This window comes from Mycobacterium sp. URHD0025, assembly GCF_000426065.1.
Taxonomy (GTDB): domain Bacteria; phylum Actinomycetota; class Actinomycetes; order Mycobacteriales; family Mycobacteriaceae; genus Mycobacterium.
In genome coordinates this window covers 626,994-684,664 of sequence record NZ_AUEQ01000001.1, presented here as the reverse complement: position 1 = coordinate 684,664, position 57,671 = coordinate 626,994, and the positions used below count along the sequence as shown (strand labels likewise).

The 57,671-nt window shown below is 66.3% G+C and carries 52 protein-coding genes and 1 pseudogene (1 of these 53 only partly in view); 27 read left to right on the top strand and 26 right to left on the bottom strand.

Translation table 11 applies throughout. The features are described from left to right. From H977_RS0103260 to H977_RS0103250, 3 genes are all read right to left on the bottom strand, one after another. Positions 1–336, bottom strand: the 5' end (the start) of a protein-coding gene (locus tag H977_RS0103260) for a lipase family protein (RefSeq protein ID WP_051288592.1). 984 nt of this gene lie to the left of the window's left edge; 336 of the gene's 1,320 nt are visible here — the first part of the coding sequence; the start codon lies at positions 334–336; its stop codon lies beyond the left edge, outside the window. Positions 337–410: 74 nt separating this feature from the next. Continuing rightward, positions 411–1,343, bottom strand: coding sequence for an alpha/beta hydrolase (locus H977_RS0103255; RefSeq protein ID WP_029106510.1), 933 nt, complete (start codon positions 1,341–1,343; stop codon positions 411–413). Continuing rightward, positions 1,340–1,798, bottom strand: coding sequence for a DUF3237 domain-containing protein (locus H977_RS0103250; RefSeq protein WP_029106509.1), 459 nt, complete (start codon positions 1,796–1,798; stop codon positions 1,340–1,342). Before H977_RS0103250 ends, H977_RS0103255 begins: the two co-directional genes overlap by 4 nt. Positions 1,799–2,039: 241 nt before the next feature. Here H977_RS0103250 and H977_RS0103245 point away from each other — a divergent pair, with 241 nt between their 5' ends. The 4 genes from H977_RS0103245 (at position 2,040) to H977_RS0103230 (ending at position 5,527) form a co-directional block, all read left to right on the top strand. Beyond that, positions 2,040–2,600, top strand: a complete 561-nt coding sequence (locus tag H977_RS0103245; RefSeq protein WP_029106508.1) for a cupin domain-containing protein — start codon at positions 2,040–2,042, stop codon at positions 2,598–2,600. A gap of 49 nt (positions 2,601–2,649) precedes the next feature. Continuing rightward, positions 2,650–4,155 carry a CoA-acylating methylmalonate-semialdehyde dehydrogenase gene (locus tag H977_RS32425; protein ID WP_029106507.1) on the top strand — a complete coding sequence of 502 codons (1,506 nt, stop codon included), beginning with the start codon at positions 2,650–2,652 and terminating at the stop codon, positions 4,153–4,155. Beyond that, positions 4,152–4,577 (top strand): VOC family protein, encoded by a 426-nt coding sequence (locus H977_RS0103235; RefSeq protein WP_029106506.1) that lies wholly within the window; start codon positions 4,152–4,154, stop codon positions 4,575–4,577. Before H977_RS32425 ends, H977_RS0103235 begins: the two co-directional genes overlap by 4 nt. Positions 4,578–4,660: 83 nt before the next feature. Next, complete coding sequence (locus H977_RS0103230; RefSeq protein ID WP_029106505.1) at positions 4,661–5,527, top strand: mycofactocin-coupled SDR family oxidoreductase; 867 nt, start codon at positions 4,661–4,663, stop codon at positions 5,525–5,527. A 48-nt stretch (positions 5,528–5,575) separates the two neighbouring features. Here H977_RS0103230 and H977_RS32420 read toward each other — a convergent pair whose 3' ends face one another. Next, complete coding sequence (locus H977_RS32420) at positions 5,576–6,286, bottom strand: TetR/AcrR family transcriptional regulator (protein WP_155946475.1); 711 nt, start codon at positions 6,284–6,286, stop codon at positions 5,576–5,578. 243 nt (positions 6,287–6,529) lie between these two features. Between H977_RS32420 and H977_RS0103220 the strand changes: the two genes are divergently transcribed. Further along, positions 6,530–8,029: a long-chain-fatty-acid--CoA ligase gene (locus H977_RS0103220; RefSeq protein ID WP_029106504.1), complete on the top strand. Its 1,500-nt coding sequence runs from the start codon at positions 6,530–6,532 to the stop codon at positions 8,027–8,029. Positions 8,030–8,093: 64 nt separating this feature from the next. On the opposite strand, the gene H977_RS0103215 is transcribed toward H977_RS0103220, so the two are convergent. Continuing rightward, complete coding sequence (locus H977_RS0103215; protein WP_029106503.1) at positions 8,094–9,143, bottom strand: NADP-dependent oxidoreductase; 1,050 nt, start codon at positions 9,141–9,143, stop codon at positions 8,094–8,096. A 291-nt stretch (positions 9,144–9,434) separates the two neighbouring features. Between H977_RS0103215 and H977_RS32415 the strand changes: the two genes are divergently transcribed. Then, positions 9,435–9,917: a nuclear transport factor 2 family protein gene (locus tag H977_RS32415; protein ID WP_029106502.1), complete on the top strand. Its 483-nt coding sequence runs from the start codon at positions 9,435–9,437 to the stop codon at positions 9,915–9,917. Then, on the top strand, positions 9,914–10,372 hold the full coding sequence (locus H977_RS0103205) for a DUF3237 domain-containing protein (protein ID WP_029106501.1): 459 nt from the start codon (positions 9,914–9,916) through the stop codon (positions 10,370–10,372). The genes H977_RS32415 and H977_RS0103205 overlap by 4 nt, the downstream gene beginning before the upstream one ends. Here the strand turns inward: H977_RS0103205 and H977_RS0103200 are convergent. Next, positions 10,369–11,394, bottom strand: coding sequence for a sigma-70 family RNA polymerase sigma factor (locus H977_RS0103200; protein WP_029106500.1), 1,026 nt, complete (start codon positions 11,392–11,394; stop codon positions 10,369–10,371). The genes H977_RS0103205 and H977_RS0103200 overlap by 4 nt on opposite strands. 24 nt (positions 11,395–11,418) lie before the next feature. Here H977_RS0103200 and H977_RS0103195 point away from each other — a divergent pair, with 24 nt between their 5' ends. The 5 genes from H977_RS0103195 to H977_RS0103175 are packed head-to-tail and all read left to right on the top strand — an operon-like array spanning position 11,419 to position 15,145. Beyond that, on the top strand, positions 11,419–12,258 hold the full coding sequence (locus H977_RS0103195) for an alpha/beta hydrolase (protein WP_029106499.1): 840 nt from the start codon (positions 11,419–11,421) through the stop codon (positions 12,256–12,258). Beyond that, complete coding sequence (locus tag H977_RS0103190; protein ID WP_029106498.1) at positions 12,255–13,247, top strand: alpha/beta hydrolase family protein; 993 nt, start codon at positions 12,255–12,257, stop codon at positions 13,245–13,247. Before H977_RS0103195 ends, H977_RS0103190 begins: the two co-directional genes overlap by 4 nt. Before the next feature lie 9 nt (positions 13,248–13,256). Continuing rightward, complete coding sequence (locus H977_RS0103185; protein ID WP_029106497.1) at positions 13,257–14,000, top strand: DUF2786 domain-containing protein; 744 nt, start codon at positions 13,257–13,259, stop codon at positions 13,998–14,000. After that, a complete protein-coding gene (locus H977_RS0103180) occupies positions 13,997–14,467 on the top strand; it encodes a TIGR04338 family metallohydrolase (protein ID WP_029106496.1) in 471 nt (156 codons plus the stop codon). The genes H977_RS0103185 and H977_RS0103180 overlap by 4 nt, the downstream gene beginning before the upstream one ends. A 48-nt stretch (positions 14,468–14,515) precedes the next feature. Continuing rightward, positions 14,516–15,145 carry an O-methyltransferase gene (locus H977_RS0103175; RefSeq protein ID WP_036475012.1) on the top strand — a complete coding sequence of 210 codons (630 nt, stop codon included), beginning with the start codon at positions 14,516–14,518 and terminating at the stop codon, positions 15,143–15,145. A gap of 4 nt (positions 15,146–15,149) precedes the next feature. Here H977_RS0103175 and H977_RS0103170 read toward each other — a convergent pair whose 3' ends face one another. The 3 genes from H977_RS0103170 to H977_RS35750 are packed head-to-tail and all read right to left on the bottom strand — an operon-like array spanning position 15,150 to position 19,061. Continuing rightward, entirely contained in the window at positions 15,150–18,050 is a 2,901-nt protein-coding gene (locus tag H977_RS0103170; RefSeq protein ID WP_029106494.1) for an MMPL/RND family transporter, read from the bottom strand. Beyond that, positions 18,047–18,424, bottom strand: a complete 378-nt coding sequence (locus H977_RS0103165; protein WP_231395871.1) for an MmpS family transport accessory protein — start codon at positions 18,422–18,424, stop codon at positions 18,047–18,049. The genes H977_RS0103170 and H977_RS0103165 overlap by 4 nt, the downstream gene beginning before the upstream one ends. Continuing rightward, positions 18,339–19,061, bottom strand: coding sequence for a class I SAM-dependent methyltransferase (locus H977_RS35750; RefSeq protein WP_155946474.1), 723 nt, complete (start codon positions 19,059–19,061; stop codon positions 18,339–18,341). The genes H977_RS0103165 and H977_RS35750 overlap by 86 nt, the downstream gene beginning before the upstream one ends. A gap of 140 nt (positions 19,062–19,201) precedes the next feature. On the opposite strand from H977_RS35750, the gene H977_RS0103155 reads away from it, so the two are divergent. Continuing rightward, positions 19,202–19,780, top strand: coding sequence for a TetR/AcrR family transcriptional regulator (locus H977_RS0103155; protein WP_029106492.1), 579 nt, complete (start codon positions 19,202–19,204; stop codon positions 19,778–19,780). A 19-nt stretch (positions 19,781–19,799) separates the two neighbouring features. On the opposite strand, the gene H977_RS0103150 is transcribed toward H977_RS0103155, so the two are convergent. The 3 genes from H977_RS0103150 to H977_RS0103140 are packed head-to-tail and all read right to left on the bottom strand — an operon-like array spanning position 19,800 to position 23,558. Beyond that, entirely contained in the window at positions 19,800–20,735 is a 936-nt protein-coding gene (locus H977_RS0103150) for an aminoglycoside phosphotransferase family protein (RefSeq protein ID WP_036474834.1), read from the bottom strand. A gap of 32 nt (positions 20,736–20,767) precedes the next feature. Beyond that, positions 20,768–22,471 carry an aldehyde dehydrogenase family protein gene (locus H977_RS0103145; RefSeq protein ID WP_029106490.1) on the bottom strand — a complete coding sequence of 568 codons (1,704 nt, stop codon included), beginning with the start codon at positions 22,469–22,471 and terminating at the stop codon, positions 20,768–20,770. Between the two features lies 1 nt (position 22,472). After that, a complete protein-coding gene (locus H977_RS0103140; protein WP_029106489.1) occupies positions 22,473–23,558 on the bottom strand; it encodes an oxygenase MpaB family protein in 1,086 nt (361 codons plus the stop codon). A 90-nt stretch (positions 23,559–23,648) separates the two neighbouring features. Between H977_RS0103140 and H977_RS0103135 the strand changes: the two genes are divergently transcribed. Further along, complete coding sequence (locus H977_RS0103135) at positions 23,649–24,359, top strand: TetR/AcrR family transcriptional regulator (RefSeq protein ID WP_051288583.1); 711 nt, start codon at positions 23,649–23,651, stop codon at positions 24,357–24,359. A gap of 40 nt (positions 24,360–24,399) precedes the next feature. Here the strand turns inward: H977_RS0103135 and H977_RS0103130 are convergent, their stop codons facing one another. After that, the gene (locus H977_RS0103130) at positions 24,400–25,857 is read right to left on the bottom strand and encodes a hypothetical protein (RefSeq protein ID WP_155946473.1); all 1,458 of its coding nucleotides are present in this window, start codon (positions 25,855–25,857) and stop codon (positions 24,400–24,402) included. Positions 25,858–25,993: 136 nt separating this feature from the next. On the opposite strand from H977_RS0103130, the gene H977_RS0103125 reads away from it, so the two are divergent. Together H977_RS0103125 and H977_RS0103120 are read left to right on the top strand one after the other, a co-directional pair. Beyond that, positions 25,994–26,434, top strand: coding sequence for an SPW repeat protein (locus tag H977_RS0103125; RefSeq protein ID WP_029106486.1), 441 nt, complete (start codon positions 25,994–25,996; stop codon positions 26,432–26,434). Between the two features lie 147 nt (positions 26,435–26,581). Continuing rightward, positions 26,582–29,191, top strand: a complete 2,610-nt coding sequence (locus H977_RS0103120) for a LuxR C-terminal-related transcriptional regulator (protein WP_029106485.1) — start codon at positions 26,582–26,584, stop codon at positions 29,189–29,191. Here H977_RS0103120 and H977_RS0103115 read toward each other — a convergent pair. From H977_RS0103115 to H977_RS0103105, 3 genes are all read right to left on the bottom strand, one after another. Next, positions 29,160–30,329, bottom strand: coding sequence for an ankyrin repeat domain-containing protein (locus H977_RS0103115; RefSeq protein ID WP_029106484.1), 1,170 nt, complete (start codon positions 30,327–30,329; stop codon positions 29,160–29,162). The two genes, H977_RS0103120 and H977_RS0103115, sit on opposite strands and share 32 nt — an antisense overlap. Positions 30,330–30,490: 161 nt before the next feature. Next, positions 30,491–32,203 (bottom strand): dihydroxy-acid dehydratase, encoded by a 1,713-nt coding sequence (gene ilvD, locus H977_RS0103110; RefSeq protein ID WP_029106483.1) that lies wholly within the window; start codon positions 32,201–32,203, stop codon positions 30,491–30,493. Between the two features lie 50 nt (positions 32,204–32,253). After that, positions 32,254–33,024 carry a DUF2510 domain-containing protein gene (locus tag H977_RS0103105; RefSeq protein WP_029106482.1) on the bottom strand — a complete coding sequence of 257 codons (771 nt, stop codon included), beginning with the start codon at positions 33,022–33,024 and terminating at the stop codon, positions 32,254–32,256. 86 nt (positions 33,025–33,110) lie between these two features. Here H977_RS0103105 and H977_RS0103100 point away from each other — a divergent pair, with 86 nt between their 5' ends. Beyond that, positions 33,111–34,952, top strand: coding sequence for a serine/threonine-protein kinase (locus H977_RS0103100; protein WP_029106481.1), 1,842 nt, complete (start codon positions 33,111–33,113; stop codon positions 34,950–34,952). Between the two features lie 39 nt (positions 34,953–34,991). Then, positions 34,992–35,291, top strand: coding sequence for a copper-sensing transcriptional repressor RicR (gene ricR, locus H977_RS0103095; protein WP_029106480.1), 300 nt, complete (start codon positions 34,992–34,994; stop codon positions 35,289–35,291). Positions 35,292–35,397: 106 nt separating this feature from the next. Here ricR and H977_RS0103090 read toward each other — a convergent pair whose 3' ends face one another. Continuing rightward, a complete protein-coding gene (locus H977_RS0103090) occupies positions 35,398–35,697 on the bottom strand; it encodes an MTH1187 family thiamine-binding protein (protein ID WP_029106479.1) in 300 nt (99 codons plus the stop codon). Between the two features lie 86 nt (positions 35,698–35,783). Between H977_RS0103090 and H977_RS0103085 the strand changes: the two genes are divergently transcribed. Together H977_RS0103085 and H977_RS0103080 are read left to right on the top strand one after the other, a co-directional pair. Further along, a complete protein-coding gene (locus tag H977_RS0103085; RefSeq protein ID WP_029106478.1) occupies positions 35,784–37,031 on the top strand; it encodes an MFS transporter in 1,248 nt (415 codons plus the stop codon). Positions 37,032–37,173: 142 nt separating this feature from the next. After that, the gene (locus H977_RS0103080) at positions 37,174–38,193 is read left to right on the top strand and encodes a L,D-transpeptidase (RefSeq protein ID WP_029106477.1); all 1,020 of its coding nucleotides are present in this window, start codon (positions 37,174–37,176) and stop codon (positions 38,191–38,193) included. A 204-nt stretch (positions 38,194–38,397) separates the two neighbouring features. Here H977_RS0103080 and H977_RS0103070 read toward each other — a convergent pair whose 3' ends face one another. Beyond that, on the bottom strand, positions 38,398–40,386 hold the full coding sequence (locus tag H977_RS0103070) for a M13 family metallopeptidase (RefSeq protein WP_029106476.1): 1,989 nt from the start codon (positions 40,384–40,386) through the stop codon (positions 38,398–38,400). Positions 40,387–40,451: 65 nt separating this feature from the next. Here H977_RS0103070 and H977_RS0103065 point away from each other — a divergent pair, with 65 nt between their 5' ends. Together H977_RS0103065 and H977_RS0103060 are read left to right on the top strand one after the other, a co-directional pair. Next, the gene (locus tag H977_RS0103065) at positions 40,452–41,051 is read left to right on the top strand and encodes a hypothetical protein (protein WP_029106475.1); all 600 of its coding nucleotides are present in this window, start codon (positions 40,452–40,454) and stop codon (positions 41,049–41,051) included. Beyond that, positions 41,048–41,737, top strand: coding sequence for a hypothetical protein (locus tag H977_RS0103060; protein ID WP_029106474.1), 690 nt, complete (start codon positions 41,048–41,050; stop codon positions 41,735–41,737). Before H977_RS0103065 ends, H977_RS0103060 begins: the two co-directional genes overlap by 4 nt. Positions 41,738–41,790: 53 nt before the next feature. On the opposite strand, the pseudogene H977_RS0103055 reads toward H977_RS0103060, so the two are convergent. Together H977_RS0103055 and H977_RS0103050 are read right to left on the bottom strand one after the other, a co-directional pair. Then, positions 41,791–42,252 (bottom strand): annotated as a pseudogene (locus tag H977_RS0103055) (XRE family transcriptional regulator); the annotation flags it as partial. A 428-nt stretch (positions 42,253–42,680) separates the two neighbouring features. Beyond that, on the bottom strand, positions 42,681–45,539 hold the full coding sequence (locus H977_RS0103050; RefSeq protein WP_029106472.1) for an MMPL family transporter: 2,859 nt from the start codon (positions 45,537–45,539) through the stop codon (positions 42,681–42,683). Between the two features lie 271 nt (positions 45,540–45,810). On the opposite strand from H977_RS0103050, the gene H977_RS0103045 reads away from it, so the two are divergent. The 4 genes from H977_RS0103045 to H977_RS0103030 all read left to right on the top strand — a co-directional run bounded on the left by H977_RS0103045 (position 45,811) and on the right by H977_RS0103030 (position 49,030). Continuing rightward, positions 45,811–46,365, top strand: a complete 555-nt coding sequence (locus H977_RS0103045; protein WP_029106471.1) for a hemophore — start codon at positions 45,811–45,813, stop codon at positions 46,363–46,365. 169 nt (positions 46,366–46,534) lie between these two features. Next, on the top strand, positions 46,535–46,918 hold the full coding sequence (locus H977_RS0103040; RefSeq protein WP_029106470.1) for a heme-binding protein: 384 nt from the start codon (positions 46,535–46,537) through the stop codon (positions 46,916–46,918). Between the two features lie 76 nt (positions 46,919–46,994). Then, a complete protein-coding gene (locus H977_RS0103035; protein ID WP_196808164.1) occupies positions 46,995–47,663 on the top strand; it encodes a response regulator transcription factor in 669 nt (222 codons plus the stop codon). Positions 47,664–47,689: 26 nt separating this feature from the next. Continuing rightward, positions 47,690–49,030, top strand: a complete 1,341-nt coding sequence (locus H977_RS0103030) for a HAMP domain-containing sensor histidine kinase (protein ID WP_051288580.1) — start codon at positions 47,690–47,692, stop codon at positions 49,028–49,030. Here H977_RS0103030 and H977_RS0103025 read toward each other — a convergent pair. From H977_RS0103025 to H977_RS0103015, 3 genes are read right to left on the bottom strand one after another with little or no spacing between them, the layout of a single operon-like run. Then, positions 49,018–49,383, bottom strand: coding sequence for a DUF3054 domain-containing protein (locus H977_RS0103025; protein ID WP_029106467.1), 366 nt, complete (start codon positions 49,381–49,383; stop codon positions 49,018–49,020). The genes H977_RS0103030 and H977_RS0103025 overlap by 13 nt on opposite strands. Continuing rightward, the gene (locus H977_RS0103020; RefSeq protein WP_051288578.1) at positions 49,370–50,569 is read right to left on the bottom strand and encodes a M23 family metallopeptidase; all 1,200 of its coding nucleotides are present in this window, start codon (positions 50,567–50,569) and stop codon (positions 49,370–49,372) included. The genes H977_RS0103025 and H977_RS0103020 overlap by 14 nt, the downstream gene beginning before the upstream one ends. Before the next feature lie 9 nt (positions 50,570–50,578). Beyond that, positions 50,579–51,673, bottom strand: coding sequence for a lysylphosphatidylglycerol synthase transmembrane domain-containing protein (locus H977_RS0103015; RefSeq protein ID WP_029106465.1), 1,095 nt, complete (start codon positions 51,671–51,673; stop codon positions 50,579–50,581). Positions 51,674–51,745: 72 nt separating this feature from the next. On the opposite strand from H977_RS0103015, the gene H977_RS0103010 reads away from it, so the two are divergent. Next, the gene (locus H977_RS0103010; RefSeq protein WP_029106464.1) at positions 51,746–52,879 is read left to right on the top strand and encodes an AI-2E family transporter; all 1,134 of its coding nucleotides are present in this window, start codon (positions 51,746–51,748) and stop codon (positions 52,877–52,879) included. 14 nt (positions 52,880–52,893) lie between these two features. Here the strand turns inward: H977_RS0103010 and mmpL3 are convergent, their stop codons facing one another. The 3 genes from mmpL3 to trmB form a co-directional block, all read right to left on the bottom strand. Next, entirely contained in the window at positions 52,894–55,911 is a 3,018-nt protein-coding gene (gene mmpL3 / locus H977_RS0103005) for a trehalose monomycolate exporter MmpL3 (RefSeq protein WP_029106463.1), read from the bottom strand. Positions 55,912–55,969: 58 nt separating this feature from the next. Next, positions 55,970–56,620 carry an NYN domain-containing protein gene (locus H977_RS0103000; RefSeq protein WP_502691132.1) on the bottom strand — a complete coding sequence of 217 codons (651 nt, stop codon included), beginning with the start codon at positions 56,618–56,620 and terminating at the stop codon, positions 55,970–55,972. A gap of 74 nt (positions 56,621–56,694) precedes the next feature. Further along, positions 56,695–57,492 (bottom strand): tRNA (guanosine(46)-N7)-methyltransferase TrmB, encoded by a 798-nt coding sequence (trmB, locus tag H977_RS0102995; protein WP_029106461.1) that lies wholly within the window; start codon positions 57,490–57,492, stop codon positions 56,695–56,697. Between the last annotated feature and the right edge of the window lie 179 nt (positions 57,493–57,671).

Genomic DNA, 57,671 nt, shown 5'->3' with positions numbered 1-57,671 from the left:
CGGTCCACTGCCGGGCCAGGGCACGTGAGGTTCGATATAGGTGCCCGTGACCGCCACGGGGTGCCCCTGAGCGTCGGTGCTGCGATACATGATTCGCGTTCCGGTACCCACGAATGAGCCCAGTTGTCCGGAAGGCTCGAGAACCAGCCTGGAAGGCTCAGTTCGGATGAGATCACCCGGTACGCCCGCGGGTAGGGGATCCGGCGGAGTGTAGAACGCCAGATACCGCGATTCGTCAGCCCGAGCAACCGGCGCATCCACCGAAAACGGTGCTGACGCAATGACACACAGGGCGAGGATCACCGCCCTCGTCCAGATTCGCGGACAGGGAATCATCGTTGGTTTCCTTTGGTTGGACTGGTGGCACGACGGATGGTTGGTGCGGTCGGGCGTGCACGCCCTCGCGTCGACTAACCGAGCAACGCGGCGAGTTCCCTCGCGAATATGGTGATGGCGTGATCGCCGGCGTCGAGTACTCCCGCCAGCAATGGGAAGCTGTGCGGCATGCCCTCGTACTCGTGGGCGCGAACTTTGACGCCGGCCACAGCAAGCCTTTCCCCGTAGCGGTCTGCATCGCCGGCAACGGGATCGACCTGGGCACTGACGATCACAGCCGGCGGGGCGCCTGCGAGATCCTGCGTCAGCAGCGGTGAGGCGAGGCTCGAACGACGGTCGCCGATATCGGGTACGTACATGTCGTAAGCCCATTCGAGCGCGGCCCGCGTGAGAAATGGACCATCCCTGTACCGTTCGACCGAGTCGCTGCTCATGGTGGCATCGAGTGCGGGACACAGCAGTCCTTGCGCCCTGACCGAAGGACCTTGGTCGCGAGAGGAAAGCGCAACGCTTGCCGCAAGCGCGCCGCCGGAGGAATCGCCGGCGACTGCCAGAGCCTCGGCGTCGATACCCAGACGTTCGGAATGCTCACTCACCCAGGAGAATGCATCGGCGGCGTCGTGGTGAGCGCAGGGAAACCGGTCTTCCGGTGCCAGGCGGTATGCGACGGAGATGACGACGAGTTCACCCCGCGCACAGAGCTTTCGACAGAGCCGATCGTGGGTGTCCAGGCTTCCGCGTACGAATGCCCCGCCGTGCAGATAGACAACGGCCGGTAGTGCGACGCCGGCAACTGGAGGGTGGTAGCTGCGTGCCGCGATCGACCCATGACGGACTGGGATCATGAAATCAGCTACAGTACAGCCTGTTTCGATGTCACCCGCCAACGAGATCAGTTTCTCGCCGGCCTCCCGGTAGGCGGCGATCGGCATCTCCCATGGCTGTGTAGCAGGACGATCTGACAGGGCCTGCAACAGCTGCTGGACCTGCGCGTGCAGCACACTCATGCGGCGACTCGGAAGACTTGGAATTCGACGGTGGGTCCGGGTTGGATGCGGCCTTGGCCGACGAAGATGGTTTGGTTCACCCAGGTGTATCTGGGGTCTCCGGATTCCAGGCGTGGGGTGGTGATGAAGTAGTGGTCGCCGAAGTCGGTGCCGGTGGTGGCGCCGCCGAGTGCGGTTGCGGCGGCTTCGGTGACTTCGACCAGGCCTTGGTAGCTCATGTAGATGACGGCGCCGTCGTCGGTGTAGAACTGGGCGCGTACATCGAGGCGGCCGTAGCCGTCTTCGCCGGCCAGTAGCCAGTCTCCGCCGCCGGGGGCGGCGGTTCCGCTGAATCGGTTTCCGGTGACTTTGCCGCCGGTGACGGCGAGGACCTGGCGTAGTCCGTAGGGTCCCGGTCCGACGATCTGGGGTTCGGCGAGTTCTGCGGTGTAAGTGAACTCCGGCTCCAATTTCATTGATGGACCTCCATTTTCGAGCGGGCCGGCTTCCAGGCCCGCGGTCGATCCGAGCGTGCACTATGCGTTGGTGATAGTCAACACATTGTCGAATTTCCGTTGACGGTGATACGGGAGCAATCGGTCGCACAAAGTGGACACACTGTTGACTAGTATCGACTGTGAGTCTAATCTCAATCTCGCCAAGGCCGTGACCCCGAACACCGGCGCACGGCGTCACAACCACAAACAGAGGATTGACATGGCCACGAGATCGGACGTCGACCAGATCCAACCGTCGACTTCACGCGATGGAGAGAGCTACGTCTCCCACCGTGAGGACATCCACTTCAACATGACCGGTGACTTCATGACGGGCGTGGATTTCTGGATCCACGCGACCGGTGAGACCACCAGCGGCCAGCTGATCGTCATCGAGACCAATTGGGTGCGCGGCACCGAACCGGTCTGGCACATCCATCATCGGGAAGAAGAGGGCTTCTTCGTGATGGACGGTGAAATCAAGATTCACACCGAGGCCGGTTCGTACAACGCCAAAAAGGGCCAGTTCGTCTGGGGGCGCAAGGATCAGCGGCACACCTATGAGGTGGTCGGTGACGAAGCCCGGATTCTCGTGGTGTTCGTGCCCGGGCCCGACAGTAAGGGTTTCGAGCCCAACGGCGGTATCGACAAGTACTTCTACGAAGCGCGAGATCGTGAGCTCCGGACGCCCGAGCAGCTGCAGGCCGAGGTCGAGAACCTGAAGGTCAACTACGGCCTGGAGATGTTCCCCGAAATTCCGCATCCCCGCGAGAACGCGTGAGCGTGGTTGTCGTTTCGGATATTTGGCTCTACTGACCATTGGAGTTGCTGTGACCATCGATGTATCTCTTGACACCGTGCCGCATTGGATCGGCGGCGCGGCCGTCTCCTCGACGGAGAGGCCGCGAGCCGAGATCCATGACCCCGCTACGGGGAGCGTGATCGGGGCAGTCGTGTTGGGCGGTGCCGATGCCGTCGACGAAGCGGTGGCCAGTGCGCGAGCAGCGGCGGTGGCCTGGGCCGATACGCCCAGCCCCGCCCGCGCGGCGGTACTGCATCGCTTCCGGGTGTTGCTGCACGAGCAGGTGGACGACTTGGCGTCGATCATCACCGCCGAACAGGGCAAGACGCTTGCAGATGCCCGAGGAGAATTGGCGCGCTCGATCGAAGCCGTCGACGTCTCCCTTTCGGTGGTGCAGCAACTCAAGGGCGAGTACGCCGAGCAGGTTGCCAATGGGGTCGATACGTACTCCTTCCGGCAACCGCTCGGTGTGTGCGCCGGCATCACCCCGTTCAACTTTCCGGCCATGGTGCCGGTGTCGATGTTCGCCGCCGCCATTGCGTGCGGGAACGCGTTCGTGCTCAAGCCAAGTGAACAGGTGCCGTCGGCATCGGTGCGGTTGGCGCAGATCGCGAGCGAGGCGGGATTGCCCGACGGCGTGCTCAACGTCGTGCACGGCGGTGTCGAGGCGGCCGAGGCGCTCATCGACCACCCCGACGTCGCGGCGGTGTCCTTCGTCGGGTCTACCCCGGTCGCACGCGCGATCTACCGGCGCTCGGCCGAGGCCGGCAAGAAGGTGCAGGCCCTCGGGGGCGCCAAGAACCACCTGGTGGTGATGCCCGACGCAGACCTCGATGCCGCGGCCGATGCGCTGGTGTCGGCGGCCTACGGGGCCGCGGGTCAGCGCTGCATGGCCGTGACGGTCGCGGTAGCGGTCGGTTCGGCAGCAGATGCGTTGGTGGACAAGGTTGCCGAGCGTGCCAACGCGTTCACGGTGGGCCCGGGCGCGGTGTCGGGTACCGACATGGGGCCGTTGATCTCAGAGGGCGCACTCGATCGGGTCCGTGGGGCGCTGGAACGCTCCGTCGAGCAAGGCGGCCGCCTGGTCGTCGACGGCCGTGAACGGACAGCTCCGGGAGCCGGTTACTTCATCGGCCCCAGCCTCGTCGACCGCGTCAGCGTTGAGAGCGATCTCTACCGCGACGAAGTGTTCGGTCCGGTCTTGAGCGTGCTGCGGGCCGAGGATCTCGAGGAGGCGCTGCAGATCGTCAACGACAATCCCTATGGGAACGGCGCAATCATCTTCACCGGCAGCGGCACAGCTGCGCGTCGATTCAGCCGGGGTGTACTGGCCGGCAGCGTAGGGATCAACGTGCCCATCCCCGTGCCGATCTCCTGGTTCGGCTTCGGCGGATGGGGAGACTCGCGCTTCGGGGACGACGGGCTCAACTACGACGGCTATCGCTTCTACACCAGGTCCAAAGTCATCACTCAGCGTTGGACCGAGCCCCGGCCCGGTCTGGCTCCGCACTTCGTCGCGGCGGGCAGCCAGTGACCTCGGCACCCGCCGCCGGCCTCCCTCGACTTGACCATGTCGGCATCCTGGTGCGCGATCTGGACTCGGCACTCACGCACTGGTCCAATCGGTTTGGGATCGAGGTCGCTCGCGCGGTCGACGTTCCGGCCATGAGCATCAGCGCGGCGTTCCTCAACGTCGGCGGCGCAGAGGTCGAGCTGTACACCCTGCACGACCTGGACGCGCTTGACGTAGCCCTCGACGGAGCACCGGCGAAACTCGACCACGTAGCACTACGGCTACACCGCGCCGACGGTCCCGAACTCGCGGGCTGCGCCATCCGCGGGCCTGGGCGCGCGGAGCCGATCGACGCACCGATTCTGATGGGAGACGCCACCCATGTCTGGACCGAGCCCCCCGGCATCGATGTTCTTCTCCAGCTGATCCGGCCGAGCGAGTGAGGTCGCGATCTATATCCGGTGCACCACAGGCGGTCTCGCCAGCAGGCCGGCCGTAAACGAATCACCTTAGAAAAGGAGTGAACATGGGACGCATGGAAGGAAAGGTCGCGCTGGTCACCGGCGCGGCCCGAGGCCAGGGCCGCGCACACGCCATCCGCCTTGCCCAGGAAGGTGCGGACATCCTCGCCTTCGACTGCCCGGCGAATGGAGGGGTTCCCTATCCCGTCGGCACGGCGGCTGACCTCGAGATCACGGTCAAGGAAGTCGAGGCGCTGGGCCGGCGAATCATCGCGCACCAAGGCGACGTTCGCGAACAGGCCGCGCTGGACAAGCTGGTCGCCGAGGGCGTGCAGGCCTTTGGCGGACTCGATGTCGCTGTGGCCAACGCCGGCATCTGGACTGTGCACCCGTTCGCGGACATTCCCGAGGACGAGTTCCTGGATGTGCTCAACGTCAACATCATGGGGCCCTGGCGCACGCTGAAAGCGGTAACTCCCGCCATGAAGGCGCGCGGAGGCGGCTCGGTGATCATCACCTCGTCCGGCAATGGCGTCGAGGGGTCTCCCCATTACGTCCACTACGTCGCGTCGAAGCATGGCGTACTCGGCTTGGCGAAGAGCGCAGCACTCGAGTTCGGCCAGTACGGCATCCGAGTCAACTCGCTGCTTCCCGGGCCGACCGATACTCCCGCCCTGGATTGGCAAGGCGGCTACGACCTTTGCGCGGGCAAGGGGCCGGGTAACGGCGTCAAAGAGGACCTACAGGGCGCGAAGTACTGGGCAGTTCTCCGGGATGTGGGCCTCCTGCCGCCGCAGGCCATGAGCGAGGCGGTGCTGTGGCTGGCATCCGACGAATCACGATGGACGACAGGCCTCGAGATGTTGGTGGAGGGCGGTCACATGCTCATGCCAGGGCTGAACATGACGAAAATGGCCCTGGACAACCAATAGCGTCCGAGCGGCCCTGGAAGCCAGGTGAGCCCTCTGTGAAGGCGTCGATCACGCCTTTGCAGAGGGCTTGCGGCGTCGAGCGGGTTTCTTGGCGGGCTTCCACTCAAGGCCATAGACCGTCCGCAGCCAGATCGTGGTCACCGTTTCGGCCATGTCTTCCAACGGGATTGCGTTCTCACTGCGCAGGCTCATCAAGGCGAGGTTGCGTTCGCCCATCCACATCAACGCGGCGGCCAAAGATCTGGCCGGTGGCCCGGCGATGGCGACGCCGGCGGCTCTGTCGCGCTCGATGCTGGCAGCCGATGCGTCGATGAACCGGCCGAGGATCGTGTCCCATTGCGTCTGCAAGTCCGGCTCGGCCGCAGCGGCGTCGCCTACTTCACGAAGAACGTGACCATGCTGTTCCCAGACCTGAATGACTTCCTTGACCGCGTGCTCGATGGCCGCCTCCGGTGGCATGCCCGCCGGCCGCTCGAAAATCAGTTGCGACGCCTGAAACACGTCCGCTGTGACCCGCGAGAGCAGCGCAGACAGTAGCTGCCACTTGGACTCGAAGTAGAAGTAGAACGACGACCGCGAGAGTCCGGCGCGCTTGGTGAGATCGTCGATGGAGATGTTGCGCAGAGGCACCGTGCGCAGCATGTCGTAAGCACCTTCGAGGATGGCCTGCTCGCGCCTGTCACCTTTGATGTTCCGTCGGCCCACCCGTGTTTCCGCGGTGCTCGAGCTGAAAGGTGAAGTGGACGCCATGTCAAACATGATAGGTCAGACCTACCACGAAGCCGTGGCGCCGCGGGTGGATGCGTCGGCAAAGTCTCGACGATATGTTGATAATACTCAACGCATGGTGCATACTGAGTCGGTTGCACCGGTCTCGCCTTTTGAAGGCCGGGCCGGCGCCGGCCTCCTGCGCGGATTTTGCCGCTGATCTCCTTGCGCTCAAACGGGATTCGCGCGCCGGCCGCGGAATGAAATGCTCTCTACTCGAAGCGGGAGTCAACCGTGTCCAACCTCGCCGACAATCTCGTCGCAACCGCTCACGTATACGGAGACCGTCCGGCCGTGAAGCTTGACGGGTACGTCGTGTCCTATCGGCAGCTCTATCACCACGCCTCGGCTGTCGCCGGGGACCTGCGAGCCCGGGGTGTGCTCCCTGGCGACCGGGTGGGCCTGGTACTTCCAAACATCCCCGCGTACCCAGTGTTGTTCTACGGCGCTCTACTGGCCGGCGCGGTTGCGGTGCCGATGAATCCACTGCTCAATGCGCGCGAGGTCGAGTACTACCTCACCGACTCGGGTATGTCACTGGTGTATGGATTGGACGGGAGCGATGCCGTCGTGTCGGCCGCGGCGGAGAAAGTCGGGATTCCTTCGGAACTGGTGCCCGTCACGGGACCAATGAGCCTGTCCGGCAGCCCAATCTACGAAGCAACCAGTCGAACCGACAGCGACACCGCCGTCATTCTCTACACCTCCGGCACCACCGGGAAGCCCAAGGGGGCAGAACTCACCCACGGGAACCTGTCGACCAACGCCGCGACGACAGTGGACACATTGATCGAAGTGGGGCCGGAAGACGTGATCCTCGGTTGCCTGCCGTTGTTTCACGTCTTCGGCCTCACCTGCGGGCTCAATGCAGCGGTCAAAGCCGCGTCCCTGCTCACCCTTGTCCCTCGCTTCGAGGCCACCAAGGTTCTGCAGGTCCTGGCCCGCGATCGGGTGACGGTTCTCGAGGGTGTGCCGACCATGTACGCCGCGATGTTGCACTCTCCCGATGCGGACAACACGGACATGTCCTCGCTGCGCACGTGCATCACCGGCGGCGCGGCCATGCCCGTCGAGATTCTCAAGGCGTTCGAGAAGAAGTTCGACTGCGAGATCTACGAAGGGTACGGGCTCTCGGAGACGGCGCCCATCGCCTGCTTCAACCAGCCAGGGCACCAACGCAGACCGGGCACCATCGGAATACCCGTACGGGGCTGCGCGCTGCGGATCGTCGGCGACGACGGCGAGGACATTCCCGACGGCGTGCCAGGCGAGATCGCCATCCAGGGCGAGAACCTCATGAAGGGATACTGGAACCGGCCTGAGGCAACCGCCGAAGCCATCCCCGACGGGTGGTTTCGTACCGGAGACATCGCCGTTCGCGATCGCGACGGGTACTACACCATCGTCGACCGGAAGAAGGATCTGATCATCCGGGGCGGGTACAACGTCTATCCCCGCGAGGTCGAGGAAGTCCTCTACGAACACCCTTGCGTCGCCGAAGCGGCGGTGATCGGGATCAAACACGCAGACCTCGGAGAGGAGATCGGCGCGGCCGTGGCACTCAAACACGGGGCATCTGCGGAAGCCGAAGAATTGAAGACCTTCGTCCGGGGTCGACTCGCCGCGTACAAATACCCCCGCGAAATCTGGTTCGTCGACTCGTTGCCCAAGGGTCCGACCGGGAAGATCCTCAGGCGTGAAGTGCAGCCTCCCAAACCAGCCGAAACCTGCTGATTTACAGGTGCTTTCAGCCAGCGTGGCGAGGCTCGACACGGCTGCCGAGCCTCGCCACGCCTCGTCAATCGACGTGCGCAGGGGCGGGCGCGACCTGGATGACCGCTTTTCCTCGAGTGCCGCCCGACAGTGCCTGATTGAGGGTTTCCCGAGCGTTCTCCAGTCCGTCGACGATGGTCTCGTCGTACGCCAACGAGCCCTCGCCCAGTGCCGCAGCGAGCTTGCCGATGATCTCGCCGTAGCGTTCGACGTGGTCGGTAACGATGAAGCCCCGCAGGGTGGCTCGCTGCATCAGCAGCTGATTTGCGTTACGCAGGCCGGGTTGGTCGCTGTCTTCGTTGTACGTGTCGTACTCCGAGATCAGGCCACACAGCGACACTCGTGCGCCGATGTTCAGCCGGCCCAGGACATGGTCCATTATCGGGCCGCCGACGTTCTCGAAGTCGACGTCGACGCCGTCGGGAGTCGCGTCGTCGAATAGCTCGCGCCAGTTGTCCGCGTGTCGGTCGACGCATGCGTCAAAGCCCAGTTCCTCCACCAGGTGTCGGCACTTTTCGGCACCGCCCGCGATGCCGACCACGCGAGCGCCACGCTGCTTCGCCAGCTGGCCGGCGATGGAACCGACCGCCCCGGCAGCGGCGGAAACAACAACAGTCTCCCCTGGCTGGGGATCGGCCAACTCGACACCGATGAACGCTGAAATGCCGGTGTGGCCAAGGACTCCGAGGAACGCGGGAAGCGGCGCCGGCAACGGTTCGGGAAGAACGGTGAACGGAAATTCCAGAACGGAATCGTCTGCGACGCAATAGTCTTGCCAGCCGGTGAAGCCGAGCACGTACGCTCCGACCGGCAGATCGTCTCGCCGACTTTCGACGACCTGACCGACGCCGAGGCCTCGCATCACCGCACCCAACTCAACCGGTGGGATGTAGGAACGCAACTGACTCATCCAGACGCGGTTCGTGGGGTCAAGCGACAGGTACAGGGTGCGGACCAGCGCCTGTCCTTCGTCAATTTCCGGAATGGACTCCTCGACCCACTCGAGATCCCTTTCGGTGACCTGGCCTTGCGGTCGGTTCTGCAGGCGAAAGAGCCGGTTGATGGGTGTCGTCATAGCGGAACCTCGTTGGTCGCAGGGGTACTGGGGTAGTGGTCATCCTGCGGCGCACAGCGCCGCAGCCAGGGGATGGCGCTGAGGCCACTGGCCAGATTAGACCCGCCGTCGGTAGTAATCAACACTATGTTGAGAAAATGTCGACCCTTCACTGGTTGCCACCGAGCGCGCCTGGGCCCCATGACATGTGGAGAATGTCGACAGAGTGTTGACTATTAACGACGCGTAGTGCAATGTCGGATTTGAGCATCCGACTGAGACAGCAGTCGACCGAAAGATGGAGGCGGGCAAATGAGCGTACAAACGGACAACCGCGCGACGGTTGAGCGATTCTGGAAGGCCCTTGACGACGGGCCGCCGCGCGGCGCGGCTCTGGAGGCGTGGAAGGACCACTTTGCCGAGGACGGGGTCTGGGAGATGCCTTTCGCTCCCGAGCCGCTCGCCGATACCGTCCCCGGCCGACACCTGATCGGTCATTTCATCGACTGGTTCTTCGACTCCGTGCCCGACCTCCGGATCGATTCGCTGACCGTGCACGATACGACCGACCCGGAACTCTTCATTCTGGAACTGCACGGGAAGGCGACGGTCACTCAGACCGGCAAGATCTACGCCAACACCTATTGCACCCACATGCGAATCCGGGACGGCAAAGTTGTGTTGATCCGCGAGTACTTCAATCCGAACGTCGTGCTCGAGGCTTTTGGGCAAGACGTGATCGCCGAGGGCATGTCGGCTGTGATGGCGGCCGCCGGAGTGGGGGTTGGTCAGTGAAGCTGGAGCCGGAGTTCACTTACACCGCAGAACTCGCCGAACCCCAGATCGTCGGACCGGGACCCTACGGACTACGCCAGGTCCTCGCCGTCACCGGCGGCAAAGTCACCGGAAACCGATTCAGCGGAACCGCCGCCCCCGGCGGCGGAGACTGGCTACTGGCCGGCGAAGACGGCTACGGCCGCCTCGATGTGCGCGCCCAGTTCTACACCGACGACGGCGCCGTCATCTACATGAGCTACCAAGGCCTGGTCGAAGTCACCGAAGCCGCTGCAACCGCACTCGGCGGCGGCACCACCGGCACCGACTTCGGAGACCACTACTTCGTCACCACCCCACGCCTGGAATCCGGAGACCCCAGATACTCCTGGGTCAACCAAACCATCTTCGTCGGCCAAGGGCGCGTCCAACCCGGACCCGTCGTCGAATTCCAAGTCTTCCGAGTCGCCGCCTAGATGTACTCGGGCAGCCCGAACTTCTCGAACAGCTCCAGTTCCATGAATGCCACCACGTGGGAAATGCCCTCGGGGCGCACCTCGAGGACGTGCAGCTGAAACGCCTCGTGCCGGCCCGTCTCGCGGTTCAGCATGTACATCCCCGCGGCGGGCTGGCCGTTGGCACTCGTGGCGATGAAGCGCATGTCCCCGGGCTGCTCGGCCGGGCACTTGTACCGGGACAGGTCGCCGATGGCCCGCGGGCCCTGGTACCAGCTGTCGAAGGGCGGCATCTCCCAGATCGCCTCGGCGGTGAACAGCTCGACCAGCTTGTCGATGTCGTAGGCCTCGAAGGCGGCCATGTAATTGCGCAGCAGATTCTGGGCGTGCGGGGAGTCCGGCGGGGCGATCTCGTCGTCCTGGTTGGGGCCGACGGCATCCAGTTGGGCCCGGGCCCGCTGCAGGAGGCTGTTGACCGCGGCTGTGGATGCCCCGATCGCCTCACCGACTTCCGCGGCTTTCCACTGCAGCACCTCACGCATCACCAGCACCGCACGCTGGCGCGCCGACAGGTGCTGCAGCGCCGCGACGAACGCGAGCCGGACCGAATCACGGGTCCCGACGATCGTGCTGGGATCCGCCGGATCCTCGGTCGAATCCGGCAGGGGCTGCAGCCAGGGGATCTCGTGGTGCTCGGCGATCTCGTCGGTGGGCGATGAACTCGGATTGCCCAGGCCCGACGGCAGCGGGCGGCGTTGCCTGCCCTCCAACGCCGTCAGACACGTATTGGTCGCTATGCGATACAGCCAGGTGCGCACCGAGGACTTGCCCTGAAAACCCTCGTAGGACTTCCAGGCACGCAGGTAGGTCTCCTGCACCAGATCTTCGGCATCGTGGAGCGAGCCGGTCATCCGGTAGCAGTGCGCCAGCAGCTCACGGCGGTAGCGCTGGGCATCGGCCAGGAACGCATCGGCCGGGCTGTCGTCATCGAGGCGATGAGCGAGGACCGTCACATTCGCGAGCTTACGCAGCACCCCCGACAAGTTCGATCGAATACGCTCGCCAGGGTGACCAGCACGCGCAGTGAACAGACATTCGACGGCGTCGGCGGGGTCCGCATCGTCTACGACGTATGGACGCCCGACATCGCACCGGTAGGCGTCGTCGTCCTCTCCCACGGCCTCGGCGAACATGCCGGGCGCTATCACCACGTCGCGCAACGGTTCGGGCAGGCCGGGCTGATCGTCTACGCACTGGACCACAGAGGTCACGGCCGCTCCGGCGGCAAGCGGGTGTACGTGCGCGACATGGCGGAGTACGTCGGCGACTTTCACACGCTGGTCGGCATCGCCGCCGTCGAGTACCCCAAGCTGCCGCGCCTCGTGCTGGGGCACAGCATGGGCGGCGGCATCGTGTTCAGCTACGGCGTCGAATATCCCGACGAATACAGCGCGATGGTGCTGTCCGGGCCCGCGGTGGCCGCACAGGCGGCGGTGTCCCCGATTCTCGCGGTGGTGGCCAAGGCGCTCGGCAAGATCGCCCCCGGGCTGCCGGTGGAGAACCTCGACGCCAACGCGGTATCGCGAGATCCGGCGGTGGTGGCGGCATACAACGCCGACCCCTTGGTGTGGCACGGCAAGGTCCCCGCGGGCATCGCCCGGGCGCTGATCATCGTGGGCGAGACCATGCCACAGCGCGCCTCGGCACTGACCGCGCCGCTGCTGGTGGTGCACGGCGAGAAGGACCGCCTGGTGTCCGCGGACGGCAGCCGCCACCTCGTGGAATGCGTGGGGTCACCGGACGTGCATCTCAAGGTGTATCCGGGCCTGTTCCACGAGGTGTTCAACGAACCCGAGAAGGAGCTTGTCCTCGACGACGTGACGGCCTGGATCGAGACGCACCTGTGAGAAAGCTTGTGGCAGGCCTCCTTTCGGTGCTGCTGGTGGCCGGTTGCGGTTCGCCGGAGGCGACGAAGGAGCGCGGGCAACCGTCGTGGACCGACACCGACGTCACGTTCGACGCCGACGGGCTCACCATCCACGGCACCTACCGGCACGCAGAGGCGAAGGGCCCGGCCGCACTCTTGATCTCCGAGAGCGGGCCCACCGACCGCAACGGCGACAACAAGGTCGTCGGTCCGATAGGCAACATGCGTCAGCTCGCGGAAACGTTGTCGGACAAGGGTGTTGCCAGCCTGCGCTACGACAAGATCGGCACCGGCGCGACCAAGCTCGGCCCCTACGAGAAGAAACCCGCCGATGTGGTCAGCGGCGTCTACACCAGCGGCGCGGCCGCCGCGCTGCGGTTCCTGGCCGGCCGGCCGGATACCGACGCCGCCGAGGTGTCGATCTACGCGGTCGGCGAAGGCGCCATCCACGCCATGACCCTGGCCGGTGCGGGCGACCCGAAGGTGCACTCGCTGGCGCTGTTCCAACCACTGTCCGGTCGCTACCTCGACATCATCACCAACCGCGTACGGTCCGGCGCCACTCCCGAGGTGCTCACCGCCTGGCTGGGTGCCGTCGACCAGATCCGCACCAAGGGCACCGTGCCCGCCAACCTTCCCGAGGGCCTGAGCGCGATCGTCAACAAGGACAACCTCAACGCCATCGTCGAGGCCGACAAGATCGACCCGTTGAAGCTGGCCGCCGCGCTGCCCGACGGCATGCCGGTGCTGCTCACCTGCTCGGACGCCGACTCGCAGGCCAGCTGCCAGATCGAGCGCCCGCTGATCGACGCGCTCAGGCACACCGCGCTGACGCTCGTCGAGCTCAAGGGCGTCAACCACGTGCTGCGCGACGATCCCACCGACAGCATCGCCAACTACGGCAAGCCCGGATCGTTGTCACCGCAGGTGGTGGACGCGATCGGCAAGTTTGTCGGTGCCGATGGCTAGGTTTGTCGCGTGAGCGACGACAAGATGCTGGCGCGGATCGCCGCACTGTTGCGTCAGGCCGAGGGCACCGACAACATGCACGAGGCCGAGGCGTTCATGGCGGCCGCCCAGCGGCTGGCCACCGCCACCTCGATCGATCTGGCGTTGGCCCGCGCACATTCGGCCGAGCGGACCAAGGCGCAGATGCCGGTGCAGCGCACCATCACCATCGGTGCGGCCGGGACCAAGGGTTTGCGCACCTATGTGCAGCTGTTCGTGATGATCGGGCAGGCCAACGACGTGAAATGCGATGTGGCGTCCAACTCGACGTTCGTCTACGCCTACGGGTTCGCCGAGGACATCGACGCCACCCACGCGCTGTACACCAGCCTGCTGATGCAGATGGTCAAGGCATCGGAGGCCTACATCGCCTCGGGTGCTCACCGTCCGACGCCGACCATCACCGCCCGGCTCAACTTTCAGCTGGCGTTCGGTGCCCGCATCGGCCAGCGCCTGACCCAGGCCCGCGAGGAGGCGCAACGCGAGGCCGATGAGGCCGACCGGCCGGGTACGGCTATCGCCTTGCGGGACAAGGATATCGAGCTGCGCAGCTTCTACCGCGAGGCATCGCAGGCCCGTGGGACGTGGCGGGCGACGAATGCGTCGGCCGGTTACTCGTCGGCAGCTCGCCGGGCCGGGGATCGTGCCGGTCGCCATGCCCGGCTCGGGCTGAACCAGGAAATCTCCGGCGCGCGCGGCGCCCTGGAGAAGTGAGCGCCAAGGACACCCAGCGTGCCCGGGTGTATGCCGCCGAGCAGTTCGTGCGCACCATGTTCGACCGTGCGGCCCAACACAGTTCGCGCGCCATCGACTTCTTCGGCACCTCGCTGACCTTGCCGCCGGAGGCGAAATTCGGGTCCGTCGAATCGGTGCAGCGCTACGTCGACGACGTGGTCGCCCGGGTCGGTGCGCGGCCACTGGCGGTTCGGCGCCGTCGTGGAGTGACCGCGGCCCACTACGAGCTGATCGATGGCAAGGCCGTCATCGCCGTGCCCGAGCGCGACACCTGGGCATTGCGAGAGCTGGTGGTTCTGCACGAACTCGCCCACCACCTCAGCGATGCGGACCCGCCCCATGGACCGGCGTTCGTCGCCGCGTATTGCGAACTGTGCACGGAGATCATGGGTCCGGAGGTCGGGCTGGTGCTGCGGATGGTGTACGCCAAGGAGGGTGTGCTCTGATCCGGGTCTAGCCTGGCGCTTGTGACCGAACCCCGCGATGTCGATGTCATGTTCAACGAGGTGCTGCGCACAGAGGACGCGGCGCTCACCGCGGCCCGTCAGTCCGCGCAGGATGCCGATATGCCGGCCATCGAGGTGTCAGCTCAACACGGCAAGCTGCTGTCGCTGCTCGCGACCATCTCCGGTGCGCGCCGGGTGCTGGAGATCGGCACGCTCGCCGGCTACAGCACCATCAATCTGGCGCGTGGCGTGGGCCCGGACGGCAGCGTCGTCACCCTCGAATACGAGCCTCGTCATGCGGAAGTGGCGCGCGCCAATTTTCAGCGAGCCGGTGTCGCCGACCGCGTCGAGGTGATCGTCGGCGCCGCGCTGGACACGCTGCCCCGGCTGGCCGAGCGTGGGGACGTGTTCGACCTCGCCTTCATCGACGCAGACAAGGAGAACAACGTCGGCTACGTCGAGTGGGCGATCAAGCTGGGCCGGCCGGGCTCGATCATCGTGGTGGACAACGTCACCCGGATGGGGCGGGTGCTGGCGCCGGCCGCGGACGACGCACAGGCGCGTGGCGTGCGCGACATGCTGGAGATGATGGGTGACCATCCGCAGCTTGACGTCGCCGCGATCCAGACCGTGGGCACCAAGGGCTGGGACGGTTTCGCCGTCGCGCTCGTCAGATGACCCGCTAGGTGACCGCGTCCTGCGGCTCGCGCTGGATCGGCTTGGGCCAGGGCTCCGGCTTCGGCCGCTGCCGCACCATCTGCGGCCACCAGAACCACTTGCCCAGGAGCGCCGCGATGGACGGAGTCATGAAGGCCCGGATCACCAGGGTGTCGAACAGCAGGCCCAGGCCGATCGTGGTGCCGACCTGACCGATCACCGCCAGCTCGCTGACGGCCATCGACATCATCGTGAATGCGAACACCAGACCGGCAGCCGTCACCACCGACCCGCTGCCACCCATCGCGCGGATGATGCCGGTGTTCAATCCCGCGTGTATCTCCTCTTTGAGTCGGGAGACCAGTAGCAGGTTGTAGTCGGCACCCACGGCCAACAGGATGATCACCGACATCGCCAGCACCATCCAGTGCAGCTCCAGCCCGATCAGGTGCTGCCAGATCAGCACCGACAGACCGAAGGCGCTGCCGAGCGAGATCACCACGGTGCCGACGATGACCGCGGCGGCCACCACACTGCGCGTGATGATCAGCATGATGATGAAGATCAGGCAGAGCGAGGCGATACCGGCGATCAGCAGGTCGTAGTTGGCGCCTTCCTGCATGTCCTTGAAGGTGGCCGCGGTGCCGCCGAGGTAGATCTTGGATCCCTCCAGCGGAGTGCCCTTGATGGCCTCCTTGGCGGCCAGCTTGATGGCGTCGATGTGCTTGATGCCCTCGGGGCTCATCGGGTCGCCCTCGTGGCTGATGATGAACCGCACCGCATGTCCGTCGGGGGACAGGAACATCTTCATGCCGCGCTTGAAATCCGGATTGTCGAAGGTCTCCGGCGGCAGATAGAACGAGTCGTCATTCTTGGCGGCATCGAACGCCTGACCCATGGCGGTGGAGTTGTCCTGCATGGCCGCCATCTGATCCTGCAAACCGCCGTTGGTGGCCTGCATGGTCAGCATCATCGTCTTCATCGTCTTCATGGTCGCGATCATCGGTTGCATGTTCGCGATCATCACCGGGATGAGTGCGTTCATCTTGTCCATGTCCGGCACGATCTGCTCGAAATCGGCTGTCATGGTGTCGATTCCGTCGAGGGTGTCGAACACCGATCGGATCGACCAGCACATCGGGATGTCGTAGCAGTGCGGTTCCCAGTACAGGTAGTTGCGGATCGGCCGGAAGAAATCGTCGAAATCCGAGATGTGGTCGCGCAGTTCCTTCACGTCGTCGACCATGATGTGCATCTTGCCGACCATGCTGTTCATCACGTCGCGCATCTGTTCCATGAGCGCGATCATCTTGGTCATCGTGTCGATCGTGACCTGCATTTCATCGGCCTGCTTGAGCATGTCGTCCATGCGGTCCTGCATGTACTTCTGATTCATGGTCTGGGTCGTGCCCTGCATGCTGATGTTGAACGGGATCGAGGTGTGCTCGATCGGCGTTCCCTGCGGGCGCGTGATGGCCTGGACGCGAGAGATGCCGGGGACACCGAAGATTCGCTTGGCGATCCGCTCGATCACCAGGAAGTCCGCGGAGTTGCGCAGATCGTGGTCGCTCTCGACCAGCAGCAGCTCGGGGTTCATCCGAGCGGGGGAGAAGTGGCGGTCGGCCGCGGCGTATCCGGTGTTGGCCGGCAGATCGGCCGGCATGTAGTCGCGGTCGTTGTAGTTGGTGCGGTAGCCGGGCAGGGTCAGCAGGCCGACCATGGAGATCGCGATGGTGGCGATCAGGATCGGTCCGGGCCAACGCACCACGGCCGCACCGAGTTTGCGCCAGCCGCGCGTGCGCGAGGCCCTCTTGGGTTCCAGGGTCTTACCGAACTTGCTGGCCACGGTGATGATGGCCGGTCCGATGGTCAGCGCGGCGGCGACCACCGTGACCATGCCGATGGCCAGCGGGATGCCCAGTGACTGGAAGTAGGGCAGGCGGGTGAAGTGCAGGCACAGCGTGGCGCCGGCGATGGTCAGACCCGAGCCCAGCACCACGTGCGCGGTGCCGTGGAACATCGTGTAGTAGGACTGTTCGCGGTCTTCGCCGACACTGCGGGCTTCTTGATATCGGCCTATCAGGAAGATCGCGTAGTCGGTGGCCGCCGCGATCGCCAGTGTCACCAGCAGGTTGGTGGCGAATGTCGAGAGCCCGATGATGTTGTAGTAGCCCAGGAATGCGATCACGCCGCGGGCGGCCGTCAGGGACAACACGACCATGACCAGGGTGAGGATCACCGTGACGATGGACCGGTAGACCATCAGCAGCATGATGATGATGACCGTGAAGGTCAGCGCCTCGATCATCTGCATGCTGCGGTCGCCGGCGATGTTCTGGTCCGCTGACAACGCGGCCGGGCCGGTCACATAGGCCTTGACGCCTTGGGGAGCCTGGACGCTGTCGACGATCTGCTGGACGGCCTCGACTGATTCGTTGGCCAGCGCCTCGCCCTGGTTACCGGCGGTGTAGACCTGTACGTAAGCGGACTTGCCATCCGAACTCTGTGCGCCCGAGGCGGTCAGCGGATCGCCCCAGAAATCCTGGATGTGCTCGATGTGCTTGGTGTCGGCCTTGAGCTTGGCGATGATCTGGTCGTAGTACTTGTGCGAATCGTCGCCGAGCGACTGTTCGCCTTCGAGCACGACCATGACCGAGCTGTTGGACTTGAACTCCTGGAACACCTCGCCGACGCGCTTCATCGCGATCATCGACGGCGCGTCGTCCGGTGTCATGGACACCGAGCGCATCTTCCCGACCTCTTCGAGCTGGGGCACGATGACGTTCAGGACACCGATGACGGCGATCCAGCCGATGATGATCGGAACCGACAGCCGCCGGATCCACTTGGCGATCCCGCCGTGATTGTTGTGCTTCGGTGCGGAGGCGACCGGGATCGATTCGGTAGGCGTGTCGTAATTGCTCATGCAGATTTCACCAAGCAGAAGGTCTGGGCGTTGACGCCGTTGGAGGTTCTCTCGTCCTTGAGTTCGTCATCGACGGTGATGCGGCAGCTGATCATGTCGCCGTTGCCCTGGGCCACGATGTTGGGGAACACCGACGGCGCGGTGGACTCCAAGCGCAGTGTCCACGGCAGGCTGACCCCGTCGATCCGCTGCGGCTGCGCGTCGAGGTCGAGGTAGTTCACGTCCGCGGTGGCGCCGGGCTCACCGTAGATCTCGTAGACCACGACCTTGGGGTCGAAGGGCTTGGTGTCATCGACCTTGGCGCTGGCGAAACCGGAGCCGTCGCCTGCGCCGAAGAACGTGCGCACCCGCATCACCGTGAATCCGCCGACCACCACCACCGCGATGATGATCAACGGAATCCAGAACCGTCTCAACAGCTTCATATTCGCTGGTCGGCCTTTCGGAGGTCAGGTACGCGGTGACGTACCGGCTAGCTGTGAAGCTCCATTGCCACTTCGTGATCATCTCGGCGTCGGCGGCTTCCCGCCAACATCGTTCTACGTCGACATCTGACGCGACGTCCCCGTCGGATTCGTCCCGGAACGGACTCACCGAGATCTCCGAGACCAACCTGCTGCCCGGTGCGCTCATGACGGTGATGTCGGCGACGAGCCGACGTTGCTCGTCCAATGGGATGAAGGGTAATACGCCTTCCACGCTCCACAGGGTCGGCCGGTCGGCGTCGAATCCGGCGTGGACGAGACCGGCGGCCCAGTTGTCGCTGATCGCGGCAGGCACACCGCACACCTCGGCGGTGGGCGTGATACCGGTCACGGCGTCGGTCTTGACGTCGAGGATCGCCGGATCGTCGACGACGTAGACGGTGATGCCCGTCGGCCAGGGCAGTTGGTACGGCCGCGGATCCAGGTCGGAGGCCAGGAACACCACCTGTGCGACGCCGGACTCGACGGCGGTCAGAAGATAGGTGTCGAGAAGGTCTGATCGAAGCGCAAGGCACGAGCTCGGCATCAGCACTCCTCCTCGCGATTTCCTTGCCGGATGTAAAGTGAAACCTATACAGTCGGCTAACTTCAATCAAGTTAGTTCGACTATTGACACTGTGATCTAGCCCGCGTCTGGGTACGCTCGGCGCGACGAAGGGACGGGGTGTGGCGAAGGCTGTTGCGCCGCGTGGCTTTGCGCGCGAGCGGGTGCTGGAAGCGGCGCTGAGCCTGTTCGCCGAGCACGGTGTGAACGGAACGTCGCTGCAGATGATCGCCGACCGCCTCGGCGTCAGCAAGGCCGCCGTCTACTACCAGTTCCATTCCAAGGACGACATCGCGCTGGCGGTGATCCAGCCGGTCTTCGACGACATGATCCGGTTGGTTCGCATCGCCGAGGCGATGTCCACGCCCGAGGCCCGGCGGGAGGCCGCCATCAGCGGCATGGTGGAGATGGCGGTGCGGCATCGCCGCGTCACCGCGGTGTTCCACGGAGATCCCGTCATCGACAGCCTGGTGCACAGCCGGCCCGAACTTCAGGACACCATCGAACGACTGACCGGGATCCTGCTTGGCCCCGAACCGGGAGCCGCCGATCGGATCTGCATGTCGGTGCTGGCCTCGGGTATCTACGGCAGCGCCACCGATCCCACCCTCAACGATGTCACCGACGAGGAGCTGCACCGCGTGTTGCTCGAGTGCGCACAGCGGTTGCTACGCGCGCCGATGCCCGTCCATCCCGGTTGAGGGCCGGCCGCACAATCTGTCAGCCGTCGGCAGTCAGGGGTGCCGCCAGTTCCTCGTGCAGCGCCTGCAACGCCTCGACGTCGTCTTCACTGCCGGTATGCGGACCGGTGAACCAGTCCACATATTCGGTGATCTCACTGAGCCGCCAATCAAGGGCGAACAACTCGACCATCAGCTGATCTGCGTTCAGTTGGCCGGCGCAACCCGCCGCCAGCAGATCGGAATAGTCCCGCTCACGCGGAGCCAGTCGAACGGTCTCCCAGTCGACGAATTTCAGGCTGCGGCCGTGCACCACCTGGTTGTCCTCATGTGGCTCACCATGGGTCGGCACCCAGGTGTGCCGCTGCGCGCGGGCGTGCTGCGTGAGGTCGTGATAGCGCCGCGTCCAGCGTTCGATGTCCGCGCCGTGTGCGACGAGCGCATTCCGGGCCTCCTCGCCGAACGGGCCCGAGAGCCACGGGCGGTCAGTGAGCATCCGAACCTTGTCGGCGAAGTCGATGCCGACCCGCGGCGCCCAATCCCGCAGCGGTGCCGGTGGTGTCATCGCGTGCAGCGCATCCAGGGCGGCCATGACCGTCGCGAGATGCGCGGGCGCTCGATACTCCGCTTCCGTGGGACTGTGGCCGTCCAGCCAGGGCGTCGCGCTGAGCATGCCGAAGCCGACGTCGACCGTGAATCGTCCGTGCCGGCCGCGCAACGGCGCACACACTACGTCCAGACGGGCCGCCTCGAGACATGCGGCCGTGGCGTACGCATCCTCCAAAGAACCTGTGGAGTGCCGCGTACCGAGCTCGTCGAGGGTGACAAAAATTGCGCACCGGGTTCCGATTGCGCGCCAGTGGTGAGCACCGCCCCCGACCGGCAGGTAGTCGACCCGCTCGACGTCCAGCGACCAGTGGTCGGCGACCGCGCGCCTGATCAGTTCATCGGTCACCGAAGGCGGGCGGGTACGCACGCCCACCGATCCTATTCGCCGAAGGCAGGTGCCTAACCCCGCAGCGCCGACGCGAAGATCGCGGGCAGCTTGCCCCATCCGGGATTGCCGGCGAAGTCCACCAGCAGGCGGCCCGTCGTCGCCGCGGTGCGGTTGTTGACGAACCACGGCGGCTTCGGCGACAACGACCACTCGCCACGGAACACCGAACGCGGCGCCGGGCGGAACGGACCGCGGACCACTGTGCGTTCCGGGCGATCGAGCAGAAAAGCGTTGTGCACCACGCCCGTTCCGCTCTGGATGTCATTGCGCTTGTGTCCGGGAAACGCTCCCCAGGTTGCGGTGGGCGTCAGGTAGCCGACGCCGGTCCAGGCGTTGATCGCGACGGTGCCGTAGCGCAGTTGCTCGACAAGGTGGTCGAACGTGTCGCCGAGGCCCGCCAACGTGTCCGGGTGGGCGATGATGTTGACGCCCAGAGTGCCGACGAACTCGTCGTTGGCGACCCGCACGGCCTCGCTGAAGAATCCTTCGCCGGAACTGTCGTCTTCTGTGTCGAGTTCGATCACGCCGAGCACCGGACCGAAGTACTCCGTGCACAACAGGGCTTTCCGGTCAGCCGGATCGACCACCAGGACCCGGGCACCCCTCGAGCCCAGGTGCTGCGCGTCCGGATACGACGTGTCCGCGGCGGCCACCCTGACGTCGGAGCCGGGGTAGTACGCTGCCCGCGCCGGGGCCTCGTTGACGGCCTTGCGGAGGGCGGCGATGAACTCGTCGCGTTGCGCCCAGCGCTTGGGCAGTACGACCACCTGCGCGGCCACGCAGTTGTAGCCGTTGTTGTGCAGTCGTTGTGTGGCAACGTGATTGGCCTGGAACTCGATGTCAGCCTTGCTCCAGGAGCCGGGCAGCACGATGGTTGGCGACACCCCGCCGAGCTCGGCGGTCATCTCCTTTTCCAGCACCGGCTCGTCAGCCGCCTTGCGTCGGGCACCTTCTTCCCCGGTGCCGAACACGATCGCGTCGTACGTCAGCGCGCTGCCGGTCATGTGCACGTGGTCGACGCGCTTGTGCCGCACCAGGTATGTGCCGGCCTCGGCTCCGCCGGTCAGGATGCGGACCGCGCCGATGGCGATGAATGGCGCCAGCACCTTGGTCAGGACAGGCAGCAGCGGATCTGTGATCGGATTGAGCTTGAGGGCCACCACGCGGTTGTTGGCGTACAGCTCATAGATGGTGTCGAGCGGCGCGATCGAGAAGATGTTGCCCGCGCCCAATACCGCGCCCACGCCATTGGTGCGGGACGGGTCGCGTTGGGCCAGCCCGGCCGACCGTATTGCCTCGGCCTTCTCGATACCGGGTTCCAGCCACACCTCGGCGCTGAACCCTGACAGCAGTAGCTGGTCGAAGGTGTTGAGCGGCAGGGCCTTTACCGTGGTCCGGCCACCGGGGGCGTAACCGAACTCGGCGCCGTCGAGTGGGCTGCGGCCCGATTCGAGCTTGGCCAGGCTCTCCGACAATGCGCCCAGTCCGGCAGCCAGCGAGTACGGGCCCGACATCCATTCCTCGCCCACCAGCGGCGAGGACGGATCGAGTTGTTTGATGCCGACGGCAGCGTCGACCCACTCGGCGGCGTGGCGCACGGTCAGCGCCCGCACCTCGTCGAGCAACCCGCGGCGGGCCGCCAATGAGAGGGAAGCCCAAGTCTTTTCGCCCTCGCCGAGTTCTTCGAGGGCCTCGTCGATCTGCGTTTCGGTCATATCAGCTCGCGCTCTTGTCGAATTGCACCAGTGCGTCGTGGTGGTTGTGGGCATAGGGTGTGGGACCGTCGCCCGCCTCCCGTTTGGCCACGATGGCAGCGTACTGCTCGAACGGAGTGGTCCGGTCCCATTTCACCCTGGCCTCGGCCGGGGTGTAGGTCACGGTGTTCTTGGCCGGGATGCCAAGCAGTGTCGGGCCGACGATCGCCGTGGTGTGCGGGGTGGTCAGGTCCAGGAATGCCAGTTCGAGACGCGGATTGGTGGCCATGGCCTTGAGGAGGGGGCGGACCACCGCTCGGGCCGCGACGTCGGCGAATCGGCGCTGCGGGATACCACCCAGCATCCGCATCCAGCGGGGCATGGTGGCGATGATCGCGGCCCGCATCGGGATGTTGAACAGCTTGCGCAGCCAGTGCGGCATCCGCTCCGGCAGGATGTGATAGCCCAGGTCGACCAGGTAATCCATCATCTTCTGCGCCACTTCCGAGCCTACGAGGTCGGGTCGGAAGCTCTCGAAGTACTCGCGAATGCCTTCGCGGGTGCGCGGGACATCGTCAGGGTTGATGGTCTGGAATTCCGCGGCCCGCGCGCACTCCTCCCAGTACTGGTTCTCCTCGGCCGGCGACAGCTTGCCGGGGCCGTACATCTCGTAGCTGTAGAGGATCGAGTGCCACGCGGTCAGATGGATCCACAACTGCGAGTGCGGATCATTGGCGTCGAAGGGACGCTTGGTGATCGGCTCGGTACCGATCGCCTTGGCGTGGATCTTGACCAGGATCTCGGAGGCATCCAGGACGGACTTGGCGTCGCCGAAGGCCACCAGCGCGAAGTACTGCATGGTCCTGTCGTAGCGCAGCCGGGTGCGGGCGTAGACCTGCCCGGTCGCGTCCACCGCGGCGGCCAGGAACGGGTCGAGGTGCTCGATGGTCACCGCCCGGGAGAAGCCGATCAGCAGCGAGGTGGGGTAGCTCCACACCTTCCAGGTGACGGAATCCGGGCCGAAGAAGCCGTAGTCCTCGACAGGCTCCGACGGTTCGGCGACGGCCGGCAGGCCCGCCGCTTTGCGAAGTGCGATCAGCGCGTCCATCTGCGTCTTTCCCTTCGGAATCTAGTGGTACGTGACGTACCAGTTGCCAAATGGTACGTCACGTACCATGTGATTGGCTAGGGTGTGTCTGTGGAGAGCGGCACTACCGGGAGATGGGCCGGGCAGCGGGAACGCCGGCGGGTCGAGTTCGTCGACGCCGCGCTGTCCGCGATCGCCGAACACGGTCCGCAGACCTCGACCGAGCAGATCGCCGCTCACGTCGGTGTCACCCGCACCAAGCTCTATCGGCACTTCGCCGGAGCCGCCGACCTACAGCGGGCGATCGCGCAGCGTGCCGCCGAAATGCTCAACACCGAACTCGCGCCGCTGTGGACACCGCACGGTTCGATGGCCCAGATCATCGAGGCCAGCGTCGGCGCTCACGTGCGGTTCCTCGTCGAGCACCGCAACCTCTACCGCTACCTGGCCCGCTGCTCACTGGGCGAGGACGCCTCGACGCCTGATGCCATCGCGGACATCAGGCTGACCATCGGTACCCAGCTCGGTGCGCTGTTCACGGTGTACCTCAACGCTTTTGGGGTGGAGACCGATCCGCAGCCGTTGGCCTTCGCCATCGTCGGGCTGGTCGAATCGACGACCGGCCGGTGGCTCGACCAGCCGGGCTCGACCGCGCAGGACCGATTGGTGGCCGACCTTGTCAGGTGGATCTGGCTGCTTGTCGACGACACGCTGCGCGAGGGCGGGGTGTACCTCGACAGCGCCGAGCCGCTGCCCACGCCCGACGAGATCGCCGCACAGGCGCAGACCTATCGCTTACCAGGCCGGATCGGCATCGCCTGAAGGTCGCGAGCGTAATGCTGCCGCGGACCGCCGTGACGCGTCACCAGCGGCAGACGTCGGCCCCCGAACCCGAGTCGACCGCGCGGAAGGCGAGCAGGTGGCGTTGCCACCACGGCAGTGGCGCAGCGAGGACGGGATCGTGCGTCGCATCGTCGACCACGTGCGGCGGTCCGTCGCGCTGGTAGGCGATACGGACGCCGGTCAGGCCGGCGTCGCGCCACAGCAGTACCGTCCGCCGTAGCTCCAGCCAGGGGATGCGGACCGGAGGGTCCTCGGACATCCAGCGGACTTGCCGCCGCAGAAAGGCCTTGTCACCCGCCGATGGCTCGGGCAACTCCAGCCCGACGATGGTGACGGTGTCGCGCTGGTAGCCCGCAAGCTCGACAACCGTGACGCCGGGCAGCAGGTGGTTGGTGTGGCCCTCCTCGGTATGCAGGTTGCTGAACATCGAGAAGTTCGCCACGGTCTTGAGCCCCAGATACGGCGTGGCCCCGTTGGCGAGCGCCAGGAGTGGCGCGATGAGCAGCACCAGGGGACGCAAGTGCCAGTCCGGGGCCCGGACGCCGGCCACCTGCGCCGAGCGGTAGCCGCGCAGCAGCGCGACCATGAACGGGAACACGGCGATGAACCAGGTGAGTACGAGCAGGGTGTGCCACGGCAGGCCGATCGGGCTGGCCGGCGACTCGGCCGAACTCGACACCACGCTCAGCAGCACATGGGCCGCGAAGCCCCCGAGCGCGGCCGATCGCAACGCGGTGGTTCGGGTCGCCGGGGTGGCGAACACCTCGGTCGGGACCAGCAGCACGTACACCGCGAAGACGACGGTGGCGAAGTCATAGAACGAGGCCAACGCCAGTATCGAATGGAAGGCCACACCGAGCAGCACGCCCCAGAAACGCAGCCGCGGCACCGCCAGCAACGCGAGAATGACGGCCTCGATCAACACCGCGGCAATGGCGACGACCTGGCCGAGAGTCGCGCCCGGCGCCACATCGGCAAAGCCGTTGAGCCAGATGAGCTGGCCGAACAGGTCGCTGCCGCAGGAGGTTTCCGGGGTGAAGTACGCGGTGTTCAGCTTGTCGAACACCGTGAACAGATAGACCACCAGCAACACGAGACCGACTGGGCTGCGCGCGGCATCCAGCCAGCGTTCGACAAAACTATCCGGCAGACCCCCGCGCTTCCGGACGGTCGATGCCCACAGTGCCGCGGAACCGAGTGCGACGGCGATCAGCAGGCTCAGCATCAGATGGTTCGACGCCGCAGGCAGGTTCAGCACCGCCACGGTGGCGCCTGCCGCCACGGCCAGAGCGGCCGCGGCCACCGAGCCGGGAAAAACCAGGGCGGGCAGGCCGGCGAGCAAGGCAGGCGCCACCGCAAGGGGCTGGCTGTCGGAGTAGTGGAAAACCAACGCCATCGCGAACAGTGTTGCGAACCAGCCGAGTTGCTGTCGTGCGCCGGTGGGATCATCCGTTCGGGCGTTGCTGCGCCACCGCATTGAGAAGACTGTACTTGCCTGCAGGCACGAACCGGCTTCGACCGCCGCCGTCGTGCCCGTCACGGCGTAATCTGAGAAGCGATGGATGGGGGCGGTGAGGCCCAAACGCCTTGCCGTGTAACGGAAAGGATGAGAAATGAGTACAGTCCATTCATCGATCGACCTACACCCGGACATCCTGGCCCTGCGGGCCGGCTATGACCGTGTCGCAGAGTCGATGGCTGCGCAGGTCACCTTCGGCCTGACATTGCTGACGGCGATGTACGTCGCGCTGTCACCATGGATCGTCGGCTTCGACGCCTTCAACAGGCTCACGGTCAACGACCTGATCGTCGGAGGGGCGATCGCGTTCCTGTCAATGTGTTTCAGCTTCGCGCTGGACCGCGCGCACGGCATGACCTGGACACTGCCGATCTTCGGTGTGTGGCTGATCATCTCGCCGTGGGTGTTTGTCAGTGGGCCGACCGCAGGCATGATCTGGTCGCACGTGATCAGCGGTGCGCTCGTGATGGTGCTGGGCTTCAACGCGATGTACTTCGGGATGCGGGTGCGCAATTCCGAAGCGCGGCACGCCTGACCGGTAGGCCGATCCGGTAAACCAGCCGTGCCCCGGCCCGGCTGGTGGGGAGATCTGCGTCAATCTGTGTCCCGTGGCCGGCTGAACGCCATATCCTGGGCAATCGCAGGACTCCGATGACGGCGATGGCGGGTACGAACTGCTCAGATGAAGCTGGCGGGGCGGGAAGAAGAACTGGCGGCGATCCGTCGCTCCCTTGGTGGGCCCGGAACCCACCACGGCGTGGTGATCGTCGGTAGTGCCGGCGTCGGCAAAACCCGGCTGGCCCGCGAGGCCCTCGGTCACGCGGCGGCGTCCGGGCACAGGACCAATTGGTTCGTCGGCACGGAATCCGCACGGGCCATCCCGCTCGGAGCATTCACCGGCTCGATCAGCCAGAGCATGTGCGACCCGCTTCCCGACGTGCGACGGGTCATCGATTCGTTCGTTGCCCAACAGCGGAAGGGCCGGGTCGTCATCGGCATGGACGACGCCCACCTTCTCGATCCGCTCTCGGCGCACGTCGTACACCAACTGGCGCAGACGCAGGGCGTGCGCATGGTCGTCACCGCACGTTCCGGCGGCCCCGAACCCGACGCGGTGACAGCCCTGTGGAAAGACGGCCTGCTCGAGCGGATCGACCTCGAGCCGCTGTCCGCCACCGCAGCCGCGACCCTCATCGAATCGGCCGCCGCCGGACCCGTCGACAGTCGCAGCACGCGACGGTTCTGGAAACTCACCGGAGGCAACGCGCTGTATCTGCTGCAGTTGGTGAAGGATCAGATCGCCGCCGGGCGGATGCACAAGTCCGCCGGAGTGTGGATGTGGGACGGCGATGTGGCCGTGTCCCAGAGCATCACCGACATGGTCGGGCGGCGTCTGGGCGAACTCGATCCCGGCATGGCGCTGGTGCTCGACACTCTCTCGCAGTGCGAGCCACTGAGCGTCGACGTCCTGGGCGATCTCGTCGACCACGCCGACCTGGAGGCGGCCGAGCAGATGCACCTGGTCACGGTCGAACGCGCCGGCCGCGGCCTGGTGGCCACCCTCGCGCATCCGTTGTACGGCGAATTACGCAGGGCGACAGCCGGTGAGATGCACCTGTCGAGTATCCGCGGAAAGCTGGCGCGGCGGCTGGCGTGCGAGCCCGACGGAGACATGCGTGCGACCGTCCGCCGGGCGCTGCTGGCCCTGAACTCCGACCTCCCACCCGATCCAGAGCTGTATCTGACGGCGGCGCGGTGCGCGGCTGTCCTGCTCGATCCTCACGCGGCCGACCGATTCGCCTGCGCCGCCGCCGAATGCGGTGCGCCCGATGCGGCTCCGATGCGGGCGATGACGCTCGTCCTGCTGAGCCGGGGTGACGAAGCCGAGGCGATCCTGCGTGACATCAGCACCGACGGTAGACCGGACGGACACCATTGGGCCACGGTGCGGGCGGCCAACCTGACCTGGATGCTCGGCCGACCCCGCGATGCTCGCGCGATTCTGGAAAAGCTTTCCGAGACAGCAGAATCCGATGGTCAGCGCATGGAGCGCCTGGCGGTCGAGTCCTGCGTCGATGCCGTGCTCGGCCATTGCGTGCGTGCAGAGGAAAACGCCAGGACTGCATTGGATTACGACGGGCTGCCCGACATCCACGCCATGATGGCCTCGATCGCGCTGGTGATGGCACTCGGTGCCCTCGGCCACGTTGACGACATCGACAGCGTCGCCGAGCAGGCAATCGAGCGGGCCACCACATCGTTCGAATCGTCTCCCATGCGGTTCTGGTTCGGCGCGGTCCACGGCAGGGCCTGCCGGCTGGCGGGACGTATCGACGAAGTGACTGCGATGGCGGCCCGGCTGGACGAGTCGGCGCGCGATGTTCCCGGTATCGCGTATGCCAACCTCGCCTACCTGCTCGGTCATGCCGAGTTGGCCCGAGCCGATCTGACCGGCGCGGTCAAGCACCTGCACGAGGCCTACGCCGGGGTCGAAACACATGACATAACAACAGGTTTGCGGGTTGCCAGCTGTTTCTCTCTGGCCGAGGCGCATGCCAAGCTCGGCCATGCCGCCGCAGCCCAGGAAGCTCTGGCCCGCGCGGGCGAGCGGGTGCCCGAGGATTACGTCTTCGTACACACCGCGATGTCTCTGGCCACAGGTTGGACACTGGCCGCAGGCGGGGCGCTGACCGATGCCGTGGCCGTCGTGCGTGCAGCCGGCCGTGACGCCGCCCGGCGGGAACAACCGACGCATGAACTGGCGTGCCTGCAGGCCGCCGTGCAATGGGGCGACACCGCCGGGTCTGCGCGCGTACGGGAACTCGCCGGCATGCTGAAACTGCCCCTGGCTGACATCGTCGCCCGCCACACTCAAGCTTTGGCCGCCGACGACGGGGCCGGCCTGCTGAAGGTCGGCGAGGAATACCGGGCGATGGGTGACCGGGCCACCGCCGCCGATGCCACGGCGCAGGCCGCGGTCGCGTTCGGGCGCCAGGGTCAGGCCAAGCGCAGTGCCTACGCGGCCGCCATCGCGCAGGCGATCGCCGCCGAATGCGGTGGGTTGTGCACTCCGGCACTGCGTAACCCGGCTGGTCAGCCGCTGACCAGCAGGCAGCGGGAGATCGTCGAACTCGTCACCGCCGGGTTGACCAACAAGCAGATCGCCGACCGGTTGGTGATGTCGGTGCGCAGCGTGGAAGGCCACCTGTACCGGGCCTGCCAGCGCGTCGGCGCCAGCACCCGCGAGGAGCTGGCGGCCATCATCCGTCGCGGTCCGACCGGGTCGGCATGACGTGCCGGCGCAGCAGTTCCGCGGCCTCGGCCTGGTAGGCGTGCTCGGCCCAGGCCAGGGGAGTCGTGCCGAAGCGGCGATCCGTGACGGTGGCGTCGGCCCCTGCGTCGAGGAGGCGGCGGATCAGCTCGAGGTCGCCGGTCCAGGCGGCGTGGTGCAGCGGGGTCGCACCTTCGTCGTCGAGGACGTTCGGGTCGTCAGGGAACGCGGGGGCGACCACTTCCACTCCGGATACATCGATGCCGTGCCGGGCAAGCAGGTCGAGCCGCGCGGTGAACCCGTGCTGGGCAGCCCAATCCACCTGGCGCCGCCACATCTCGTCCCGGGATTCCATTGCCTCGCCGAGGCGCAGTTCCCACGGGCTCGCCCCGGCTTCGGCCAGTCCGTGCGCGAACAGCAGCTCGAGGTGTGAATCGTCGGGTCGAAACATCCGGTTGTACAGGGTCTGCTGATCGACCGGATGCGCGCCCCGTTTCAACAGCAACGTGGCGAGTTCGGGGGCGAACGGATGTCGGGGCTGGCGCCGCGGCCCCTGTTCTCCCTCGCCGAACACCCCCGTCAGCACCGTGAAGGGCGTCGACAGTCCGCACCACAGGTATCCCGAGTTGGGGTCGGCGCCCGCGTCGAGCAGCTGCGTGGCGGACATCAGCACATCATTGGCATTGCAGCCCAACGGAACCCGCGAATAGGTGAGGTACATCAGCGGTACCCAGCCGAACGGTCCGCCGGTGGTATCGGCCAGCGCCGGCCGGCTCGTCAGATGACGGGCCAATGCCACCGGATCGGCGGCCGATGCGGCGGCCCAGATGTGTCGGTCGACGAGGTCGGGCTCGGCGGCCAGCAGGGCCGCGGCTGCGTCTCTGCGCGGTGGTGCGTCGGACTCGTTGTAGTGCAACGATGCCCACGAGCAAAACCGGTCAGCGGAATCCAGGACATCGTCGTTCAGCGCACCTGGATCGATGCTGAGCTGGGCAGCGTCGCGCAGGTAGTGCACCAGCCTGGGCCAGCTGCTGAAACCGTAGTTGCGGGCAACGGTGAACTGAGCTTCGTGCAGCGGGATGCGATTCGCACGTTGCAGCCTGCGAGCTTCCACACGCAGCCGGTCCAGCGAAGGATTATTGGGCAGACAACTGGCCATGACGGCCTCCTCTCACAAGCCCGCGTCCGCGAATCGGGCCGAGAAGAGGTCGGTCACAAGGGAACTCGACATGCAGGGAGGCTGAGCCCCTTCGAGCGGACGTCGGGCGGCCTGCGCGCCCGACGCCACTCTAGCGTCCATGAGGGTGCTGGGGGAGTCCCTCAGGTGCAGACTGCGCCGACGGCGGCGGACTGGACCAGCTTGGTGTACTTGGCGAGCACACCCTTGGTGTAGACGGGCGGCAGCGGCTCGAAACCGACCTTGCGAGCTTCGAGCTCGGCCTCGTCGACGAGGAGGTCCAGCGTTCCGTTCGCCACATCGAGGCGGATCCGGTCACCGTCCTTGACGAAGGCGATGGGACCGCCGTCCACTGCTTCCGGGGCGATGTGCCCGACGCACAGGCCCGTCGTCCCGCCGGAGAACCGGCCGTCGGTCATCAGCAGCACGTCCTTGCCCAGCCCGGCACCCTTGATGGCGCCGGTGATGGCCAGCATCTCGCGCATGCCCGGGCCACCCTTGGGGCCCTCGTAGCGGATGACCACGACGTCACCGTGGGTGATGGTGCCGTCCTCCAGAGCGTCCAGCGCTGCCCGCTCGCGCTCGAAAACCCGTGCGGTGCCCTCGAACACGTCGGAGTCGAAGCCCGCGGACTTCACCACGGCACCCTCCGGGGCGAGCGAGCCGTGCAGGATCGTGATGCCGCCGGTCGGGTGGATCGGGTTGTTCATCGCCCGCAATACCTTGCCGTCGGGGTCCGGCGGCGCGATGTGGGCCAGGTTCTCGGCCATGGTCTCACCGGTGACGGTCAGGCAATCACCGTGCAGCAGACCGGCATCCAGCAATGCCCGCATGACCACCGGCACGCCGCCGATCTCGTCGACGTCCTTCATCACGTGGCGGCCAAAGGGTTTGACGTCGGCAAGGTGCGGCACCTTGTTGCCCACGCGGGTGAAATCGGCCAGCGTCAGCTCGACTTCGGCCTCACGGGCGATCGCCAGCAGGTGCAGCACGGCGTTGGTGGACCCGCCGAACGCCATCACGACGGCGATGGCGTTTTCGAAGGCTTCCTTGGTGAGGATGTCCCGTGCGGTGATGCCACGGCGCAGCAGTTCGACGACGGCCTCACCCGACTTGCGGGCGTATTCGCCGCGGCGCTTGTCGATGGCCACGGGTGAGGCGCTGCCGGGCAGTGACAGCCCGAGTGCCTCGGCGGCGCTGGCCATGGTGTTGGCCGTGTACATACCGCCACACGCACCCTCGCCCGGACAGATCGCCCGTTCGATGATGTCGACGTCCTCGCGCGACATCAGCCCGCGCGCACACGCCCCGACCGCCTCGAAGGCGTCGATGATCGTGACTTCCTTCTCGGTGCCGTCGGTCAGCTTGGCGACGCCCGGCATGATCGAGCCGTTGTAGAAGAACACGCTCGCGAGATCCAGGCGCGCGGCCGCCATCAGCATGCCGGGGATGGACTTGTCACAGCCCGCCAGCAGCACGGTGCCGTCCAGGCGTTCGGCCTGCACCACGGTCTCGACGCTGTCGGCGATCACCTCGCGGGACACCAGCGAGAAGTGCATGCCTTCATGGCCCATCGAGATGCCGTCGGACACCGAGATGGTCCCGAACTCCAGCGGGTAGCCGCCGGCCTCGTGCACGCCCGCCTTGACGTCCTGGGCGAGCCGCTGCAGCGACATGTTGCACGGCGTGATCTCGTTCCACGACGATCCGACGCCGATCTGCGGTTTCACCCAGTCGTCATCGCCCATCCCTACCGCGCGGAGCATCCCCCGGGCTGCGGTTTTCTCCAGGCCATCGGTGACGTCGCGGCTGCGGGGTTTGATATCGACCGACTTATCGGCGGGCGTTGTGCTCATCGTTCAAGTATGCGCAGTGCGTCTAATCGGATTTAGTCAAGGTCCCTCTGTCAGCCGCGGCCCGTGAACACCGACTGCAGGTAGGGCACCAGTTGGGCGTTCGGATGATCGGCGGTCATCACCAGTCGGTCTTTCTTCCGCCCGGTGGGCGGGATGAGAACGACCATGCCGTTGTCCACGACGATCTGGGTGTCGGCCCATGGAAAAAACCAGTTCTTGTGCGGATAGTGCAGCCCGCTCGCGTCGACTGCATAGATGTTGCCCATGCTGACCCGTTCGCCGGCCCGCATGCGGCTGACGATGGTCTCCCGCAACCGCGGCTCGAGATGTTGGCGGCACAGTGCGACGAGGCCCTGCCAATGCGCTCTGTCCTGTTCGCGGCCGGTGAACTTGAGAAGAATCTGATTGGGGCCCGGAATGCGGGTGCGCTGGCCTCGGCCGACGGAAAAGATCAGGTCGCTGCCGATGTCCTGCGGCTTGCCCACCTTGATCCCCAGCATGAAGTAGTCCTGATAGAAGAGGTTGGTGATGGAGTATCCGTACCACTCGGCCTCCGCCCACCGCAGCGTCGTCGAGTTGCAGGTGACGCTGTCGGCGTCGGCGCGGATCTCCTCGTTCAGCAGGCTCTTGCGGCGGTAGACGGCCCCGGGGCCACCGGGCTGCTGATAAGCCGCGGGTTGGGCAGACTGCGGTGGTGGGGTCGGTGCGGCCGGCGGCAAGGGCCGGACCATCGAGGTCCAGCGGTTCCCGTCCCACCATCGCACCATGGTCGGGTCCGCTGGGTCGGCATACCACCCCTGCGCAGGTGTGTACGGCTGCATGTGATCCCCCTCGCCCGGCCGACGCCCTCGAACTCACATCATCGCAATGAGTGGGTCCTCCGTGCGCCCCGTGGCAGGATGCGGCTGTGGCGGGGGTTGACGACGAGGGGACGGGCTTCGGCCGATACCGGCTGGGGCGCCTGCTGGGGCGTGGTGGCTTCGGCGAGGTGTACGAGGCTGTCGACACCCGGATGGGTCGCCGCGTCGCACTCAAAGTGATCAATGCGGCGTACTCGCAGGATGAATCGTTCCGGCAACGGTTGTTCCGCGAAGCGCAGACAGCGGGCCGGCTCCACGAGCCTCACGTGGTGCCCGTGCACAGCTGCGGTGAGATCGACGGCCGGCTGTTCATCGACATGCGGTTGATCGAGGGCACCGACGTGAGGGCGCTGCTGGCGGACGCGGGCGCGATGGATCCTGCCCGCGCCGTCGACGTGGTGTCACAAGTCGCGGCGGCACTCGACGCCGCGCACGCGCAGTCGATCGTGCACCGGGATGTCAAGCCTGCCAACATCTTGCTGACAGACGGCGACTTCGCTTATCTGGTCGATTTCGGCTTGGCCAATGCCGATGGTGACACGCGGCTCACGCAGAGCGGCACGGCGGTCGGCACCCTGGCGTACATGGCGCCAGAGCGCTTCTCCGGGGAAGACGCGGGGGTGGCCGGGGACGTATACGCATTGGCGTGTGTCCTTTTCGAGTGCGTGACCGGATCGCCCCCGTTCGCCGGCAATGCGCCGTCGGTCATCAACGGACATCTGTCATCGCCGGTCCCGGCGGCCAGCGGGCGTCGGCCCGGTGTCCCGAAGGCTCTTGATTCCGTGGTCGCCAAGGGGATGGCCAAAGATCCGCGCGCCCGGTACCCGAGCGCCGGGGCGCTGGCGGCGGAGGCGCGGGATGTGTTGAGCCGCCGTGACTTTCACCAGGCCGAGACGGTGATGGCTGATCCTGTAGCGCAGGTTGACTGGTCACCACCGCGGACGCCGCGAATCGAACTCCCGCCCCCGTACGTCGATCAGCCCACCACGACGAAGAGGCGGCGGTCCCGACGCCGTCGGGTCGTCCTCGGCGGATTGGGTGTGGCGGTGACCGTCGTGGTCGCTCTGGCCGCGTGGGGTGTCGCGACGGATTCCGGGATCCGCGACATGTTGTCATTCGACAGTCATGGCGAGTTGTTGCCGTTCACCGGATTACAGAACCCCTGGGGCATTGCGGTCGCCCGGGGTGGCGACGTGTACATCACCGACCGCCGGAGCGGCCTCAACCAGGATGTGGTGCTGAAGTTGGCATCCGGCGCCGACGCGGCGACCGAATTGCCGTTCGGTGATGTTTTCGAGTCATTCGGTATCGCAGTGGACGATTCGGACAACGTTTACGTCACGTCGTGGGCGCCGGGGCGGGTGATGAAACTGGCTGCCGGGCAGAGTGCCCCGACCGTTCTGCCGTTTCCGGACCTTGGCGAACCGACCGCATCCATCGCTGTGGACTCGGCAGGAAATGTGTACGCCTTCAACGATCGCGATGAACTGTTGAAGCTGGCCCCGGGTGGCGCGGCCCCGACGCCGGTGCCGTTGGGGCCGCTCGATGATCCGGACGGCGTGGCGGTTGACAGTGTGGGCAACGTGTTCGTGACCGACGGTGGTAATCGGCTGCTGAAGCTGGCTCCCGGGGCTTCCAGCCCGACGCAGGTCGCCGGCGTCGAATATCCCACGGCAATCGCGGTCGATGAGTCCGACAACGTCTACGTCGATTCGACGTCATCGACCGGACTGCTGAAGTGGGGCGCGGGTGCCACCACTCCGGTCCAATTGCCGTTCCTGGGGGTGTTCTCCGGAATGGCGTTCGACGACGCGGGCAGCCTCTACGCGACGATGGGTTCGGGTTTGAAAGAGGTGCGAAAGTTCTCGCCCGACGACTTGACCCCGTAATTCATGCATACCCCCGTAGGGTACCTATACACTGGGGTCATGGCTGACGAGTCGGCGGTGCATGGTTATTCACCGCAGAAAGAGAACTACGCGAAGCGGCTGCGCCGTATCGAGGGGCAGGTCCGCGGCATCGCCAAGATGATCGACGAGGACAAGTACTGCATCGACGTGCTCACCCAGATCAGCGCCGTCAACAGCGCGCTGCAGTCGGTCGCGCTCGGCCTGCTCGACGAGCACCTCGGACATTGCGTGACACAGGCTGTCTCCGAAGGCGGTGATGAGGCCGAGGCCAAGCTGGCCGAGGCATCGGCGGCCATCGCCCGCCTGGTCCGTTCCTGAGCTTGCCGAACCAGTGAGCGTCGCCGAGATCTACGTCAGGGTTGTTCCGCCGCGTTCGTGACGACCATGGTGTCGATTTCGGCGAAGCGACGCCTGACCATTCGCGCTACTCGCCCAGAGCCTGTTCGATCCGCTCGACCTTCGCGGTCAGCTGTCCGGTGTAGCCGGGCCGGATGTCGGCCTTCAGGACCAGGCTGACGCGTGGGGATACCGCCGCCACCACTTCCACGGCCTGCTTGACCACGGCCATCACCTCATCCCATTCACCCTCGATGTTGGTGAACATGGCGTTGGTCTCGTTGGGTAGGCCCGAGGCCCGAACCACTCGCACGGCTTCGGCCACCGCGGCACTGACACTCCCGGATTCATCCCCACCGGACGGGCTGATGCTGAAGGCGACGATCACGACAACGATTGTGCGCCCCCGGACGCTGTTTCAGGCCGCGTCGTCGGGCCGATCGAGACGTCATGGCACTACCGTGGCATTCCAGCATGACCTTCAGCGTCACCGGCGAATCGAGCACCGCCCACACCAGTCCGTGGACACCGCGCGTCGCCACGCAACTCGCCGTACTCGCGGCGGCGGCGTTCATCTACGTCACCGCCGAGATGCTCCCCGTGGGTGCACTGCCGGCGATCGCCACCGATCTTCAGGTCAGCGAGGGCCTGGTCGCCACCCTGATGGCCAGCTATGCCCTGGTCGCGGCCTTGACCACCGTCGCTCTGGTACGCCTTACCGCGCGCTGGCCGCGACGCCGGACCCTGGTCGCCACCCTGGTGTGCCTGACCGTGTCCCAGGTGATCTCGGCGCTCGCGCCCAACTTCGCGGTGCTGGCCGGCGGCCGGGTGCTGTGCGCGCTGGCCCATGGGCTGATGTGGTCGGTGATCGCACCGATTGGGGCGCGATTGGTCCCGGCCAGTCACGCAGGCAGGGCTACCGCCGCGGTCTATGTGGGCACCGGTCTGGCCCTGGTGGTGGGCAATCCGCTCGCCGCGGCGCTCAGCGCGGTGTGGGGCTGGCGGCCTGCCGTGGCGGTCATCGCCGTGGCAGCGGCGGTGGTCGCCGTGACCGCGTGGGCGACACTGCCTCCGCTCGCGCCCGCGTCCGGCGTCACCCAGGCCGACGGGGTGCCGCACGGCCATCGGCACAACCGTCGCCTGCTCACCCTGTCGGTACTCACCCTGATCGGAGTCACCGGGCATTTCATCGCCTTCACCTTCATCGTGGTGATCATCCGGGACGTGGTCGGGATACACGGCCCGCATCTGGCCTGGCTGCTGGCGGGGTTCGGCGTCGCAGGGCTGGCCGGGATGGCGGTCATGGCCCCGCCCCTGGACCGGTGGCCCAAGGCCTCCGTGGTGGGCTGTCTGGCCACACTGGCCGCGGCGCTGCTGGCCCTGTCGGTGCTGGCCCTCGAATCGTGGTCCGGGACGGTTGTGGTGGTGCTCGGTGTGGTGGCGGTCGTGGTCTGGGGTGCGGCGTCGACGGCGTTGCCGCCCATGCTGCAGGCGTCGGCGATGCGCACCGCTCCAGAAGACCCCGACGGCGCCTCCGGCCGGTACGTCGCGGCCTTCCAGGTCGGCATCATGGGCGGTGCGCTGATCGGCGGTGCGGTCTACGACCACGGCGGGGCGGCTCCCACCATCAGCGTCGCCGCCGCGCTGATCATCGTCGCCATGACTGGTGTCGCGCTGTCTCGTGGCGTTTTCACAGTTTCCTGCGCTACCACCGAGAAGTAACGCGAGCACGCTCACAGTCGATAAACACCGCAGTTCAGCGCCGTGGCATCGGTCGCTGTCGGGGGATGGCAGGCTCTCGCGGCAGTAGCTGGTCATTGCGTTGTGAGACACTGGAGCCAGTTGTGCTGTCTGGAGGTTACTCATGCCGAAATCGGCAAAACGTCGACTGATCACTGCTTTCATGGCCGCGGGAGTGGTCGGCGGGATGGTGCTCAGCCCATCCGCCTACGCAGATCCGGAGGTGCCGCCGGCACCCGTCGATCCTGCGATCCCGGGCCCCCCGCCGGGTGCGTACATCCCCCCGCTGCCGGCCGACCCGGCCGACCCGGCGGCTCCGGCCGCCGCCGCTCCGGCGACACCCGCGCCGATCATCAACTACGGCTCGCCGACCGTCCCGTTCACAGAGGGCAACGCACCCGGGCAGAACTCCACGCCGTTCACCGGTGAGGCGCCGTTCCTGCCGCCGTCGTTCAACCCGGTCAACGGGTCGATGGTGGGTGTCGCCAAGCCCATCTACATCAACTTCCAGCGGCCGATCGCCAACCGCCAGTTGGCCCAGGATGCCATCCGGATCACGTCGAACCCGCCCGTGGCCGGCCGGTTCTACTGGGTCACCGACACGCAGCTGCGCTGGCGCCCGCAGGACTTCTGGCCGTCCAACACCGTGGTGAACATCGACGCGGCCGGCACCAAGTCGAGCTTCAGGGTGGGCGACTACCTGGTGGCCACGGTCGATGACAAGGCCCACCAGATGGAGATCTTGCGCAACGGGAAGCTGGAGAAGACCTTCCCGGTGTCGATGGGCAAGCCCGACGGCAAGCATGAGACCAAGAACGGCACCTACTACGTGCTGGAGAAGTTCCCCGACATCGTGATGGATTCCTCCACCTACGGTGTGCCGGTGGACTCCAAAGAGGGCTACAAGCTCAAGGTCAAGGATGCGGTCCGCATCGACAACAGCGGCGTCTTCGTGCACAGCGCCCCGTGGTCGGTCGCCCAGCAGGGCAGGAGCAACAGCAGTCACGGCTGTATCAACCTCAGCCCGGAAAACGCCAAGTGGTTCTACGACAACTTCGGCAGCGGCGACCCGGTGGTGATCAAGAACACCGGTGGTGGCTGGTACAACACGCCTGACGGTGCATCCGACTGGCAGATGTTCTAGCAGAACGTCGATACCAAAAACCCCGTAGCCTCGCTGCGGGGTTTTTGGTATCGGGGCTAGATCACGTCCAGCGGCTCCCCGAACCGGTGAAAGTAGACCTCGTAAGCCAGCCCACCAAGGTTGGCTGGATCACCGAGGTCCGGACCCTCGTCGTGACGAACATCGTCAAACACGGGCGGTCCCAATCTTCTGGACGAACAGGCGCTAGTTCCAGATCCGGACGCGCTGAGCCGGCTCGAGGAACAGCTCGTCCGTTTCGGCCACGTCGAACGCCTCGTAAAACGAGTCGATGTTGCGGATGACGCCGTTGCAGCGGAACTCCGGAGGTGAGTGAGGATCCACCGCCAGGCGCCGGATCGCTTCGGCGTCACGGGATTTGGTCCGCCACACCTGCGCCCAGCCGAAGTAGACGCGCTGCACACCGGTCAGCCCGTCGATCACCGGGGCTTCCTTGCCTTTCAGCGAGAGGTGGTAGGCCAGCAGCGCGATGGACAGCCCGCCGAGGTCGCCGATGTTCTCCCCGACCGTGAACGCGCCGTTCACATGGTGCGAGCCGTCCAGTCCACGCGGCGTGAACTGTTCGTACTGATCGATCAGAGCCTTTGTGCGAGCGCCGAATTCGGCGCGGTCGGCATCGGTCCACCAGTCCACGAGGTTGCCGTCACCGTCGTACTTTGCGCCCTGATCGTCGAAACCATGACCGATCTCGTGCCCGATCACGGCCCCGATACCGCCGTAGTTGGCCGCGTCGTCGGCCTCGGCGTCGAAGAACGGTGGCTGCAGAATGGCTGCGGGAAAGACGATTTCGTTCATCCCCGGGTTGTAGTAGGCGTTGACCGTCTGCGGCGTCATGAACCATTCGTCGCGGTCCACCGGGCCGCCGAGCTTGGCCAGCTCGCGGTCGGAGTTCACCACGTGGCCACGCCGGTAATTGCCGTAGAGGTCATCGCGCTCGACCACCAGCGCCGAGTAGTCGCGCCAGCGGGCCGGATAGCCGATCTTGGGGGTGAACTTGTCCAGCTTCACCAGCGCCTTGGCCCGGGTTTCGGGCGTCATCCAGTCCAGGTCGTTGATGCTGACGCGGTACGCCTCGCGCAGGTTGGCCACCAGTTCGTCCATCCGGGCCTTGGCCTCCGGCGGGAAATGCCGCTCGACGTACAGCTTGCCCAGGGAATCGCCCATCAGGCCCTCCACCAGGGAGACGCCGCGCTTCCAGCGGTCGCGGTTCTGCTCGGTGCCCGAGAGGGTGCGGCCGTAGAAGTCGAAGTTCTCGGCCACCAGCTCGTCGGTCAGCAAACCGGCACGCGAATGGATGACCCGCCAGCGGGTCCAGGCCTTCCAGTCCTCCAGATCCTCGCCGGCCCACAGAGCGGCGAACGCGGTCACGTAATCGGGCTGGCGGAGCACCAGCTCCGACACCTGCTCGGGCGTGCTGCCGAGCGCACCCAGCCAGCCGGTCCAATCGAATCCGGGCGCATCGGCCGACAGGTCGGCGAACCGGCGCAGGTTGTAGGTCAGATCCGCGTCGCGGCGCTTGACCACATCCCAGTGCGCGGCGGCCAGCTTGGATTCCAGCGCCACGATCCGTGCCGCGGTCTCGCGCTGGGCGTCCGCCGTCTCCGCTCCATAGACGAGCGTGAACATCCGGGCGATATGGGCCGGATAGGCGGACAGGATCTCGGCGTGCTGCTCTTCGCGGTAGTAGGACTCGTCGGGCAGGCCCAGGCCGGACTGACTCATGTGCAGCAGGTAGCGCGTCGAGTCCTTCGAATCGGTGTCCACGTAAACACCGGCACCGCCGGACACTCCGGTGCGCTCCAGCCCGCCGAGCACGGCGGCCAGCGCAGTGCTGTCGGCCGCGCCGTCGACCAGGGCCAGCTCCGCGAGCAGCGGCGCCAGGCCGCGGGCAGCGATGGCCTGCTCGTCCATGAAGCTGGCGTACAAGTCACCGATGCGCTGCTCGTCGGTGCCTGCCGGCGCACCCGAGGCAGCTGCCTGGGTGATCAGATCGCGGATCTGTTCCTCGGCGCGGTCGTACAGGAGCCGGAAGGCGCCGTCGGTGGCGCGGTCGGCGGGAATCTCATAGTCGGTCAACCAGCGGCCGTTGACGTGGCCGAACAGATCGTCTTGCGGGCGGGCCTGCGGGTCGACATGGCTCAGGTCGATACCTGACTTGATCGCTTCTACCGTCACCCCGACATTCTTCCAGAAGGCTGCGGGTGCGCTGGGGCGGTTTCGCTGCCGGTACCCTCACGGCCATGCCCGAGGCGCCAAGCAAGGACAGCACCAGCGATCACTCCGGCGGTGCGGTCACCGGCTTCGGCTTCGCCTCGGCGGTCGCCGGACTGATCGGAATCGTGGCGGTGGTCCTGGCCGCCATGGTGTGGACCGGACACCGCAGCGAGGCCGACGAGCGGACATACCAGACCCGGGTCCTGCGAACGGCTGCCGACTGGACCAATGTCCTGATCAACATCAACAAGGACTCCGTCGAGGCCGGCATGCAGAAGCTGCGCGAGGGCACCGTCGGTCAGCTCAACTCCGACTTCGATGCCGCCGTGCAGCCGTACCGCGATCTGGTGCAGCGGTTGCAGGCGCGCACCACCGGCCAGATCGACTCGGTGGCCATCGAATCGCTCTACCACCCGCCACCGGGACCGGACGGGCGTCCGGTGCCTGCACCCAAGGCCGAGCTGGCCGGGATGGTTTCTCGCACCGACACCGTGCTGGTGGTGGCCACGTCCGTCAGCGAGAACGCGGGCACCGACAAGCCGCAGACCGTGCGCTGGACGTTGCGGCTGGACGTCTCCGACGTCGACGGCACGCTGATGGTCTCGCGGTTGGAGCCGATCCGATGAGAAACCGGTTGCGCGTCCTCGCATTCGACATCGTGGCCCCGCTGGCCGCGATCGCGGCGTTGCTCTACCTCGGTCTGGCGTTGGCCTGGCCGCTGTGGTGGGTGTCGCTGTGCTCGGTGCTGTGCCTGCTGATCGTGCAGGGCGTCATCGTCAACATCGTGCTGGCCCGCCGCGACGGCGTGACGCTGGGCACCGACGACGACGCGCCCGGACTGCGGCTCGCGGTCGCCGGTGTGGCCGCCGCCGCGGTGGTGGCCGCGGTGACGGTGGGGTACCTGCGCTGGACCGTGCCCGACCGCACGTTCAACAACGACCGTGACGAGGTGGTGCGCATCGCCAGCAGCGTCTCGGAGGCCACTGCCACCTTCAGCCCGCAGAGCCCGACCGCATCGATCGACCGCGCCACCGCGATGATGTCGCCGCAGCAGGCCGAGCAGTTCAAGAACGAATTCGCCAACGTGGCAAAAGAATTGGCCAGCAAGAACGTATCGGCCACCGCCACCACCATCTCGGCAGGGGTGGAGGCACTCGGTCCGCAGGTGGCCAGTGTGTCCGTCGTCCTACGCGGCACCCAGAGCGCGCCGGGCAAACCCACCGACAACGCGGTGATGGCACTGCGGGTCGCGCTGAGCAAGACCGACGGACGCTGGCTCGTCGACAACGTCAGCCCGTCGCACTCGCGTTAGGCCCTTCGGGCTTCGACGCGACGCCGGCGCAGCGCCGGCGATGGGGTGCGGGACTACTTCGCGGAACGCTGCGCGGACAGTTTCGCGAACCGGTCCGAGAGCCGTTGCATGCGCAGCAGCAGCGAGGCCGGCGGGCTGACGGTGCCCTCCAGATAATCGGCGAAGGACTCGTTGGACACCCCGACGCGCGACGCGAATTCGGGTGCCTGCAGCTCGGAGCGGCGCAGCATGGCCTGGATCTGGCGGGCCACCTCGGCGCGCTCGGTGGCCTCGAGGTGCTCACGGGTGCGCACCAGGACCTCTGAGAGCGCCTTCGAAACCCCATAGGGGCGAGCGGTCTGCAGGACTTCCTCGACCTGCCGGGCGGTCCGGCCGTAGGGGTCCCGCTTGATGGCGGCGACGATGCGCTGCCAGACCGCCATGTCGTCGGTCTCCAATGCGGCGCGAATGGCCGCGGTCGGCCAGTACTCGACCGGCCGGTCGTCGAATGCGGGTTGACGCTGCGGCGGTGCGGCCTTCGCCTGACGTGGCTGTCGTGGCTGTGCCGGCTGCTGCGAGCGCGGTACCGGTGTGCGTGGTGTCTGCGTGCCCTGCCCCTGTGTGCGCTGTCCCTTGGTGTCCTGCCCAGGAGCGCGTTGCTCCTGTGTCCGTTGTACCTGGGCGGGCGCTTTCTGGGGGCGTTGTGCGGAACTGCGCTGCGTGGAATTGCTTTCGCCCGCGGTGCGCGGTGTCGCCGCGCGCGGCGTGGTCGCGGTCCGCTGGGCGGCCGTCCGTGGGGCTGCGGCAGTGCGAGCGGCCCCGGTCCGCGGGGCTGAGGTGCGTTGCGCCTGGGGTCCTTGGACACGTTGTCCGGCAGGACGTCGAGCGGACGATTGAACCGGCTGATTCTCGTCGCGACGCGCGACTCGCGCATCCCTCGGTTCCCGGACGTCGGGGGCCAACGTCACTTCGCCTCCTCCAGCATCGCTACCGCAACTGACAGGCAGCGCTGCCTGACTTTCTCCCACTCGGCAGCCGCATCCGGGTCCGACATCACGAAGTCGTGTTCATCGGACGGTTGCGGGTCGGCCAGCCGACGCACCAATTGCGTGGCGACCCATCTGCTCTTCGGGTTCTGCCCACAGTAATACCGGTCCATGCCCGACAACACCAGAGCTGCTGTCTCCGTTTCGACCGAATCGACAAGATCAGCAAACTCTTCAAAGTCTTTGGTGCTGTTACGGCACATGATCAGATAACTTTTCAGCCGCAGAGTTTCGGCGCCCGTCGGGATCTGCAGCCGATCACCGGTCGGCAGTTGGACATTGGTGGTCTCCACCGGGCCGAGGCGTTCCATCGGTGCCCGGTCCGCGTCGGCCTCGGTCTCCAGGGCATCCACGGCCACCGAGAGCCTGCCCCGCCACATCGTCACGGGATGCACTCCGGGACACCGCTTGGGGCCGCCGGGGCGCCGCGCGGCCAGCCGGGAGGACGGTTTGCTGCAGCCGCTGAACGCCAGTGGATCCGTGACGATGATGGTTTGCGGGGCAAGGGTTTTCATTCGCGCGGCAGTGCGCACCATCGTGCGCAGATCGGATCCGCTGGGACCCAGCGCCGAGATGTCGTCGGGAATGATCACCAAGTCGGTGACCTCGACCTTCGGCAGAGGCTTCTCGAAATCGACCTCGGGCAACAACCGGTCCAGCCACCGCGGCAGCCACCAGTTCCACTCGTCGAACATGGCCATCAGGGCGGGCACCAAGATGAGGCGGACCACGGTCGCGTCGACCGCGATGGCGACCGCGCACGCCACGCCGAGCTGCGCCACCAACGGCATGCCGGCAAAGGCGAAGCCGATGAACACGGCGATCATGATCAGCGCGGCGCTGGTGATGGTCCGCGCGCTGGTGCTGACCCCGTAGGCGACCGCGTCGCGAGTGTTGTTGGTCTGCAGGAACCGTTCCCGGATCCGGGTGAGCAGAAAGATCTCGTAGTCCATCGACAGACCGAACGTCATCGCCAGGACGAGCGGCGGCACCGTGCTGTCGAGCGAACTGATCTTCTCGAAGCCCAGCCCTTCGAACCAGCCCCATTGGAAGACCACCACCAGGCTGCCGTACGCCGCGGCCACCGACAGCACCGTCATCAGCACACCCTTGAGTGCCAAGAACACCGATCGGATCGACACCAGCAGCATCACGAACGCGATCGTCGCGACGAACAGGAACACCAGCGGCTGGGTGCTGGAAACCCGATCGTCGAAGTCTTTGATCAACGCGGTCGGACCGCCCACGTCGACGCGCGCGTTCGGCCCCGCGGCCTGCTGTAGTCTGTCCCGCATCCAGTCGACCGATTCACGGGCGGCCAGGTCCTCGGGATCCACCGACAGCACAGCCGACAGCAGCGCGCTGGTGTTGTTGTCGGCGAAGGCGGGCGGCTGCACGGCCTGGACGTTGGGGGCCCGGGTCATCTCCTGGCGGACCGCGTCGATCGTGGCGGTGCCCTTGGGGCTATCGGCCGAGCCCTCCGGAAAGGTCACCAGCACCCGCACCGGGCCCAGCGCCCCGGGACCCAACGCGTCGGCGGCGGCGTTCACCCCGCCGCGGATCTCGTGGGTGGGTTCGAACTGGCGCTGCATGCTGTTGCCCAGCACCATGCCGAATGCCGGGGCCGCCAGGGTGAGCAACAGGATCGCCGCGCAGATGGCCGAGGCCCACGGCCTGCGCATCACCGCTCCCGTCCACCGGGTCCAGAACCGTGACTGCGTCGCCTCGGCGCGGCGGGACCAGTGCAGGTACGACGAGCGCTTGGCCGCGGCCTTGCCGAACGTCGCCAGCACCGCCGGGGTCAAGGTGGTGGACGTCAGCACCGCGACCGCGACCGCGAGGATCGCGCCGGTGGCCATCGACACCAGCACCGGGGTGTTGATGAGGTAGATGCCCGTGACCGAGGCGATGACGGTGAGCCCGGACAGCGTCACCGCCAGGCCCGAGGTGGCCATCGCAGCGTCGACCGCATCCGCCGGATCACGGCCGGCTCGCAACTCCTCGCGGTACCGCATCAGGATGAACAGGGAGTAGTCGATGGCCAGGGCGATGCCGAACATCGACACCGTCGAGGTGACGAACACGCTCATCTGCGTGTACATCGACAGCAGATAGACCAGCCCCATGGTCACCACGACCGTGCAGATGCCGAGCACGAGCGGCAGCGCCGCGGCAGCCAGCGAGCCGAACACCGCCAGCAGCACGATCAGCACGATCGGCAGGTTCCACTTCTCGGCCGCGGCGATGTCGTGCTTGGTCGCCTGTGTCGCGGCCGCGCCGAGTGCACCCTGGCCGATGACGTAGAACTTGACCTTGCCGTTCTCGCTCTCGCCCGGCTCCTCGCCGTGCACACCGACCTTCTGGCGCAGCTGTTTGGCCACGTCCACCGCACCGGTGTTGTTGAAGTCCAGTTGCAGCGTGATGACGTAGGGCCGGTCGGGCTGCGGGGCCGGCTGTTGCGGGTTCGGCACGATCTTGACGCTGGGAACCTGCCCCGCGAGCTTCTCCAGCCACACCACCGCGGCGTTCATGTCCTGGAACGAGGCGTCGGCGCGGGGAGCCGCGATCAGGGCAAGCGGGGACGCGCCCTGGTCCGGGAAATGTTCCTCGAGTTGCCGCTGGACGTGGAGCGACTGTGAACCTTCGACGTCGAACCCGCCGCCGGTCAGATTGGACGACTGGTTGATCGCGAGGTAGATCGAGGGCACCAGAAGCAGTAACCACGTCGCGAAAACCGCCCAGCGGAATCTGCGCAGATAGCTGCTCAAGCGCATCATGAACTGCTGGATGCGAGGTCCCCGCTTTCTCCCCCCACCGTGGCTGGGCGTGTCCTGGCTCGTGTCAGCGAGAGCGTACCTCCACCGGTGTACTGTGGCTCGCTCTCTTCCGGTTCTGAGATCGCCCTGAGACATCTCACAGCTGACGTCCGTAGCGTTGTGACGGAGTCGTCGGCCCGGCGGTGCTAACAGAGTGGCCCCGTCCGGCGACATTGCCTAGGACGACCCCGGGACGGCGTGTGCGCCGGGGCCCACGCTGAAGGAGTACTCCATGCAACCGACCGACCGTGGTTTGCGCCGCAGTCTGGCCGTCGCCTTCGCGGTGACCGCGGCCGGCGGCGCGGCAGTGGCCGCACTCATGGTTCCGTCCGCCACGGCTGCCACCGATCCGTGCGCAGCCAGCGAGGTGGCTCGCACCGCGGGCAGCGTGGCGACCAACATCGGCAACTACCTGGACACGCATCCGCAGACCAATCAGGCTCTGACCACCATCAGCCAGCAGCAGGGCGGAACCCAGTCGATCGCGGCCCTCAAGAACTACTTCGATGCGAACCCGCAAGCCGCCAAGGACATCCAGCAGCTGCAGCAGCCCCTGGCCAACCTGGGGACGCGGTGCAAGTTGCCGGTGACCCTGCCGCAACTGATGGGCTTGGCGCAGGCCACCCAGCAGGGCGGCACGTCCACCGGTGGTTTGCCGGGTGGCCTGCCGTCGGCGCAGAACGTCGGAGTGCCCAGCCTCGCGGTGCCTGCGCAACGCGCACCGGTCTCGGCGACCACTGCGGGCTCCGGTCCGCTTCCGGGCCCCGGCACCGCCTCCACCCGCTGATCCGGCCGCCGCCGCGTCGCCGATACCGACGCCGCTGAGCTGCGGGTTCACCAACCTGGGCAGCGGTTTGCGCGCAAGGCAAGAAAGTCGTCACGGATTCTGCTTAGCTTTCCTGAGCCGATAACCGTTTGGGGTTACGGCCTTCCCCATCCGATGAAGGAGCTTGACCATGTTGCTCTCGGCCCGAAATGCGCGGCGCGTGGTAGCTGGCGTGGCCGGCACCGGCGCTGTAGCTGGTGCGATGCTGTTCGGCGCCATCCCGTCGGCGCTGGCCGACGACCCGGCGAACAACCCTCCCAACTGCAGCGCAGCCGATCTTGCCGGCGTTGCTTCGGGTGTGTCGGCATCGACGTCCGGCTACCTGTTCACCCATCCCGATGTGAACAACTTCTTCACCAGCCTGGAAGGCCTGCCGCGTGAAGAGGTGAAGACCAAGGTGCACGACTACCTGGAAGCGAACCCCCAGACGAAGGCCGAACTGACCGGTATCCGCCAGCCGCTGGTAGACCTGAAGAACCGCTGCGGCGAAGCTCCGGCTCCTTCCATCCCGTAACCGAGTGCGGGTGGAAGCAACCCCCGCCAGCGGCGAAGGACACGTGACGCCCGAGAGTGTGAACCGCACGGTGCTGATGGTCGACGACGACCCGGATGTGCGTACCTCGGTTGCCCGCGGATTGCGGCATTCGGGGTTCGACGTCCGGGTCGCGGCGTCCGGCAAAGAGGCTCTGCGCCTTTTGTCGAACGAGTCGCACGACGCGCTCGTTCTCGACGTCCAGATGCCGGAACTCGACGGTGTCGCCGTGGTCACGGCGCTGCGGGCGTTGGGGAACGAGATCCCGATCTGCGTGCTCTCGGCGCGCGACACGGTCAACGACCGCATCGCGGGACTGGAAGCCGGCGCCGACGACTACCTGACGAAACCGTTCGACCTCGGCGAGCTCGTGGCGCGGCTCAACGCGCTGCTGCGCCGGGCCAGCCATGCCGACCGGCCGTCGGACACCATGACCGTCGGTGCCTTGACCATCGACACGGCCCGCCGGCTCGTGTTCGTGGGCGGGGATCGTGTCGACCTGACCAAGCGGGAATTCGACCTGCTGGCCGTGCTGGCGGAGAACACCGGCGTGGTGCTGTCCCGCCAGCGGCTGCTCGAGCTGGTCTGGGGATACGACTTCGACGTGGACACCAACGTGGCCGACGTCTTCATCTCGTACCTGCGGCGCAAGCTCGAGGGGCCCGACGTGCCGCGCGTGATCCACACAGTTCGCGGAATCGGGTACGTGCTCCGGGAGGACGCGTGAGCGATTCCGTGAGGAATACGCGATAGGTGCGGGTCTTCGGCTTCATCCGGTCGGCGTCGCTACGTACCAGGGTCGCGGTGGCCTCGGCGCTGGCCGCCGCGGCGGTGGTCGCGGTGTTCACCATCCTGACCTCGGTGGCGCTGGCCAACAACGATTCCGCACAGCTGGACCGCAGGCTCGATTCGATCGTCGATGCCAGCATCAGCCCCGAGCATCTGCAGGATCCCACGCGCGGAGTGCTGACCACCGGCCGGTCGCGATCGACGGGGCAGGTGGTGTTCCAGCGTGGCTTCCAGTTGCCGGCGCTGCCGCCGGGCACCGAAACCGTCGAGGTCAACGGGGTCGATTACCGGGTTCGCACCGTTGCGGTGGACCAGCACGGCGGCGTGCTGATGTCCATCGGCATTCGTGCGGACAGTATCTTGTTGACTCCCAACAGGATTCCGCTGTACACCGGATTCGGTGTGGCCACGGTGCTGGTGGCGGCCGGGCTGGGCTGGCTACTGGCAGGGCCCGCCATCCGGCCGCTGCGCAAGCTCACCGAGCACACCTCCAAACTGGACAGCGGCACCGACACGATGCCGAAGGTGCGCGGTGTTCGGGAGGCCGAGGACCTCTCCGAAGCCATGGCCGGCATGCTGACCCGTTTGGCCGCTGCCCAACGCGCCACCACCAATTCCCTTCAGGCGGCGCAGGATTTCGCCGCCAATGCCGCACATGAGCTGCGCACGCCGCTCACCGCGATGCGCGCTGACCTGGACACGCTGCGCATCCACAATCTGCCGGAATCCGAACGCGACGAGGTGGTGGCCGACCTGTCCCGGGCGCAACGCCGGGTCGAGGCCATCATCACCGCGCTCGGTCAACTCGCCTCGGGGCACCTGGCCCAGGTCGAGGACCGTGAACTGATCGACATCGCCGATCTGCTCGACCGGGTGGTGAGGGAAAACGTCCGTGGCAGTGAGCATGTCGGGGTGGACGTGCAGGTGGCCGACGACATCGGCCTGGTGATGGGCTGGCCCGGTGGCCTGCGTATCGCGGTGGACAACCTCGTGCGCAACGCGATCATCCATGGTGAGGCCACCAGGATCGTGCTGACCGCCCATCGCAGCGACGAGCACCTCGTCATCACCGTCGACGACAACGGCCGCGGGCTACCGGTCGAGGAACACGAGACCGTGCTTGGCCGATTCCGCCGGGGCAGCACCGCGATGGCGGGAGGTTCCGGGCTGGGCCTGGCCCTCGTGGCGCAGCAGGCTCACCTGCACGGCGGCGAGATCAAATTGTCGGACGGGCCGCTCGGCGGTCTGCGTGCCACCCTGACGATATTGATCTCGCCGGCGGGGGATGCGGCTCAGGCGGATTGACGCCGGCGCACGGTCGCCAGCGTGCGCCAGCCCAACAACAACAGACCCGTCACCAGCGTGGCGACGATGACGAAGCTGACCGCCACACCCGCCGAGGTCAGTTTGCGCAGCACCATGCCGATCACCACGGTGCTCACCCACACCACGACCCCGGTGGGCGCCAACGACGTGGGCCGCTGCCATCCGCGGGAGATCAACCAGCCCACCACCGTTCCGGTGAGAAACGGCCACGCCGTCTCGGCCACCCCGGCCAGTGTGATGCCCTCGGCGTGGCTGCGCCGGCCGATCGTGCAGAACACCACCACGCAGATCAGGTCCGCCAGGAAGGCAACGGCGCCGTTAGCTCGTCGCATAGGTCATCACATCCAATACCAGTGGGCTGACGTCGGTTTGGTCGCGCTCGGCGAAGCCCGGTTGCCGTGCGGCCGGCTTGCCGTCGAACAGCGCATCTGCGGCGGCCAGGGAGGTGAGCCGCGAATCGAGCCGGAACGATTTGAAGGTAAATGGTAAACCATTGGACGCCAAGGGATCCGGGCCGTCCATCACGTGGAAGTGCAGATGCGGGGCATCGGAGTTGCCGGAGTTGCCCAGCGCGCCGATCACCTGCCCGGCGCTGAGTTTGTCACCGGGCTTGACCTTGAGGCTGTTCGGTTGCAGGTGGGCGTAGAAGGCGTAGTTGCCATCTCCGATGTCCTGCACGATGTGGTTGCCGCCGTACTGGCCGAGCGTGAGACCGTTCGGCGTCACACCGGGCACCTGCTCGTTCAGTCCGTCGAGCACCGCCACCACCGGCCCGTCGGCCACCGCGTGGACCTCGGCGCCGAAATACGGGTAGCTCGCGACCTTGGCCCGGTCCCCGGAGAACAGCCGCCCGTCGCGGCCGAGCTGTACGTAGTCGATGGCGAATCGTTCTGCAGCCCAGACTTTTCCGTTGATCGGGTTGAGCGCCATGCGGTGGGGCGTCATATCGCAGCAACTGTTGGCGTCCACCCAGTTGTCCCCGGTCAGCGGTGGGGTGATGGACACCGGCTTGCGGGTCTGCACCGACACCGGTGCCACGGGCTCGGTCAGCGTCGGCGGCACCAGCGGCGGCATCGGCTTGGCCACGGTGATCCCGAGTTCGTGGGTGAGTTGGGCGGGCACCTGTGCCGGGTCGTCGGCGACGACGTCCAGCCACACGTATGCGCTCTGGCCGGGGCCGAGCACGTTGGTTCCCACAGCCGAGTTACCCACGGCCCTGGTCCAATACTTGAGGGCGTCGCCGGACAGGGTGAGCAATTTGCGGTCGGCCGCCGAGGCGCTCAGCGAGTTGAGGGTGACGTTGGACGGCGAGGTGTTGGTCAGCATCAGCTCGTAGGCCAGGTGTGTGCGGCCGTCGGTGGCTGCTACCGGAACCGGTTCTGCCAGAACGGATCCCACCACCGGCGTGACCACCGGCGGCGGGGTGGTGGTTGTGGTCGACTCTGACTGGGGAGCTTGCGCCGACGAACACCCTGCCACGGTCAGGGCGAGCACAGCGATCGGATACCGGATTCGCATGGATGTCTCCTAGTGCTCGGATTCGGGTTTCGGGGAGTCGGTTGCCGGGTTCGTGCCCGCATCGGGGTCGATGTCCTTCTCGGTGCGGAACATGAAGAAGAACACCACCCAGCCGATCGTGGAAATGAAGATCCAGCTGACCAGCCGGTAGATGAGCATCGCGGAGATGGCGGCGGCCAGCGTCAGTCCGGAGGAGACCAGCCCGGGCACCAGCACGGCCTCCACCACCAGCAGACCGCCCGGCATCAACGGGATGGATCCCACCGCACGGGCCGCGGCGTAGGCGACGGTGACGCCTGCCAGAGAAGGGTGACCACCAGCGGCATAGCAGGCGAACGCCAGGCAGGCCACATCGGCGATCCAGTTGAACATCGACCAGCTGAACGCCACCGCGAGGTCGCGACGGCCCAGGTTGACCGACTCGAGTTGCCGCAGGATCTCGCGCCACTTGGCCAGCCCGACGTCCGACGGCCTGCCGCGCAGCGAGTTGACCCATGCCAGGACCTTGGCCCCGATGCCGTCGATCAGCTCGGGTCGGGTGGCCACGGCTTGGGCCAGCAGGACGATCGCCAGAAACGCGCCGAGCGAGAAGATCAGCGACAGCGGGTTCTTGCTGGCACCGAGCATGAGTGCGCCGCCGAGGCCGAGCAGGGCCAGGCCGACGATCTGCAGAACCCCGGACATCACCAGCTGCCACGACGCCACGAGCGGAGAGGCACCCCAGATGCGTTGCTGGCGGTAGACAAATGTTGCCGAGAGCACCGGCCCGCCGGGCATTGTGGTCGACAACGCGTTGCCGGCGTAGAACGCGGCCTCCGAACGCCACTGCTTGACGGGCACACCCGCCGAGCGCAGCAGCGTCCGCTGGATCTGGGCGAAGCTGTGCATCGAGGCCATGGCGGCGCCCACCGCCGCCAGTACCCACCATCCGTTCGCGGTCAGCAGGCTGCGCCATGCTTTTGCCAGCTGATCCCAGACCAGGGTGACCTCGAGTGCCAGCACGGTGACCGCGACTGCGATGACCACCCATCGCGCCCACCAATACCTGCCGCGCCTGGAGCCGGCCCGTTCCCGGGCCGTGTCGGCCGGCGCGTCATGTGACACGCACTACAGGGTAGCCGCGCAGGTCGTGACGACATCGCCGGTTGTGGCGGCGCGCCGCATTAGGCTACCGACATGTCACCGGATCCTGTTGCCGACGAGGCCGTCACACCGTTCGTCCGCAAGGTCGCGGCCTGGTCGTGGCGTCTACTGGTCATCTTGGCGACCGTCGTGGCGTTGCTATGGCTGGTCAAGCGCCTTGAGGTGATCGTGGTGCCGGTGGCTCTGGCCACCATGGTGGCGGCTTTGCTGCTGCCCGCCGTGGACTTCATGGACCGCCGCGGTGCACCACGCGGAGCTGCCGTGGCCCTCGTGTTGTTGGCCAGCTTCGCGGTGGTGGGCGGCATCCTGAGCTTCGTCATCTCCCAATTCATCGAGGGCGCACCCCAACTCGTCGAACAGGTGACCCGAAGCATCGACGGTGCACGCAACTGGTTGATCAACGGCCCGCTCCAGTTGAGCAAGGAGCAGATCGACCAAGCCGGCAACACCGCGATCGAGGCGTTGCAGCGCAACCAGGAGAAGCTCACCACCGGGGCGTTGTCCACCGCGGGCACCCTCACCGAGCTGCTCACCGGCGCGCTGCTGGTGTTGTTCACGCTGATCTTTCTGCTGCAGGGCGGCCGCAACATCTTCACGTTCGTCACCAAGGCGTTCCCGACCCATGTGCGTGAACGCGTCCGCGACGCCGGCCGCGCCGGCTTCCACTCGCTGGGCGGCTACATGCGAGCGACGTTCCTGGTCGCCCTGGTCGACGCGGTCGGCATCGGTACCGGCCTGGCGATCATGGGCATTCCGCTCGCGCTGCCGCTGGCCTCGCTGGTGTTCATGGGCGCGTTCATCCCGCTGGTCGGTGCCGTCGTCGCCGGATTCCTGGCCGTCGTGGTCGCGCTGCTGGCCAAGGGTTTCGTCTACGCCCTGATCACCCTCGGGCTGATCATCGCGGTGCAGCAGCTTGAGGGCCACGTGCTGCAGCCGCTGGTGATGGGCCGTGCGGTGTCGATTCACCCGCTCGCGGTGGTGCTGGCCATCGCGGGCGGCGGCGTGCTGGCCGGCATCGTCGGTGCGCTGCTCGCGGTGCCCACGGTGGCGTTCATCAACAGCGCCACCCGGATCCTGTTGTCCTCGGACCCGGATGCCGAGGAAGCCCGACAGCAAACCACTGAGGGCGTCCTGATCGACGCGAAACCGGACCAGCCGGACGAATAGCGCTCAGCGCGCTGTTACAGCCGGCCTTCGCGCCGCAGCAGGTCCTGTGCGCTCATCCCGCCGCCGCGACGCGGTGGCTCATCCTCAGGGGACCTGAACTTCTGGGTCGACGGATCCTGTTCGCGCTGGCGTGGATTCGGACCCGGAGCCGGTGCCGGGCCCGGTGCCGGACGTTGCGCGTTGAACGCCGTCGTCGGCGCGTTCTCGACACCGGCGGGCGGCCGCTGCTGTTGAGGCATCGCACGAGTGGCATCGGCCGACGGACGCGGGGGCGGTGTCGGTGCCGGAGGTGGCGGCGGGGGCGGGGTGCCGTTGGACGGGCCGCCCTTGGCCGGACCACCACGCAGCGCACCCAGCCACGATTCGATCTCGCGGTCCTCACGCTGTGGGGGAGCCGCCGGACCCGAGGTGGGCCGAGCGGGCGGCTGCGGGGTGCGCTCGGTGTTGGCGCTGGTGTTGCCGGTCGCGGTGTTGACGGTGTTGACGGCCGTGTTCACCGCGTTGCGCACGGCGTTGCGAGCCGCGGCGAACCGCGTGGTGGCCGGCTCTTGATTGGCTTGCTGCCGAGTCTGGGCCTGGGGCGGGGTGATCCGCGCCGTGCCCGCGGCCGAGGGAGCGTTGGTCCGCGGTACCTGCGGACGCATGGGCTCGGCGGCCGGATGGGTCGGATCATGCGGCCGCGGTGCGGGCAGGGCGCCGACACCGGCCAGGGCGCGGGGGTCCTCACTGGACTCCTGCCCCATCGGGCGCTTGCGCTCGTCGGGCAGCTCGGTTTCCCCGAGGCCGAGCTTCTGCTGGACACGCTTCATCCACACCGGAGCCCACCAGCAATCGTCGCCGAGCAGCTTCATGATCGCGGGCACCAGGAACATTCGGATGACCGTGGCATCGAGCAGCAGGGCGATCAGCAGACCGAACGCCAGGTACTTCATCATCACCAGGTCGGAGAAGGCGAACGCACCGGCCACCACCGCCAGGACCAGGGCGGCACCGGTGATGAGGCGACCCGTTGTGGCAGTACCGATACGGATGGCCTCGGCGGTGGACATACCGCGTTCGCGGGCCTCCACCATGCGGGAGACCAGGAACACCTCGTAGTCGGTGGACAGACCCCAGATCACCGCGATGATCAGACCGATCATCGGTGCCATCAGCGGCTGTGGGGTGTAGTTCAGCAGCCCCGACCCGTGGCCGTCGACGAACATCCAGGTCAAGATGCCCATCGTCGAGCCGAGTGTCAGCGCACTCATCAACGCGGCCTTGACGGGCAGCACGATCGATCCGAACGCCAGGAACATCAGCACCGTGGTGGTGATGACCAGGATCGTCACCATCAGCGGCAGCCTGGAGAACAGGCTGTGAATCGAATCCTGTTCCAGAGCAGGAGTGCCGCCGACGAACACGTCGATGCCGTGTGGAGGCTGCAAAGCCCGTAGATCCGCGATGTTCTGCGCCGCGTCACCGCGGTTGACCAGGCCGTTCTGGATCACCCGGACAGACTTGTCCTTCGACCCGCTGTCGTTGGCCGGGCGCTCCTTCCACATGGCATCGGGATCGTTGTCCGGATCGGTGAAACCGGCGACGGTCATCGCCTTGGCGCGCATGTCGGCAATCTGGGCATCGGTGATCGGCTCACCGTCTTCACGCTGCATCACCAGCGTGATCTGCTCGGTCCGGAAACCGGGGAAGAGCTTGTCGAAATGCTCCTGGGACTGGCGTACCGCGTTGTCCGGGGGTAGGTACTTCTCGCTGATACCGGCGAGCGTGAGCGAGCCGATCGGAAGGACCAGCAGGGTCATGACGATCAGGATCGGTGTCGCGAAGGCGATGGGCCGCTTCATCACGACGTTGACCAGCCGGCCCCAGAAACCCTTCTCCACTTCTTCGCGGGTCTTGGTCTTCTGGGTCTTCTCGGCGAACCAGTCGATGATCTTCCGGGAGAACGGCCAATTGGCCAGGAACGGCACTTTCAGCAGGGTGGTCACGCCGAGCGCGTCGACCCGGGGTCCCAGGATGGCCAGCACAGCCGGCAGCACGGTGATGGACAGGAAGGCCGCCAACATGACCGAGGCGATGATCGCGTAGGTGATCGACTTCAGGAATCCGAGTGGGATCAACAGCAGCGGCAAGGACGACGCCACGATGATCACGGCGGAGAACGCCACGGTCCGGCCGGAGGTCATCACCGATCTTCGTACCGCGGCTTCGGTGTCGTAACCCTCGGCGAGTTCTTCTCGGAACCGGCTCACGATGAACAGGCCGTAGTCGATGGCGATACCGAAGCCCATCATCGTCACGACCGGCTGGGCGAAGAAGTGCACCGGGCCGAACTCCGCGGTGAACCGCAGAATGCCCAGGGCGCCGCCGATGGTCAGGCCACCGATGATCGCGGGCAGGGCCGCGGCGACGGCACCGCCGAACACGAAGAACAACACCACGGCCACGAGCGGCACGATCGCCAGCTCGGCACGTTTCTGGTCGGTGCCGATGGTGCCGGTGAGCTCGCTGGCCAGCGGGTTGAGGCCGGCGAGCTCGATGTTGCCGCCGTTGACGTTTTGCAGATCGGGCGCGGCGGCCTGGTAGTTCTTGAGGATCGCGTCGTCGTCGTCACCCTTGAGGGGCACGCTGATGAAGGTGTGGCGCAGGTCCTGCGTCTTCATCTGGCTGACAGTGGGGTCCGTGGTGTCGGGGGCCTTGAGCCAACCGACCCACCCGACGACGGTGTCCTCGTGGTCCTTGACGACCTTGTCGAGTTCGTCGGTGACCTTCTTCTGCCACGCCTTGTCGGTGACCTTCTTGTCGTCCGGCGGTGTCAGGATGGCGACCACGTGACTCGTTCGGTCGCGGCCGTAGACCTCGTCGCCCAACAGCGACGCCTGGACAGACTGGCTGCCCTCGTCGTAGAAGCCACTCTGTGTGACGTGCTGTCCGAGACTGGCCCCATAGACGCCGCCACCTAGGCACAGCGCCACCATGACACCGATGACGATGTACCTGAACTGGTACACCGTTCGACCCCACCAGGCGAACACTTAGGCTCCTAACGCTTTAATACTTCGCTTTAAAACTTGTGGTGACCCGCGCTTGTTGTTACACACGCGCGGTCAGTAGCGATGACAGCGGCCGGAATGGCTGCAACCATGCCCCCTGCTCGGGTAGCGAGTCCAGGCCGATCCGTGGCAGCGGTTCCCGGAACACACCGGGAATGTCCTCCAGATCGACAAACTCCAAGGTATCCGACGCTAGCGCCCAGCTCGCATGTTCGCGAAATCCGAGCACGTGCACGGGAGTGCCCTCACGAGCGATTTCTTCCAGCGGTAACCGGAAGGCCTGTCCGTCCGCCGAGGCCACCAGAACCGCCGCCAGCCCCTCCCTGCGACGTAGGGCGATGTGCTCGAGCATGTCGCTGTCGACATCGCTGTCATCGTCGATCTTCGGCTTGGCGAAGACGGCGAAACCCACGTTACGCAACGCCTCCACCCATGGGCGCACCACATCGGCGCTACCTGGGGCGATGTTGGTGAAGACGGTGGCTTCGGGTTCCAGCGAGACGGCTGTTCCGTCGCTGTCGTCATCGCCGGCCTCGGCCGACAGATCGGCGGTGTAGCCCAACAGCCAGCGGCCGAGAGCGTCGAAGCGGGGACGGTGTGCGGCGGTCGGGCGTCCGCCCAGGATCGCTCCCAGACCCATGTCCAGATTGGGGGCGTCCCAGACGAGAAGCACCCGCCGCGCGGGGATGATCTCGGGTGTCTCGGGGGAGAGCTCGGATCGGGCGTCTGCCTGCGCCGATTCGTTCTGAATGTCTTCGGTCACACTCACGGCCTTTTCTCCCAGACCAACTCGGTGACGTCGGGGCCCGCCAGGGCTTTGCGCTCGTACTTGGTGACGGGGCGCTCGACCGATATGGGGAGATCCGCACTCATGTCGACCCGGCGCAACTGCGGTTCGGCATCGCCGACCTCGGCCATGTGCTCGGCATAGCCGGCGTGGTCGGTGGCGGCGTGCAGGATGCCGCCGGGCCGCAGCCGGTCGGCGATCAGCGCGACTGTGGCGGGCTGCAGCAGACGGCGCTTGTGGTGGCGGGCCTTCGGCCATGGATCCGGGAAGAAGACCCGCACGCCGGTCAGGGTCGCGGTGCCGAACATGTGCTCCAGCACATCGACGCCGTCTCCGCGGACCAGGCGGATATTGGTGACGGGGGATCCGGTCTGCGCGGTGCGGTCGATGGCGCTGAGCAGCTGGGCCAGACCCTTGCGGTAGACCTCCACGGCGATCACGTCGAGATCGGGTTCGGCCTGGGCCATCGCCAGGGTGGAGGTGCCGGTGCCCGAGCCGATCTCCAGGATCAGTGGGGCCGAACGCCCGAACCACGCCGCGGTGTCGAGGCCGACGACGGGTTCCGAATTCTCGTCACGGGCCTGAATGCCCAGCTCCGGCCACAGCCGGTTCCAGGTCTGTTGCTGTGCCGCGGACAGCGTCGACCGCCGGGTACGGAAGCTGGTCACCCGGGGAAAACGGTGCGGATGGGCGGGCGGCACGTCGGCCGCTTCATCAGCCGGCGCCGGCCCACCGACATCGGACCTGGACGGGTGCATCCGTCCATGGTCTCTCATCTGCGGCGTGGTGCCCGCATCGTGGTAGAGATTGATACCCAACAGTTGCCTCTAGCTGTCAGGACTTAAACCTCTGTTCGCGAGTACGCCCGGGCCGTGTCACGATTTTTCGTGGGCCACCGGCGCGCCCGCTACCACGCAGGGAAGGCTGCCAGATTTTCGCAGACGAGCTCACACGC

Bases quoted from the DNA above. Each gene is read 5' to 3' on its own strand.
- H977_RS0103175 (WP_036475012.1), top strand. From the start codon at position 14,516: ATGTTCAACGAGGTGCTGCGCACAGAGGACGCGGCGCTCACCGCGGCC.
- H977_RS0103120 (WP_029106485.1), top strand. From the start codon at position 26,582: ATGAAGCTGGCGGGGCGGGAAGAAGAACTGGCGGCGATCCGTCGCTCC.
- H977_RS0103045 (WP_029106471.1), top strand. From the start codon at position 45,811: ATGCAACCGACCGACCGTGGTTTGCGCCGCAGTCTGGCCGTCGCCTTC.
- H977_RS0103085 (WP_029106478.1), top strand. From the start codon at position 35,784: ATGACCTTCAGCGTCACCGGCGAATCGAGCACCGCCCACACCAGTCCG.
- H977_RS0103115 (WP_029106484.1), bottom strand. From the start codon at position 30,329: ATGGCCAGTTGTCTGCCCAATAATCCTTCGCTGGACCGGCTGCGTGTG.
- ricR (WP_029106480.1), top strand. From the start codon at position 34,992: ATGGCTGACGAGTCGGCGGTGCATGGTTATTCACCGCAGAAAGAGAAC.
- H977_RS0103025 (WP_029106467.1), bottom strand. From the start codon at position 49,383: ATGCGACGAGCTAACGGCGCCGTTGCCTTCCTGGCGGACCTGATCTGC.
- H977_RS0103065 (WP_029106475.1), top strand. From the start codon at position 40,452: ATGCCCGAGGCGCCAAGCAAGGACAGCACCAGCGATCACTCCGGCGGT.
- H977_RS0103245 (WP_029106508.1), top strand. From the start codon at position 2,040: ATGGCCACGAGATCGGACGTCGACCAGATCCAACCGTCGACTTCACGC.
- H977_RS0103105 (WP_029106482.1), bottom strand. From the start codon at position 33,024: ATGCAGCCGTACACACCTGCGCAGGGGTGGTATGCCGACCCAGCGGAC.
- H977_RS0103060 (WP_029106474.1), top strand. From the start codon at position 41,048: ATGAGAAACCGGTTGCGCGTCCTCGCATTCGACATCGTGGCCCCGCTG.
- H977_RS0103170 (WP_029106494.1), bottom strand. From the start codon at position 18,050: ATGAGCAATTACGACACGCCTACCGAATCGATCCCGGTCGCCTCCGCA.
- H977_RS0103230 (WP_029106505.1), top strand. From the start codon at position 4,661: ATGGGACGCATGGAAGGAAAGGTCGCGCTGGTCACCGGCGCGGCCCGA.
- H977_RS35750 (WP_155946474.1), bottom strand. From the start codon at position 19,061: ATGCCGAGCTCGTGCCTTGCGCTTCGATCAGACCTTCTCGACACCTAT.
- H977_RS0103140 (WP_029106489.1), bottom strand. From the start codon at position 23,558: ATGGACGCGCTGATCGCACTTCGCAAAGCGGCGGGCCTGCCGGCCGTC.
- H977_RS0103040 (WP_029106470.1), top strand. From the start codon at position 46,535: ATGTTGCTCTCGGCCCGAAATGCGCGGCGCGTGGTAGCTGGCGTGGCC.
- H977_RS0103250 (WP_029106509.1), bottom strand. From the start codon at position 1,798: ATGAAATTGGAGCCGGAGTTCACTTACACCGCAGAACTCGCCGAACCC.
- H977_RS32415 (WP_029106502.1), top strand. From the start codon at position 9,435: ATGAGCGTACAAACGGACAACCGCGCGACGGTTGAGCGATTCTGGAAG.
- H977_RS0103255 (WP_029106510.1), bottom strand. From the start codon at position 1,343: ATGAGTGTGCTGCACGCGCAGGTCCAGCAGCTGTTGCAGGCCCTGTCA.
- H977_RS0103020 (WP_051288578.1), bottom strand. From the start codon at position 50,569: ATGCGAATCCGGTATCCGATCGCTGTGCTCGCCCTGACCGTGGCAGGG.
- H977_RS0103080 (WP_029106477.1), top strand. From the start codon at position 37,174: ATGCCGAAATCGGCAAAACGTCGACTGATCACTGCTTTCATGGCCGCG.
- H977_RS0103010 (WP_029106464.1), top strand. From the start codon at position 51,746: ATGTCACCGGATCCTGTTGCCGACGAGGCCGTCACACCGTTCGTCCGC.
- H977_RS0103215 (WP_029106503.1), bottom strand. From the start codon at position 9,143: ATGACGACACCCATCAACCGGCTCTTTCGCCTGCAGAACCGACCGCAA.
- ilvD (WP_029106483.1), bottom strand. From the start codon at position 32,203: ATGAGCACAACGCCCGCCGATAAGTCGGTCGATATCAAACCCCGCAGC.
- H977_RS0103125 (WP_029106486.1), top strand. From the start codon at position 25,994: ATGAGTACAGTCCATTCATCGATCGACCTACACCCGGACATCCTGGCC.
- H977_RS0103035 (WP_196808164.1), top strand. From the start codon at position 46,995: ATGGTCGACGACGACCCGGATGTGCGTACCTCGGTTGCCCGCGGATTG.
- H977_RS0103145 (WP_029106490.1), bottom strand. From the start codon at position 22,471: ATGACCGAAACGCAGATCGACGAGGCCCTCGAAGAACTCGGCGAGGGC.
- H977_RS0103130 (WP_155946473.1), bottom strand. From the start codon at position 25,857: ATGCGGTGGCGCAGCAACGCCCGAACGGATGATCCCACCGGCGCACGA.
- H977_RS0103050 (WP_029106472.1), bottom strand. From the start codon at position 45,539: ATGATGCGCTTGAGCAGCTATCTGCGCAGATTCCGCTGGGCGGTTTTC.
- trmB (WP_029106461.1), bottom strand. From the start codon at position 57,492: ATGAGAGACCATGGACGGATGCACCCGTCCAGGTCCGATGTCGGTGGG.
- H977_RS32420 (WP_155946475.1), bottom strand. From the start codon at position 6,286: ATGTTTGACATGGCGTCCACTTCACCTTTCAGCTCGAGCACCGCGGAA.